48 protein-coding genes, 2 tRNA genes and 1 pseudogene (2 of these 51 cut by a window edge) are annotated in these 57,671 nt (G+C 70.7%); 27 read left to right on the top strand and 24 right to left on the bottom strand.

What is annotated here, in order from left to right:
• Positions 1-3,074: the 3' portion of a PAS domain-containing protein gene (locus tag OG978_RS21050; protein WP_326766717.1), read on the top strand. Its footprint begins 901 nt before the window's first position; 3,074 of the gene's 3,975 nt are visible here — the last part of the coding sequence; the start codon falls outside the window, past its left edge; the stop codon is at positions 3,072-3,074.
• Positions 3,075-3,134: 60 nt separating this feature from the next.
• Here OG978_RS21050 and OG978_RS21045 read toward each other — a convergent pair whose 3' ends face one another.
• From OG978_RS21045 to OG978_RS21010, 8 genes are all read right to left on the bottom strand, one after another.
• On the bottom strand, positions 3,135-4,784 hold the full coding sequence (locus OG978_RS21045; protein WP_326766716.1) for a long-chain fatty acid--CoA ligase: 1,650 nt from the start codon (positions 4,782-4,784) through the stop codon (positions 3,135-3,137).
• Positions 4,785-4,929: 145 nt separating this feature from the next.
• The gene (locus tag OG978_RS21040) at positions 4,930-5,610 is read right to left on the bottom strand and encodes a SigE family RNA polymerase sigma factor (protein ID WP_326766715.1); all 681 of its coding nucleotides are present in this window, start codon (positions 5,608-5,610) and stop codon (positions 4,930-4,932) included.
• A gap of 246 nt (positions 5,611-5,856) precedes the next feature.
• The gene (locus tag OG978_RS21035) at positions 5,857-7,026 is read right to left on the bottom strand and encodes a lipid-transfer protein (protein ID WP_326766714.1); all 1,170 of its coding nucleotides are present in this window, start codon (positions 7,024-7,026) and stop codon (positions 5,857-5,859) included.
• Positions 7,023-7,418: a MaoC family dehydratase gene (locus OG978_RS21030; protein ID WP_326770105.1), complete on the bottom strand. Its 396-nt coding sequence runs from the start codon at positions 7,416-7,418 to the stop codon at positions 7,023-7,025. Before OG978_RS21030 ends, OG978_RS21035 begins: the two co-directional genes overlap by 4 nt.
• A 2-nt stretch (positions 7,419-7,420) precedes the next feature.
• Entirely contained in the window at positions 7,421-8,455 is a 1,035-nt protein-coding gene (locus OG978_RS21025; RefSeq protein ID WP_326766713.1) for an acyl-CoA dehydrogenase family protein, read from the bottom strand.
• A gap of 1 nt (position 8,456) precedes the next feature.
• The gene (locus OG978_RS21020; RefSeq protein WP_442817722.1) at positions 8,457-9,470 is read right to left on the bottom strand and encodes a bifunctional MaoC family dehydratase N-terminal/OB-fold nucleic acid binding domain-containing protein; all 1,014 of its coding nucleotides are present in this window, start codon (positions 9,468-9,470) and stop codon (positions 8,457-8,459) included.
• Positions 9,470-10,681 carry an acyl-CoA dehydrogenase family protein gene (locus OG978_RS21015; RefSeq protein ID WP_326766711.1) on the bottom strand — a complete coding sequence of 404 codons (1,212 nt, stop codon included), beginning with the start codon at positions 10,679-10,681 and terminating at the stop codon, positions 9,470-9,472. The genes OG978_RS21020 and OG978_RS21015 overlap by 1 nt, the downstream gene beginning before the upstream one ends.
• A 217-nt stretch (positions 10,682-10,898) precedes the next feature.
• On the bottom strand, positions 10,899-11,210 hold the full coding sequence (locus OG978_RS21010) for a hypothetical protein (RefSeq protein WP_326766710.1): 312 nt from the start codon (positions 11,208-11,210) through the stop codon (positions 10,899-10,901).
• Between the two features lie 324 nt (positions 11,211-11,534).
• On the opposite strand from OG978_RS21010, the gene OG978_RS21005 reads away from it, so the two are divergent.
• Positions 11,535-12,446, top strand: a complete 912-nt coding sequence (locus OG978_RS21005; protein ID WP_326766709.1) for a bifunctional DNA primase/polymerase — start codon at positions 11,535-11,537, stop codon at positions 12,444-12,446.
• On the opposite strand, the gene OG978_RS21000 is transcribed toward OG978_RS21005, so the two are convergent.
• Positions 12,443-14,032, bottom strand: a complete 1,590-nt coding sequence (locus tag OG978_RS21000; protein ID WP_326766708.1) for an ABC transporter substrate-binding protein — start codon at positions 14,030-14,032, stop codon at positions 12,443-12,445. The genes OG978_RS21005 and OG978_RS21000 overlap by 4 nt on opposite strands.
• Before the next feature lie 597 nt (positions 14,033-14,629).
• A tRNA-Ser gene (locus OG978_RS20995) sits at positions 14,630-14,714 on the bottom strand.
• Between the two features lie 463 nt (positions 14,715-15,177).
• Between OG978_RS20995 and OG978_RS20990 the strand changes: the two genes are divergently transcribed.
• Positions 15,178-15,867, top strand: coding sequence for a DUF4232 domain-containing protein (locus OG978_RS20990; RefSeq protein ID WP_326766707.1), 690 nt, complete (start codon positions 15,178-15,180; stop codon positions 15,865-15,867).
• A 73-nt stretch (positions 15,868-15,940) separates the two neighbouring features.
• Here OG978_RS20990 and OG978_RS20985 read toward each other — a convergent pair whose 3' ends face one another.
• Entirely contained in the window at positions 15,941-17,395 is a 1,455-nt protein-coding gene (locus OG978_RS20985; RefSeq protein WP_326766706.1) for a S1C family serine protease, read from the bottom strand.
• A gap of 225 nt (positions 17,396-17,620) precedes the next feature.
• Between OG978_RS20985 and OG978_RS20980 the strand changes: the two genes are divergently transcribed.
• From OG978_RS20980 to OG978_RS20970, 3 genes are all read left to right on the top strand, one after another.
• Positions 17,621-18,454 carry a glycerophosphodiester phosphodiesterase gene (locus OG978_RS20980; protein WP_326766705.1) on the top strand — a complete coding sequence of 278 codons (834 nt, stop codon included), beginning with the start codon at positions 17,621-17,623 and terminating at the stop codon, positions 18,452-18,454.
• Positions 18,455-18,507: 53 nt separating this feature from the next.
• On the top strand, positions 18,508-19,128 hold the full coding sequence (locus OG978_RS20975) for an ATP-binding protein (protein WP_326766704.1): 621 nt from the start codon (positions 18,508-18,510) through the stop codon (positions 19,126-19,128).
• 201 nt (positions 19,129-19,329) lie between these two features.
• Positions 19,330-20,295, top strand: coding sequence for a DUF5926 family protein (locus OG978_RS20970; RefSeq protein ID WP_326766703.1), 966 nt, complete (start codon positions 19,330-19,332; stop codon positions 20,293-20,295).
• A 768-nt stretch (positions 20,296-21,063) separates the two neighbouring features.
• On the opposite strand, the gene OG978_RS20965 is transcribed toward OG978_RS20970, so the two are convergent.
• Complete coding sequence (locus tag OG978_RS20965) at positions 21,064-21,786, bottom strand: bifunctional DNA primase/polymerase (RefSeq protein ID WP_326766702.1); 723 nt, start codon at positions 21,784-21,786, stop codon at positions 21,064-21,066.
• Between the two features lie 634 nt (positions 21,787-22,420).
• Here OG978_RS20965 and OG978_RS20960 point away from each other — a divergent pair.
• Both OG978_RS20960 and OG978_RS20955 read left to right on the top strand, forming a co-directional pair.
• Positions 22,421-23,791 (top strand): PP2C family protein-serine/threonine phosphatase, encoded by a 1,371-nt coding sequence (locus tag OG978_RS20960; protein ID WP_326766701.1) that lies wholly within the window; start codon positions 22,421-22,423, stop codon positions 23,789-23,791.
• Between the two features lie 112 nt (positions 23,792-23,903).
• Complete coding sequence (locus OG978_RS20955) at positions 23,904-25,367, top strand: aminopeptidase P family protein (RefSeq protein ID WP_326766700.1); 1,464 nt, start codon at positions 23,904-23,906, stop codon at positions 25,365-25,367.
• Between the two features lie 49 nt (positions 25,368-25,416).
• Here the strand turns inward: OG978_RS20955 and OG978_RS20950 are convergent, their stop codons facing one another.
• A complete protein-coding gene (locus tag OG978_RS20950) occupies positions 25,417-25,968 on the bottom strand; it encodes an ATP-binding protein (protein ID WP_326766699.1) in 552 nt (183 codons plus the stop codon).
• A 213-nt stretch (positions 25,969-26,181) separates the two neighbouring features.
• Between OG978_RS20950 and OG978_RS20945 the strand changes: the two genes are divergently transcribed.
• The 9 genes from OG978_RS20945 (at position 26,182) to OG978_RS20905 (ending at position 36,067) form a co-directional block, all read left to right on the top strand.
• Positions 26,182-26,985 (top strand): hypothetical protein, encoded by an 804-nt coding sequence (locus tag OG978_RS20945; RefSeq protein WP_326766698.1) that lies wholly within the window; start codon positions 26,182-26,184, stop codon positions 26,983-26,985.
• Positions 26,986-27,135: 150 nt separating this feature from the next.
• Positions 27,136-27,879: a YcnI family copper-binding membrane protein gene (locus OG978_RS20940; protein WP_326766697.1), complete on the top strand. Its 744-nt coding sequence runs from the start codon at positions 27,136-27,138 to the stop codon at positions 27,877-27,879.
• 45 nt (positions 27,880-27,924) lie between these two features.
• Positions 27,925-28,578: an SCO family protein gene (locus tag OG978_RS20935; RefSeq protein ID WP_326766696.1), complete on the top strand. Its 654-nt coding sequence runs from the start codon at positions 27,925-27,927 to the stop codon at positions 28,576-28,578.
• Positions 28,575-29,024, top strand: coding sequence for a copper chaperone PCu(A)C (locus OG978_RS20930; protein WP_326766695.1), 450 nt, complete (start codon positions 28,575-28,577; stop codon positions 29,022-29,024). The genes OG978_RS20935 and OG978_RS20930 overlap by 4 nt, the downstream gene beginning before the upstream one ends.
• A gap of 14 nt (positions 29,025-29,038) precedes the next feature.
• On the top strand, positions 29,039-31,000 hold the full coding sequence (locus OG978_RS20925; RefSeq protein WP_326766694.1) for a copper resistance CopC/CopD family protein: 1,962 nt from the start codon (positions 29,039-29,041) through the stop codon (positions 30,998-31,000).
• 8 nt (positions 31,001-31,008) lie between these two features.
• Positions 31,009-32,346, top strand: a complete 1,338-nt coding sequence (gene efeB / locus OG978_RS20920) for an iron uptake transporter deferrochelatase/peroxidase subunit (RefSeq protein ID WP_326766693.1) — start codon at positions 31,009-31,011, stop codon at positions 32,344-32,346.
• Positions 32,347-32,373: 27 nt separating this feature from the next.
• The gene (pheA, locus tag OG978_RS20915; RefSeq protein WP_326766692.1) at positions 32,374-33,309 is read left to right on the top strand and encodes a prephenate dehydratase; all 936 of its coding nucleotides are present in this window, start codon (positions 32,374-32,376) and stop codon (positions 33,307-33,309) included.
• Positions 33,310-33,974: 665 nt separating this feature from the next.
• Positions 33,975-35,264 (top strand): serine--tRNA ligase, encoded by a 1,290-nt coding sequence (gene serS / locus OG978_RS20910; RefSeq protein ID WP_326766691.1) that lies wholly within the window; start codon positions 33,975-33,977, stop codon positions 35,262-35,264.
• Positions 35,261-36,067: an HAD family hydrolase gene (locus OG978_RS20905; protein WP_326766690.1), complete on the top strand. Its 807-nt coding sequence runs from the start codon at positions 35,261-35,263 to the stop codon at positions 36,065-36,067. Before serS ends, OG978_RS20905 begins: the two co-directional genes overlap by 4 nt.
• Positions 36,068-36,167: 100 nt before the next feature.
• On the opposite strand, the gene OG978_RS20900 is transcribed toward OG978_RS20905, so the two are convergent.
• The 6 genes and pseudogenes from OG978_RS20900 to OG978_RS20875 form a co-directional block, all read right to left on the bottom strand.
• Positions 36,168-36,255, bottom strand: a tRNA-Ser gene (locus OG978_RS20900).
• Between the two features lie 311 nt (positions 36,256-36,566).
• Positions 36,567-37,090: pseudogene (locus tag OG978_RS20895) on the bottom strand (hypothetical protein); the annotation flags it as partial.
• Between the two features lie 237 nt (positions 37,091-37,327).
• A complete protein-coding gene (locus OG978_RS20890) occupies positions 37,328-38,047 on the bottom strand; it encodes an ABC transporter permease (RefSeq protein ID WP_326766689.1) in 720 nt (239 codons plus the stop codon).
• 30 nt (positions 38,048-38,077) lie between these two features.
• Positions 38,078-38,989 (bottom strand): ABC transporter ATP-binding protein, encoded by a 912-nt coding sequence (locus tag OG978_RS20885; protein ID WP_326766688.1) that lies wholly within the window; start codon positions 38,987-38,989, stop codon positions 38,078-38,080.
• Positions 38,986-39,894 carry an ABC transporter permease gene (locus tag OG978_RS20880; protein WP_326766687.1) on the bottom strand — a complete coding sequence of 303 codons (909 nt, stop codon included), beginning with the start codon at positions 39,892-39,894 and terminating at the stop codon, positions 38,986-38,988. The genes OG978_RS20885 and OG978_RS20880 overlap by 4 nt, the downstream gene beginning before the upstream one ends.
• Positions 39,884-40,873: an ABC transporter ATP-binding protein gene (locus OG978_RS20875; protein WP_326770104.1), complete on the bottom strand. Its 990-nt coding sequence runs from the start codon at positions 40,871-40,873 to the stop codon at positions 39,884-39,886. Before OG978_RS20875 ends, OG978_RS20880 begins: the two co-directional genes overlap by 11 nt.
• A gap of 288 nt (positions 40,874-41,161) precedes the next feature.
• Between OG978_RS20875 and OG978_RS20870 the strand changes: the two genes are divergently transcribed.
• From OG978_RS20870 to OG978_RS20850, 5 genes are all read left to right on the top strand, one after another.
• On the top strand, positions 41,162-42,013 hold the full coding sequence (locus OG978_RS20870) for a M24 family metallopeptidase (RefSeq protein WP_326766686.1): 852 nt from the start codon (positions 41,162-41,164) through the stop codon (positions 42,011-42,013).
• Positions 42,010-43,791, top strand: coding sequence for an SDR family oxidoreductase (locus tag OG978_RS20865; protein ID WP_326766685.1), 1,782 nt, complete (start codon positions 42,010-42,012; stop codon positions 43,789-43,791). Before OG978_RS20870 ends, OG978_RS20865 begins: the two co-directional genes overlap by 4 nt.
• Positions 43,788-44,765, top strand: a complete 978-nt coding sequence (locus OG978_RS20860) for a MerR family transcriptional regulator (RefSeq protein ID WP_326766684.1) — start codon at positions 43,788-43,790, stop codon at positions 44,763-44,765. Before OG978_RS20865 ends, OG978_RS20860 begins: the two co-directional genes overlap by 4 nt.
• Positions 44,766-44,912: 147 nt before the next feature.
• Positions 44,913-45,455: an RNA 2'-phosphotransferase gene (locus OG978_RS20855; RefSeq protein WP_326766683.1), complete on the top strand. Its 543-nt coding sequence runs from the start codon at positions 44,913-44,915 to the stop codon at positions 45,453-45,455.
• A 122-nt stretch (positions 45,456-45,577) separates the two neighbouring features.
• Complete coding sequence (locus tag OG978_RS20850; protein WP_326766682.1) at positions 45,578-45,835, top strand: LLM class flavin-dependent oxidoreductase; 258 nt, start codon at positions 45,578-45,580, stop codon at positions 45,833-45,835.
• A 41-nt stretch (positions 45,836-45,876) separates the two neighbouring features.
• Here OG978_RS20850 and OG978_RS20845 read toward each other — a convergent pair whose 3' ends face one another.
• Positions 45,877-46,278: a DNA-binding protein gene (locus OG978_RS20845; RefSeq protein ID WP_326766681.1), complete on the bottom strand. Its 402-nt coding sequence runs from the start codon at positions 46,276-46,278 to the stop codon at positions 45,877-45,879.
• Positions 46,279-46,619: 341 nt separating this feature from the next.
• Between OG978_RS20845 and OG978_RS20840 the strand changes: the two genes are divergently transcribed.
• The 3 genes from OG978_RS20840 (at position 46,620) to OG978_RS20830 (ending at position 53,054) form a co-directional block, all read left to right on the top strand.
• Complete coding sequence (locus tag OG978_RS20840) at positions 46,620-48,854, top strand: plasmid pRiA4b ORF-3 family protein (RefSeq protein WP_326766680.1); 2,235 nt, start codon at positions 46,620-46,622, stop codon at positions 48,852-48,854.
• Positions 48,855-49,038: 184 nt separating this feature from the next.
• A complete protein-coding gene (locus OG978_RS20835) occupies positions 49,039-51,822 on the top strand; it encodes an SNF2-related protein (RefSeq protein WP_442817842.1) in 2,784 nt (927 codons plus the stop codon).
• Positions 51,819-53,054, top strand: a complete 1,236-nt coding sequence (locus tag OG978_RS20830) for an SWIM zinc finger family protein (protein ID WP_326766678.1) — start codon at positions 51,819-51,821, stop codon at positions 53,052-53,054. The genes OG978_RS20835 and OG978_RS20830 overlap by 4 nt, the downstream gene beginning before the upstream one ends.
• A 159-nt stretch (positions 53,055-53,213) precedes the next feature.
• Here OG978_RS20830 and OG978_RS20825 read toward each other — a convergent pair whose 3' ends face one another.
• The 3 genes from OG978_RS20825 to OG978_RS20815 all read right to left on the bottom strand — a co-directional run bounded on the left by OG978_RS20825 (position 53,214) and on the right by OG978_RS20815 (position 54,535).
• Positions 53,214-53,801, bottom strand: coding sequence for a hypothetical protein (locus tag OG978_RS20825; RefSeq protein ID WP_326766677.1), 588 nt, complete (start codon positions 53,799-53,801; stop codon positions 53,214-53,216).
• Positions 53,802-53,998: 197 nt separating this feature from the next.
• Positions 53,999-54,163: a hypothetical protein gene (locus OG978_RS20820; protein WP_326766676.1), complete on the bottom strand. Its 165-nt coding sequence runs from the start codon at positions 54,161-54,163 to the stop codon at positions 53,999-54,001.
• Between the two features lie 117 nt (positions 54,164-54,280).
• The gene (locus OG978_RS20815) at positions 54,281-54,535 is read right to left on the bottom strand and encodes a hypothetical protein (RefSeq protein ID WP_326766675.1); all 255 of its coding nucleotides are present in this window, start codon (positions 54,533-54,535) and stop codon (positions 54,281-54,283) included.
• Between the two features lie 152 nt (positions 54,536-54,687).
• On the opposite strand from OG978_RS20815, the gene OG978_RS20810 reads away from it, so the two are divergent.
• Complete coding sequence (locus tag OG978_RS20810) at positions 54,688-55,593, top strand: LLM class flavin-dependent oxidoreductase (protein ID WP_326766674.1); 906 nt, start codon at positions 54,688-54,690, stop codon at positions 55,591-55,593.
• A 120-nt stretch (positions 55,594-55,713) separates the two neighbouring features.
• The gene (locus OG978_RS20805) at positions 55,714-56,580 is read left to right on the top strand and encodes a Cof-type HAD-IIB family hydrolase (protein ID WP_326766673.1); all 867 of its coding nucleotides are present in this window, start codon (positions 55,714-55,716) and stop codon (positions 56,578-56,580) included.
• A 112-nt stretch (positions 56,581-56,692) separates the two neighbouring features.
• On the opposite strand, the gene OG978_RS20800 is transcribed toward OG978_RS20805, so the two are convergent.
• On the bottom strand, positions 56,693-57,671 hold the 3' portion of the coding sequence (locus tag OG978_RS20800; RefSeq protein WP_326766672.1) for a sensor histidine kinase. 728 nt of this gene lie beyond the right edge of the window; only the last 979 of its 1,707 coding nucleotides appear in the window; its start codon lies off the right edge, out of view — the gene reads right to left on this strand; it ends in the stop codon at positions 56,693-56,695.

Genomic DNA, 57,671 nt, shown 5'->3' with positions numbered 1-57,671 from the left:
ACAGCACGGAGCTGGCCGACCGGACCGAGCGGTACGCGGCCGAGCTGGAGGCGCAGGCCGACCGGCTGGCGGCGCTGACCGACCGGCACACCCAGCTCACCGCCGTGCTCGGCGAATCGCTGCGCGGCCCGCTGGAGGAGCTGCGCGGCGAACTCTCGACGCTCGCCGCCGACCCGGCGGGACAGCTGTGGCCCGAGGCGAACCAGATCCTGCACCACCTGGCCGCGGGCTACGCCCGGATGACCACGCTCGTCGACAACGTGCTCGGCTACCAGCGCCTGGACGCCGGCTCCGAGAAGCTCGCCAAGACGAACGTGCTGCTCGACTCGGTCGTGACGGCCGGTATCGACGCGGCCGTCGAGCTGATCGGTCCCGGGCGCGCCCAGTTCGCCGTGCACGCGCCGCCGATCGAGGCCGAGGTGGACGCGGCCCGGCTGGTGACCGCGCTCGCCCATCTGGTCGCGGATGTCGCCGGGGTCGACTCGACCGGCAAGGCCCGGGTGGTGCCCGGCGGCGGGTACGTCGACTCGACGGTCGTCGTCGCGGCGGCGCAGCGAGGCGAGGTCGTACGGATCGAGGTGCGCGGGCCGTTCGCCGGGGGAGACCCGGTGCACGAGCCGATCGTGCGCGGGATCGTGCGGGCGCACGGCGGCGTGCTCCAGACACACGAGGTGCCGGGGATGAGCGGCAGCGCATATGTGCTGGAGGTGCCGTTGGGCGCGGGTTCGGGCACGGTGACGGCGCCCGCGCCGGAGCCGGAGGCCGGTGCGCAGCCCGGTGCCGGGCACGGGTCGATGGCCGGTCAGGGGGGACCGGAGACCGGGCAGCAGCCGGGCGGCGGGCGGCGCCGGGCGCGCCGGGCGTCCACGGATGCGTTCCTGGAGAGCCCGGTGGGTGGTTCCGGGGCGGGCGCCGGGTCCGACAGTGACACGGCGGCGGCCGAGCCGACGGGGCGGCGGCGGGCGCGTCGTGAGCCCGTGGCGCAGGACGGACGCGCGTTGCCGGGGGCGCAGGACACCGAGGGCGCGGGGAGCGCGCACGGCCCGCAGGAGACCGTTCCGGGCCGGCAGGGCGAGGGTTCGGGGCGCAGGCGTGGGCGGCCGAGTCCGGCCGAGTCCGGTGCTCAGCACTCGTTTCCGGATCGGCTGACCCGGCTGCCCGAGCAGCAGGCGTTGGCGCTGCCCGCGGCCCCGGTGCCGTCCGAGGGGGCCGTGGTGACGGCGGCCGAGGGCGCGCAGGGCGGTGGCGGTCGGCCGCAGCTCGGCCAGACCGTGCCGCCGCAGGGCGTTCCGGCCGAGGGGCAGATGCCGGTTCCGGTGCCCGCGGGCGGACAGCGCGCGCGTCAGGGCGCCGAGAACCAGCTGGCCCTGCCGGCGTCGGCTTCGGCGTCGGACTCGGTCTCCGCTTCGGCTGCTGAGTCCGCAGGGGCAGCGCCCGCACCGTCCCAGGCGGCCCAGCCGACCGGGCGGCGGGCCCGGCGGGCGCTGGCGGCTGCCCAGGAGCGGACCGCCCAGGCCGAGCCCGCGGGGTCCCGTACCGCGTTCGCCCTCCCGCCGGCGGAGGCCGACCGGTCCCCGGCCACGGCGGCCGACGCGGACGCCTCGCTGCCAGGACGCCATGACGCCGTACGCATCGCCCCGGGCGACGACCACACCCCGCCGCAGGCGCACCCCGTGCCCACCGGCCGTCGCCGGGCCCGCCACCCCGAGGGCCCCCAGCAGCCCGGCCGGCCCGAGGAGCAGCCCCGGCCCGAGCAGGCCGACGACCTGCCCGGCGAGAGTGCGGAGCGGCCCGCTACCGGACAGACCACGCACGCCACGGGCACCACGGCCGTCACGGCTGCCGCAGCCTCCACGGAGGGCGCGGAGGACCACTCGCTGAACATCGCCCCCGTGGCGGACGCGCGCAGGCAGCCGCTGCCCGCGGAGGCCCCGATGCCCGGCGGCTCGTCGGACTCGACGCAGGGGCGCGCGTTCAGCGTGCGGACGCTCGGGCAGGGCGTGCCCTTCGCCCAGCACATCGCACACCAGCAGAACCAGACGCTCGGCGGTGCCGGACGGCGCCGCAAGCTCGCCGCGCCGCCGGAGGGCGAGCGCACCCCGCAGGCCGCCCCGTCCGCGCCGTCCCCGGCCGCGTCCGCCCCCGCTGGGGGAACGCCGACCGGCCCGGCCGGGCCCGCGCAGGGCCCGGGTGCGGGGCAGTTGCTCTCCGCCCCGGAGGCCGAGGGGCGTTCGTACGCGATAGGGGCCCCCGACGAGGGCGCCGAGGGTCCGGAGCCGTTGGACGGCCCGGGGGGCGCGGTCGAGGTCGCCAACCGTCCGTCGCCGCAGCCGGTCGACGACGAGCTGCCCCCGGAGCCGCTGGACAACCCGCGCCGACTGCTCGTCTGGCCCGCGCCCGATGTCTCCACCCAGCAGGCGCTGAGCGACCGCGGCTACCGGCCGGTGATCGTGCACTCGCGCGAGGAGGTCGACGCCCAGATCGCGGCGTTCCCCGCCGCGCTCTTCGTCGATCCGCTGACCGGTCCCATCACCCGCAAGGCCCTGCAGTCGCTGCGTCAGGCGGCGGTGGCGGCCGAGGTCCCGGTGCTGGTGACGGCCGGCCTGGGGCAGGCCTCGCGGGAGGCGGCGTACGGCGCCGACCCCGCCGTGCTCCTCAAGGCGCTCGCCCCGCGCGACAGCGAACAGCATCCGCCCCGGGTGCTGTTGATCGAGGAGCACGAGGAGATCGCGCTGGCGCTGACGGAGACCCTGGAACGCCGCGGCATGCAGGTGGCGCGGGCCTCCACCGACAGCGAGGCGGTGTCGCTCGCCACCCGGATGCGGCCCAATCTGGTGGTGATGGACCTGATGCAGGTGCGCCGCCGCCGGGCGGGCATCGTCGACTGGCTGCGCGCGAACGGTCAGTTGGACCGGACCCCGCTGGTCGTCTACACCTCCGCCGCCGACATGCACGGGTCGGAGCTGCCGAAGCTCAGCTCGGGCGAGACCGTGCTCTTCCTGGCCGAGCGGTCCACGAGCGAAGAGGTCCAGTCGCGCATCGTCGATCTGCTCGCGAAGATCGGCACGAACTGAGAAACGGCGGGGGCGGTACGGGAGATCCCGTACCGCCCCCGCCGTGTCCCACGGGCCGGGTCAGAGCCGGGTGATGTCCAGCTCGCCCTCCGCGTACTGCCTGCGGATCACCTTCTTGTCGAACTTGCCGACGCTGGTCTTCGGCACGGCCGGAATGATCGTCCAACGCTCCGGCAGCTGCCACTTGGCGATACCGGACGTGGCGAGGAAGTCCTTCAGCGCCTCGTAGTCGGCGCTCGCCCCGTCCTTGAGGACCACGGTGGCCAGCGGGCGCTCGCCCCACTTCTCGTCCGGGACGGCGACGACCGCCGCCTCGGCCACGTCGGGGTGCGCCATCAGCGCGTTCTCCAGCTCGACACTGGAGATCCACTCGCCGCCGGACTTGATGACGTCCTTGGCCCGGTCGGTGAGCGTGAGGAAGCCGTCCTCGCTGATCACACCGACGTCACCGGTCTTCAGCCAGCCGTCCTCGCTGAACTTGTCCTCGGGGCGCAGGGGCTCACCGTCCGCACCCCCGTAGTAGGCCCCGGCGATCCAGGGGCCACGCACCTCCAGCTCACCGGCCGACTCGTTGTCCCACGGCAGGTGCTCGCCGCCGGGGCCGACCAGCCGCGCCTCCACGCCGGCCGGGAAGCGGCCCTGGGTGACGCGGTAGGGCCATTCCTCCTCCTCGGTCAGTCCGGCGGGCGGGTTGGCCATGGTGCCGAGCGGCGAGGTCTCCGTCATGCCCCAGGCGTGGCAGAGGCGGACGCCGAGCTTGTCGTACGCCTCCATGAGAGAGGGCGGACAGGCGGCGCCACCGATGGTGACGCGGGCCATGGAGCTGAGGTCGCGCGGGTTGGCGGTGACCTCGGCGAGCAGCCCCTGCCAGATGGTGGGGACGGCGGCGGCGTGGCTCGGCTTCTCGCGCTCGATCATCTCGGCGAGCGGGGCGGGCTGCAGGAACCGGTCCGGCATGAGCATGTTGATGCCGGACATGAACGTCGAGTGCGGCAGCCCCCAGGCGTTCACATGGAACTGGGGGACGACCACCAGCGTGGTGTCCTTGTCGGTCAGGCCCATCGACTCGGACATGTTGACCTGCATGGAGTGCAGGTAGATGGAGCGGTGGGAGTAGACGACGCCCTTGGGGTCGCCGGTGGTGCCGGAGGTGTAGCACATGGCGGCGGCCTGGCGTTCGTCCAGCTCGGGCCAGTCGAAGTCGGTCGGGCGGCCGGCGATCAGCTCCTCGTACTCATGCACCCGGGGCGCCGCCCCGTCGAGGAGCGAACGGTCGCCCGGCCCCGTGACGATCACGTGCTCGACGGACGTCAGCTGGGGGAGGAGGGGCGCGAGCAGCGGCAGCAGGGAGCCGTTGACGATGACGACCTTGTCGTCGGCGTGCCCGACGATCCAGACCAGTTGCTCGGCCGGGAGCCGGAGGTTGAGCGTGTGGAGCACCGCGCCCATCGAGGGGATCGCGAGATACGCCTCGACATGCTCGGCGTTGTTCCACATGAGGGTGCTCACCCGCTGGTCGGCGACGACACCGAGCTCGTCGCGCAGGGCGTTCGCGAGCTGCGTCGCCCGCCGGCCGATCTCGGCGAAACTGCGCCGCTGCGGCTCGGGTTCGCCGGTCCAGGTCGTGACCTGCGACTTCCCGTGAATCGTCATCCCATGGTTGAGGATGCGGGTGACAGTCAGCGGTACGTCCTGCATGGTGCTCAGCACGGCGTCCTCCCGGTGGGCGCTACGCGGCAGTAGGGTTGCGCTGATTCTGCGCACATACCGTTCGGTATGTCACTAGTTCCGGGAGTACGAATCGGTTTCGTTCGGCAAAATCAGGCCCCCGCCGACGGGGCCGCACCACCCGGGGTCAGCGCACCGGAGCGAGCTCCGGGTCCTCCCTGAGCTTGCCGAGCGCCCGCGACACCGCGCTCTTCACGGTGCCGATGGACACCCCGAGCACCTCGGCCGTCTGGGCTTCGCTGAGGTCCTCGTAGTAGCGCAGGACCACCATGGCCCGCTGCCGGTCCGGCAGCTTCAGCACGGCACGCCACATCGCGTCGCGCAGCGTCTGCTGCTCGGCCGGGTCGGGGGCCGGAGCGGCCTCCTGCTCGGGCAGTTCGTCACAGGCGAACTCGTCGACCTTGCGCTTGCGCCACTGCGAGGTCCGGGTGTTCAGCAGGGCCCGGCGGACGTAGCCGTCGAGCGCCCGGTGGTCCTCGATCCGCTCCCAGGCGACGTACGTCTTGGTGAGCGCGGTCTGCAGCAGGTCCTCGGCATCGCTCGGGTTGGCGGTGAGCGAGCGGGCGGCGCGCAGCAGCACCGGCCCTCTCGCCCGGACGAAGGAGGAGAACGACGGATACGGGGCGTACGGAGTCCGTGAGGCGTACGGGGTGCGTGCGGCGCGCGGCACGTGCGCGCTCTGCGGTCCGGGCCGGCTGTGTGAGCCGTGCCCCGTGGTGTGCGGGGTGTGTGCCGGGTACGGCGTGTGCGGCGCGTGTCCGGTGGTGGCGGCTCCCCCGGAGCTGCCCGTGCAGACTGGCGTGGTCATGGCTCCACGCTAGAAGCGGGCGCCGCTCCGGGGATCGGCCCCAGGTCCCGAAACCGCGTCCGCCTCAGGGTGTAGGGGTAGGGCCTGCTCCACCTCCTGTAGGTGGAGTCGTCGTCCTCGGGGCTCAGGGACGCCCCCTGACGTCCCGCCCGGCCGCGGACGCGGTTTCACGGGACGTTCCCTGATGCCCCGCCCGGCCGCGGACGCGGTCCCGGGCCGTGCCCGCTCAGTCGTCCGTGCCGAGGATCAGGCGTTGTCCGTGCCGAGGATCAGGCCCGATGTGGGTACGCCGGTGCCTGCCGTGACCAGGGTCCTGGCCGCCCCGGACACCTGGTTCACCGACGAGCCCCGGATCTGCCGGACCGCCTCCGCGATGCCGTTCATCCCGTGCAGATACGCCTCCCCCAGCTGGCCCCCGTGCGTGTTCAGGGGCAGCGAGTCCGCCGCGACGAAGCCGGCCGCCTCGCCCGGCGCGCAGAAGCCGAACTCCTCCAGCTGCATCAGGACGAACGGGGTGAAGTGGTCGTAGAGGATCCCCACGTCGATGTCGGAGGGGGAGAGGCCCGAGCTGCGCCAGAGCTGCCGGGCGACCACTCCCATCTCCGGCAGGCCCGTCAGGTCGTCGCGGTAGAAGCTCGTCATCTGCTCCTGCGCCCGCCCGGCCCCCTGCGCGGCGGCCACGATCACGGCGGGCGGCTGCGGCAGGTCCCGGGCCCGCTCGGCGCTCGTGACGACGATCGCCTGCCCGCCGTCGGTCTCCTGGCAGCAGTCGAGCAGCCGCAGGGGTTCGACGATCCACCGCGACGCCGCGTGGTCGGCCAGGGTGATCGGCTTCCCGTAGAAGTACGCGGCGGGGTTCCGGGCGGCATGGCGGCGGTCGGTGACCGCGACATGACCGAAGACGTCCGGCGTCAGCCCGTAGGCGTGCAGATAGCGCTGGGCGGCCATGGCGACCCAGGAGGCCGGGGTGAGCAGCCCGAAGGGCAGGTTCCAGCCGAGCGCGGTGCCTTCCGCGGTGGGCTCCCGCTGCTGCACGCCGGAGCCGAATCTGCGCCCGGAGCGTTCGTTGAACGCGCGGTAGCAGACCACGACGTCGGCCACCCCGCTCGCCACGGCCAGGGCCGCCTGCTGGACGGTGGCGCAGGCCGCCCCGCCGCCGTAGTGGATGCGGGAGAAGAACGACAGCTCACCGATTCCGGCCGCCTGGGCGACGGTGATCTCCGGGCTGGTGTCCATGGTGAAGGTGACCAGGCCGTCCACATCGGCGGGGGTCAGCCCGGCGTCGTCGAGGGCGGCCCGCACCGCCTCGACGGCCAGCTTCAGTTCGCTGCGTCCGGAGTCCTTGGAGAACTCGGTCGCGCCGATCCCCACGACCGCCGCCTTGCCGCCGAGCGAATCGGCCCTGCGCACGCTCATGCCGCCCCCCGCGGTACGCCGACGGTCACCGTGCCGGTGACATGCCTGCCGAGGCCGTTGGAGCCGACGATCTTCACTTCGGCCGTTCCGTCGTCCGCGACGGCGGTGACCGTGCCGCTCAGGACCATGGTGTCCCCGGGGTAGTTGGGCGCGCCCAGCCTGATGGCGACCTTGCGGAGCACGGCCGACGGGCCGAGGCGGTCGGTGACGTACCTGCCGACCAGGCCGTTGGTCGTCAGGATGTTCATGAAGACGTCCGGGGCCCCCTTCTCCCGGGCGAGCTCCGCGTCATGGTGCACGTCCTGGTAGTCGCGGGAGGCGATCGCGCCCGCCACGATCAGGGTGCGGGTCACCGCGATCTCCAGCGGCGCGAGCTCATCACCGGCGTTCACCTTCACTCCGTTCCCTCCTTCACCAGCGACTCACCGAGTTCCTGAAGCACTTCGCTGCCGCACCCCAGGTAGGCGTCGAGCTGCCGCCCCCAGAGGAAGTGGCGGTGCACGGGGTGGTCGAGGTCCGCGCCCGTACCGCCGTGCAGATGCTGCCCGGCGTGCACGACCCGCTTTCCGGCCTCCGACGCCCACCAGGCCGCGGTCAGCGCCTGGGGCCCGTACGGCAGCCCCGCGTCATGGCGCCAGGCCGCCTCGTACGCGGTGACCCGGATCGCCTCGGTGTCCATATGGGCATCGGCGGCGCGCAGCAGCACCCCCTGTTTGGTGGAGAGCGGGCGCCCGAACTGCTCCCGGGTGTTCGCGTGGGCGACGGCGCGGGCCAGCGAACCGGCGCACACCCCGGCCTGCAGTCCGGCGAACGCCGTCCGGCCCGCGGCCAGCACCGCCTCGTACGCCCCGGCGCCGCCGAGCCGCTCCCCGCGCGCCCCGTCCAGGACGAGCCGCGCCGCCGACCACGGCGCCGTGGTCTCCACCGGCTCGGTCAGCACACCGGGATCACCGGTCCGGACGATCCACAGCCGTCGCTCCGGGTCCGGTACGAGGACGAGGTCCGCGTCCCGCAGCCACGGCACGTACGGCACGCCGCCGCTCAGCCGGCCGCCGTCGTCCGCCCGTACCCCACCGCGGGCCGGGAAGGCCCCGGTGGCGACGGCCGTGCCGTCCCGCAGCGGCGGCAGCAGCCGCTCCCGCTGTTCGTCCGTGCCGTGCCCGGCGACGGCCAGCAGCCCGTACACACAGCTCGCCACGAACGGCACCTGCGCCGTCGTACGGCCCTGCTCCTCCAGCAGCAGGACCAGGCCGAGCAGCCCGGTCTCCTCGACGGCCGCGGTCAGTCCGGCCGCGCAGAGCTCCTTCCACAGCCCGGCGTCCGTCCCCGTGCCGGCCACGGCCAGGCGCTCGGGCGTCGACAGATCGCCGAAGATCCGCGCCGCGAGCCCCTGTGCCGCGGTCTGCTCCTCGGTGGGTGCGAAATCCATCTCAGCCCTCGCCTCCCCGGAAGACCGGAAGCTCCAACTCGGCGTCGGTACGCAGGAATTCCAGCCGCACCGGCATTCCCGTCCGTACCTTGCCGTACGGCACGCCGACGACGTTGCTGACCATCCGCACCCCCTCGGCCAGCTCGATCAGCGCCACCGCGTACGGCCCACCCGCCTCGTCGGCGCCGAAGGCGGGGAAGCGCGGGTGGTGCATCACCACATGGCTGAAGACGGTGCCCTCGCCGCTCGCCTCGACCGTGTCCCACTCCTGACAGCCGCACGCGTTGCAGCCGGGCAGCCAGGGAAAGCGCAGCGTGGCGCAGTCGCCGCAGCGCTGGATCAGCAGCCGGTGCTCGGCGACGCCCTGCCAGAACCCTGCGTTGTCCCGGTTGACCACCGGCCTCGGGCGCAGGCTCCGCCCGCCGCCGCGCGCCGCCCGTTTCGGCGCCGCCGGGGTGTACTTGAGGATCCGGAAGCGGTGCGTCCCGGCGGGTTCGCCGTTCGCCCGGACGTCCATGCGGGTGGTGACGAAATAGCCCGTCCCCAGTTTGGTGGTCTTCCGCTGCGAGACCGATTCGACGACCGCGTCGAACGTGATCCGGTCCCCGGGCCGCAGCGGGCGCAGGTACTCCTGCTCGCAGTCGGTCGCGACCACCGAGGTGTAGCCGGCGCCGTCGAGCAGGCCGAAGAGTTCCTCGTACGCCTCGGAGCGGTCGGTGTGCCCCGACAGCCCACCCATCGTCCACGCCTGCAGCATCGTCGGCGGAGCGACCGCCTCCGGCCCGGTGTACGCGGGGTTGTCGTCGCCCATCGCCTCGCACCAGTGCCTGATCATCGGCTCGTTGACCGGGTCCTTGCCGGTGCCCGCGGTCGCGGCCGGTCGCCCCTCGAACTCCTTGAGCCGTCCGTACAGCTCGTCCGGCTCGTCGGACACCTGCCGCCCCTCAGCCACTTTTCGCCCCTCGGACACCTGCCGACCCTCGGACACCTTTCGGCCCTCCCGCACGACCGTCATCACCGCCTGCCCCTCTTCATGCCGAGCCGCATCGTCGCGACGATCTCCCGCTGCACCTCGCTCACCCCGCCCCCGAAGGTGTTGATCTGCGCCGCCCGGTTCATCCGCTCCAGCTCCCCGTCCCCGAAACAGCCGGGCGAACCGCCCCGCACCGTGCCCGCCTCCCCGGTGATCTCCTGGCACATCCGGTACACCTCGACGGCGCTCTCGGTCCCCGCGAACTTCACGCCGCTCGCCTCGCCCGGGGCCGGCGAACCCGCGCCGACGTCCCCCACCAGACGCCAGTTGAGCAGGCGCGTCGCCGCCAGCCGGGCGTACGCCTCGGCCAGCCGGCCGCGCACCCACGGCTCGTCGGCCGGGCGCCTGCCCGTCACGGAGTCGGGGGTGCGGGCGTGGGCGAGAGCCGCCTCGTAGAAGTCCTCGGCCTGCATGCCGATCGCCGCGAGAGCCACCCGTTCATGGTTCAGCTGATTGGTGATCAGCCCCCAGCCGCCGTTCTCCGGACCCACCAGGTTGGTGGCGGGCACCCGTATCCCGTCGTAGTACGTGGATGTCGTGGTGAGCCCGCCCACGGTCTCGATCGGCGTCCAGGCGAACCCGGGGGCTTCGGTCGGGACGAGGATGATCGAGATGCCCTGATGCTTGGGCGCGTCCGGGTCCGTGCGGCAGGCGAGCCAGATCCAGTCCGCGTTCTGGGCGTTGCTGGTGAAGATCTTCTGCCCGTCGATCACCCAGTGGTCGCCGCCCCCGGCGCCGTCCGGGCCGCGGGCGTCCCCGCGGTCCCGCACCGCCCTGGTGCGCATCGAGGCGAGGTCCGTACCGGCCTCGGGCTCGCTGTAGCCGATGGCGAAGACAAGGTCGCCGCTGAGGATCCTGGGCAGGAAGTACGCCTTCTGCTCGTCGGTCCCGTACTTCATCAGCGTCGGGCCGACGGTGTTGAGGGTGACCATCGAGACGGGCGCCCCCGCCCGGTACGCCTCGTCGAAGAAGATGAACTGCTCGTCGGCGCCGCGCCCCTGGCCGCCGTACTCGACGGGCCAGCCGAGCCCGAGCATCCCGTCGGCGCCGATCCTGCGCAGCACTCGCCGCTGCCCGTCCGGGTCCCCGTCCCCCGGGGCCGTCCCCGCGTCCCTCCCGGGCATCACCTCGCGGAAGTACGAGCGGAGTTCGGCGCGCAGCTGTCGCTGACGTTCCGTCTGGGCGAGGTGCACGGCGGCTGCCTCCCGGACACGGGCGTACGGATCAGGATTTCTGACTGTCCGTCAGATACGGTGTTGCTGTCAAGGTCGGCGACACCCGTCCGCGCCCCGCACTCCACGCCTCCCACAACGTGAAGCGGTCCGCACGAAGGTGCCGAAGCACCCTCGCGCGGACCGCTGTTCACCGACCCTGGCCCGGCCCCCCGACCGGCCCATGACCGGCCACGGATCACCAGAGGTTGGTGAAGTTCACCGCGACGTTCTCGGTGTGCTGGTCGATCACGGTGAACGCCGAGCCGTTCACCTGCGCGGAGTTGCTCTGGTTCGACGCTCCGGAGCCGACGGCCTGCTGCTGGGACGTGGACGAGTTGCCGAAGTTGTCGCCGCCGACGCCGCTGCCGACAACCGTCGCAACGGCCGCGTTCGATCCGTCGTTCGCGAACGAGCCGCTGTCGGCCTGGGCCACACCACCGAAGAGCGCGGCGGCGAGGGGCAGGGCGGCAACAGCGGCGAGGGCACGAGCGGTACGGATGCTTGCCATGTCAATTCCTCCAGGAACCGGAAGTACGGCTTGTTCCGAGGCAGTTGGCCGACCGCCCCGGTGTTGGTCACGACGTCGCGAGACCAGAGTTGCCCACCGGGTCCCCGGCGAACCACCCATGCGATCCGATTCCCCCGCAGGCGTGAGGAAGCGCCGATAAACCTTTGCGCCCCCAAAAGCCCCAGCTCACACCCTTTACGCACCCACCCGAAAACCGCCGGATCACGCGACCCCGTACCCCCCAAGAGGAGAAGCGTTCCGGCGCCCGGCCCGCCCGAGCCACACTCCCTTCCTTTTTTCGAACACCTGAACGAAAATAGAACCATGGCCATCACCGACCGGCAGACCGCCACCCTGGCCCTCGCCCACGCGCTCTCCGCCGCCGAGCGCGGGCTCCCCGTCATCCCGCTGACCGCCCGCAAGCTCCCCGCCCTGCCCTCTCCGCACCGGAACGACGACCACCGGCTCACCTGCCGGGGCGCGTGCGGCCTGCCCGGGCACGGTGTCCACGACGCCACCACGGACCCGGCCGCCGTACGGGCCCTCTTCGCCGCCGCCCCCTGGGCCACCGGTTACGGCATCGCCTGCGGCCGGCCCCCGCACCACCTCATCGGCATCGACCTGGACATCGACACCGCAGGCAGCGACGACTCCGCCGCATCGCTCCGGCGGCTGGCCCTGCACCATCTGTTCACGATCCCGCCGACCGTCACGGTCCTCACCCCCAGCGGCGGGCGGCACCTCTGGCTGACCGGCCCGCCCGGCGTTCCCGTACCGAACTCCGCGAGCCGCCTGGCCCCCGGCATCGACATCCGGGGCACCGGCGGCTACCTGGTGGGCCCCGGCTCGGTCACCCCGCACGGCCGATACCGGCTGGCCCCGGGCACCTCCGACCTGCCTCCGGCCCCGTGCCCCCGCGCACTCCTGCGCCTGCTCACGCCTCCCGCGCGCCCCCGGCACAGCACGGGGCGGCCCGACCGGGGCCGGGGACTGGTCCGCTTCGTCCTCGCGGCACGCGAGGGCCAGCGCAACACACGGCTCTTCTGGGCAGCCTGCCGCGCCTACGAACACGGCTACGGCGACGCCCTGGCGAACGCCCTCACCCACGCCGCCGTCCGCACCGGCCTCACCGAACGCGAGGCCCGCGCCACGATCGAATCGGCGGCCCGCCTCACCACGGCCGCGCCGGACGGGCCGTGGGACCTGTCCGGCGGATCAGGACCGGACAGACCCTAGTCCGCGGTGCTGAGCTCCCAGAACCGGAAGACCGTCGATGTGTCCAGACAGTTCTGCAGGCCACGGACGTTCTCGTTGGCGACCGCGTACTGCTTTCCCTGCCACAGCGGCAGGAGCGGCAGCTGATGCGCCACGATGTCCTGCAGCTTGATGAACGCCGTTCGGGTGTTGGAGCGGTCGGTCATGGACGAGGTCTGCGGGATGATCTGTTTGGATATGTCGCTGTTCTCGTAATTGTTCGACAGGACGTTGCCCTTGCCGAAGAACGGCTGGGTGAAGTTGTCGGGGTCGGGATAGTCCGGCACCCAGCCCTTCACATAGACGCCGTACTTGCCCTCGGCGATGCCCTTCTCGTACTCGCCGAACGGTACGGACCTCATGCTCGCGTCGAAGAGCCCGCTCTTGTTCAACTGATCGGCGATGGTCTGGAGTTCGTCGTCGGTGGCGGGTCCGTAACGGCTCGGGGTGGACCACAGGGTGATTCTCACCTTGTCGGTGATCCCGGACTCCCTCAGGACGTCCTTCGCCTTCTGCGGCTGCGGGCTGTCGCCGTACGTGTTGAAGAAGGAGTTGCCGTGCCCAGTGATTCCGACCGGGACGATCGAGTAGAGCGGTGTCGCCGTGGACTGGTAGACCTTGCTGACCAGGGCGTGGCGGTCGACGAGATAGGCCATGGCCTTGCGCACGGCGAGCTTGCCGACCACGGGGTCGTCGACGTTGAAGACCATGTGCTGGACTTCCGCGCTGCTTCCCTGGACGACGTCGAGGCCGTCCTTCTCCGCGCTGGGCGAGGTGTCCAGGGCGGCGATCGTCTTGGCGGTGAGACCGCGGTACGCGATGTCGACCTCGTCCTTTTCCAGGGCGGTCTTCAGCGCCTGCTGATCGCCCTGGAAGAGCTTCATCGTCACGCCGGAGTTCTTCACCTCGGCGGTTCCGTGGTAGCCGGAATAGACCGAGAAGACGGCCTCCGACTTGTCTATGGAGTCCAGCTTGTACGGACCGGAACCGACCGTTTCGCCGCCCTTGAGCAGACTGTCCTTGGGATACACCCGGCGGTCCACGATGGAGCCGGCACCCGATGCGATCTTGCTGGGAAATGTCGCGTCGGGCACCTTGAGGCGGAATACGACCGTCTTGTCGTCCGGGGTGCTGATCGACGAAATGGTGGAGAGCAGCGGCGCCGGGCCCGCCGGGTCGTTGATCTTGATCGCCCGGTCGAAGGAGTACTTGACGTCCGCCGAGGTGAGGCTGTGACCGTTGCTGAACTTCAGCCCGTCGCGCAGGGTGCAGGTGTAGGTCTTGCTGCCGTCCGAGAAACCGCACTCGTCGGCGGCCTCCGGCACCGGGATGGAACCCCCCGGCGGGAAACTCAGCAGCGACTGGAAGACGTTGTTGAACAGCAGCCAGGACCCCGGGTCGTACCCCGCGGCCGGATCGGTCGCCAGGATGCCGTCGGACATGCCGACGACCATCGTGTCCTCGCTGTCGAATGGCCAGATCTGATCCTCGGAGCCACAACCCGCCAGCAGCACCGCCGCCAGACCCCCGGAGATCAGGGTGGCCGACCGCCTCGTACGAACCTTCACAGAACGTGCCTCATACTCTCGGCCGGGGTGTGGGGGCCCCGGACAGCCAGATCAGGTCAGGAACTACTGCGAACATCGCGGCCGTTCCAGCACTGTCAGCCCGGCCGTACGCGGTGGTGCGGACCGTCAGGCTGCCCGAACATGGTGTTCACCAAGGTTCTTCGTGGTGACGGACTGCCAAATGGCAGCTGATGAACGATGAAGGGCAGACCATGATCGGCCTCGTGGTGCTTTGACAATCTAGTAGTACGCAGCGCCGAGTGGTGGCACATCATGCGACAAAAATCGTCACCGACAGCCGGTGCTGCCGGCGCAATTGGCTGGTATCGAACCGTGGCGGTCGACCGGTCGGCCCGGCCGTCGCGACCGCACCCCTGATCAGCGAACTGTCCCCGGCGAAATGGCACTTGGGCCGCATCGCCACAGGGCTCCGCGATCTCCCCCACTCCGTCCGGAACAGGTCGCCCCGCAACCGCGCCCGGTCGATCGGCGAGCTCCGGGGAGCAACGGGAAGCAGCGAAGAACATCGGGAAAATCACAGGCAACGCACAGAACGACGGCCCCCGACCGGTCTTCCGGTCAGGGGCCGTCCATGTGCGGTGGGTGTGGGATTTGAACCCACGGTGACTCGCGCCACGACGGTTTTCAAGACCGTTCCCTTAGGCCGCTCGGGCAACCCACCCCTGCTCCGCCCACCTGTGACAGAGCGCCTACAGCGTACCGGCTGATTGATTCCGCCGGACAATCCCGGTCGGTCACCTTCCCCGGCGCAACTCGGGCTCGTGACCAATGGCGTGGGCGTACGTGCCTCAACAGGTTCCGACAGCCCGCGGATCACCGCTCCGACGGGCGGTGGCCCGGCCGCTTCGTTGTTCCGTGTCCCAGGAAAGCGTTCCAGGGGACTTTCGTTTTCCCAGGTCAGAGCGCCTTTTAGTGTTCCGGCATCCCCAATGGTCCGGCGACGATTGCGGCCGCTGTCGGCCGCCCGCCAAGCTGATTCCGTGATCAACCGCCGTCGGCAGGTGCCCGGCACCGTCGGCGGTCGCCCTCCGCGTACCGGTCATGTCCGCCACGGCCATCCACCGTGCACCGCTCCGGAGGACTTCCTGTTCAACTTTCCTGTTCAGCTCAGTGAGGAACACCGTATGAACATCCGTCGCACCCGTCGCGCCCTCGCCTTCTTCGCCGTCGCCGGAGCGACTGTGCTCGCCACCGCCGCATGCGGCCCCGACGACACCGGGGCCGCCGCCGATCCGGCCGCGAGCACGAGCGCCGGTTCGTCCCCGGAGAAGAGCCCCGCCGCGTCCGAGGGCACGGGCGCCGCCTCCCAGCAGAGCGGGGGCGCCTCCGGAGGCAAGGGCGGCACGTCCGGTTCCGGTGCCGGGAAGGACAGCGCGTCCGGCGGGCAGGGCGACGGGAGCAACGCGGCCGATGCCACCTGCTCCACCGACGGCCTGGACATCACGGTCGACCGCGCCGGCGGCACCCTGCCGGCCGTCATCATCAAGGCCACCAACACCGCAGGTGGAAGCTGCAACATCTACGGCTTCCCCACCGTGGGATACCCCGGAGCGCAGGCGGCCATCGGCGCGTACGAGGAGAGCAAGCCGCAGGCGGTGGTCACCCTCGCCCCGGGGAAGTCCGCCTACGCCGCCCTCACCCTTTCCAATGACGGCCCCAACATGCACCGCGAGAAGAGCCTCACCATCGGGCTGCTCGGCAAGGACATGGGCCCGATCGACGGCCAGGCCACGGTCACCACGCAGGGCGTCGCCATCACCGACGACTCGACCGTCAGCTACTGGCAGTCGAGCCAGGCCGACGCACTCCAGTAGTCGGCCGGCCCCTCCGTCCACAGGAGTATCGGGGACAGGGGGCCGGGGCCCGTCGGGGTGTCCGACCGGACGGTCAGCTGTCGCCGCTGCGCTCCCCGAGGGTGACCTCGGCCGTTGCCGTCCGGCCGTCGCGCTGGTAGGTCAGCGTCACCCGGTCGCCGGGCTTGTGGGTCCAGATCTCGCCGATCAGGGTCGGGCCGCTGTCGACCACGGTGTCGTTGAACTTCGTGATGACATCGCCCGCCCTGAGGCCGGCCCGGTCCGCGGGGCCGTCCTTCGACACGGCTGCCGTACCGTCCGCCCCCTGGTCGGAGATGACCGCGCCGCCGGTCTTCTCGTCCATGCTGACCGTGGCTCCGATCACCGGGTAGACCGGCTTGCCGGTCTTGATCAGCTGCTGGGCGACGTTCGTCGCCTGGTTGATCGGAATCGCGAAGCCGAGGCCGATGGAGCCCGCCTGGGTCTGGCCGACGCTGCTGCCGGTCGACTGGATGGCCGAGTTGATGCCGATGACCGCACCGCGCGCATCGAGCAACGGGCCGCCGGAGTTGCCCGGGTTGATCGAGGCGTCGGTCTGCAGGGCGCTCATGTACGAGTTGCTGCCGCCGGAGCCGTCACCGGAGGCGACCGGGCGGTTCTTCGCGCTGATGATGCCCGTGGTGACCGTGTTGGACAGGCCGAACGGGGCGCCGATGGCAATCGTGGAATCGCCGACCGCGACCTCGTCCGAATTGCCGAGGGCCAGCGGAGCGAGCCCCGACGGCGGGTTCTTCAGCTTCAGAACGGCGACGTCGTATCCCTGCGCCCGGCCGACCACCTCGGCGCCGTACTTCTTGCCGTTGGAGAACGTAGCCGTGAGCTGGCCGCTGTCCGCCGCGGAGGCCACCACGTGGTTGTTCGTGAGGATGTGGCCCTCCTTGTCGTACACGAAGCCGGTGCCCGTACCGCCCTCGCCGTCACCGCCCTGTGCGTCGATGGTCACCACGCTGGGCAGCGCCTTGGACGCCACCCCCGCGACCGTACCGGGATCGCGCTTGAGGTCCCGCGGGTCGGTCGACGCCGAGACCGTGGTCGAGCCGGTGCCGTTGTGGTCGGCCGCCCAGTAGCCGAGGGCGCCGCCGACGCCGCCGGCGATCAGCGCCGCGGCCGCCACCGCCGCCACCAGGCCGCCCATGCCCCGCCTGCGCGGGCCCTCGGGAGCGTACGGCTGGGGCGGGGCGCCCCAGACCGGACCGCCACCGCCCGCACCGTGGGACGCGTACGCGGGCACGGCGGGAGGGGGCGGCCAGTTGGCCTCGGCGGCCGACTGGGGCGCGTGGGAGGCGTGGGGTACGTGGGGAGGCGTCGCCGGGACGGAAGCCATGGGCGTGGTGACGGCGGCGGCCGGTTCGGCCGTCGGGGCGGGGGTGGACGCGGGCGTGCTCCCGGGTGCCCCCTGAGGAGCGTCGGCCGGCACTGGAGGTGCGGACGGAACGGACGGAACGGCCTCGGCCGCAGTGCCCTCGTTGCCCTCGTTGTCTGTGCTCACAGCTCTTTACTCCTCGGGTTCCACATCAATTTCGGCAAGAGATCCGCTGTGTACGTGTCCGGTTACAGCTTTTCCCAAGGCGCGTCAGGCCACTGTAAGCAGGACCTGTGCATCCGCACACCAATCTTTACATCGGGCAAAACGGCCCCCCGGTGCAAGACGCACCGCAGCCGCGGCCCCGGCCCTGATCCGCCGGACAGGCCCTGGCGGTGACACGATGACGCGGTGACCCACGCACGGCAGCAATCCACGCATCACACCATCCAGGTCATCGCTCACCGGGGCGCGTCCGACGACGCCCCCGAGCACACCCTGGCCGCGTACCGGAAGGCGATCGAGGACGGCGCCGACGCCCTGGAGTGCGACGTACGACTCACCGCCGACGGCCACCTCGTGTGCGTACACGACCGCCGGGTGAACCGCACCTCCAACGGCCGCGGTGCCGTCTCCGCCCTGGAGCTCTCCGCGCTCACCGCCCTCGACTTCGGCTCCTGGAAGGACCGCGAGGAGTCGGAGTCCCCGGACTGGGATCCGGTGCCGGGGGAACTCACCTCCGTACTCACCCTGGAGCGACTGCTCGAACTCGTCGTCGAGACCCGGGCCGCCGGGCGTCCGCTCCAGCTGGCCATCGAGACCAAGCACCCCACCCGCTGGGCGGGCCAGGTCGAGGAGCGGCTGCTGCATCTGCTGAAGCACTTCGAACTCGACGACCCGTCGGCCGCCAGCCCGTCGCCGGTACGCATCATGAGCTTCTCGGCGCGCTCGCTGTACCGCATCCAGGCCGCGGCCCCCGCCCTGCCCACCGTGTACCTGATGCAGTTCGTCTCGCCGCGGCTGCGCGACGGGCGGCTGCCGGCCGGGGCCCGGATCGCGGGTCCGGGGATGCGGATCGTACGCAACCACCCCGGATACATCGAACGGCTGCACCGTGCGGGACACCGCGTGCACGTCTGGACGGTGAACGAACCTGAGGACGTCGCACTCTGCGTCGATCTCGGCATCGAGGCAATCATCACGAACCGCCCGAAACAGGTTCTGTCACAACTGGGACGCTCTTAACATCAGTTACACGGAGTACACCGGCGCATTCGAACCGTATTCGATCGTTACGAGTGCGTCACCGGCAGTCCATTGGCCGGTTTCCGGTCCAGTCCAGGAGGGCATCCACTCCGTGGCGTGGGGCAAAGGAGGTCTCGGGGGTGGCGTTGGTGGTGGCACAGGAAGTGCCCACGTCGTCGAGCATGGCCGTACCCCATGGCCCTGCGGGCGTGGGCCAGGCAAGGCACCGGATGCGTGAGCAGTTGCGCAGTCACGGGGTGTCGGATTCGGTCGTCGACGATGCTGTACTGATTCTTTCCGAACTGCTCAGCAATGCCTGCCGGCACGGCAGACCGCTGGGCCGGCACACGGATGTGGGTGACGGCGACGTCCGCGCCGCATGGCGCGTCGACAGAACGGGCGGGCTGACCGTCGAAGTGACGGACGGAGGCGGTCCGACCCGTCCCGTTCCGGCCACACCATCGGTGACGGCGCGTGGCGGCCGCGGGCTCAACATCATCAGTGCACTCGCCGACGAGTGGGGCGTACGCGACAGCTCGTCCGGTGAAGTGACCGTCTGGGTCCTCGTCAACGAGGGACACGGACAGGAGTCCGGGCTGCTGGGTGCGCCGGTGCCGGGTGTGCCGGGGCTCGACGCGCTGGGCTTCGCGGACGCCTTCGACGACGTGGGCTGACGTTCCGGCACGGACACCTGCCGCCGCGGCGGTGGAGGTGCGCGCACCCGCGTCGGCCGGCGGGACGATGCACGGGCGCGCGGAAAGGCGCGTTCCGCACCCCGGTACCGCCGGACGTGTTGGCGCGTGTGTCCCGGACGCGACAGGGACGGCTAGGCTCGCGGCCCAGACCGCACTGTCGCAATCGGGAGAAAGCCCACCATGGCCAAGAAGCACCCTCAGACCAAGGCCGGGAAGCAGCAACTCAAGGACGGCGAGATCCCGGTGGCCGGGGCTCGCGAGCCCTGCCCGTGCGGTTCGGGCCGCCGCTACAAGGCATGTCACGGCCGCGCCGCCGCCCAGGCCGTGACCGAGCTCGTCCACCGCCCCTTCGAGGGTCTGGCCGGCGAGTGCGACTGGGTCGCGCTGCGTGAACTGGTCCCCGCCGCCACGGTCGCGCTGACGCTGAAGGACGGGCTGCCCGAGGGCGTGCCCTCGGTGACGCTCGCGACCGTCCTGCCGATGGCCTGGCCGGCGCTGCGCCGCGACGACGGTTCGGTGCTGCTCGCCCTGCAGAACGACACCCCATCCGGTGACCTCAGCCGTGATCTCGCGGACACCCTGCGGCGGGCGCTGGACGCCGAGCCCGGTTCGCCCGTGGCGGCACAGCGCGTGCCGGCCGACGGTCCGCGGCTGCAGAACATGCTCGCCCCCGATGCGGCGTTCGAGCCCGTCATCCACCCCGGCTTCGAGTTCTGGGTTCCGGACGCGGAGAACGCCACGCCCGAGGTGTCCGCCTCCCTGGAGCGCGCCAACGAGGCGGCGATCCCGACGACGCGGCTCGCCGGCGTGGACTCCGCCTACTGGTGCGAGACCCCGGAGAAGAACCACCTTCGCTGGGTCATGCCGCACGCCGAGGAGCGGCTGCTCGACGCGCTCGCCCGGCTGCACGCCGCCGGTACCTCCTCACTGGGCGAGGGGACCAGGCTGGTCGGCTCCTTCCGGGCGCACGGACTGATGGTCCCGGTCTGGGACCTGCCGAGCGCGATGGGGGCCGAGGAGTGCGAGAAGCCCGCGGCCGAGTTCGCGGAGCGGCTGACCGCGGCGCTCGCCTCGGACGCACCGCTCACCGCCGAGGAGCGGCGGGCCCGCGGTGGGCTCACCAATCGCCAGGTGACGCTCAGCTGACGGTGACGATCCCCCGGACCCGACGGGCCTCGGGGTGACTCGCGTCACAACTCGCGGTATTCGCAGGTAAATCCCTGTCCGAATACGCGAGATCGAATTTGCGAACGGCAGATCTCTTGTTACCGTTCTAGAAGCCCGGTCGCTGGTGCATCCCCCGTCGCCAGCGATCGGGCATCCTCATTTCCGGGTACGGCGCACAGCGCGCTACGCGGCGCACGAGCCCGCGCATAAGCCCCTCACCGGTACGCCCCCTGCTCATCGAGCACTACGGCCCACCACTGCCCCGCCCCCGACCGCCCCGTCCCGCGCCCTCGGGCGGGGGGCCGACGGAATCCGTGCCCGCCGCGGAAGCTCGGGCGCTCGGTGCGTGGACGAGCCGTGCCGGAACCGATCGGTCTCGGACAGATACCGGATTCCTGATGCCGAACACCGAACACCGAACACCGGACGGCCTCCACGAATACCCGACTCCGCTCTGCTTCGAAGTTTAGTCGAATGGATATTCGAATAATGCGTACGGCGCGCTCCGGAAAGGCCGCCAGAAAGCCTCCTGTCGCCGCACTTTGCAGCGGCAGACTTTGCATTTGTGCGGCACGGACCGAGTTCACATCCGGAACCGCATCCGAAACCCAGCCGCCACCGGGAAACCGATCACGCGGATAATCACGAGCCTCATCCGTCGGCTTCACACTAGTTTCTGACGGTCCGCCGGATATTGCGACGGAATGCCGGGTCCGGCACGGTCCGCCCCATTACTCCGGCACCCCGTCAGTACGCGAGCCGACTGCCGCCGTCCGGTGCGCCGCTGCTCGCCTCGACCAGGGCGTCCAGCACCGTCCCCACGTCCGGCAGCCACGGCACGTCGGACTCCGGAGCCCGACCTCTTCCTTTCGGACGCGGCCGGGACTCCGGGGCAGGAGCCCGCTCCCAGCACACCTGTCCCGCCCCCACCTCGGACGGCGGAAGAACGAGATAGCCGCCCTCCCCGTGGAAACGCAGCGAACTGGGCACCCAGTCCTGGGCGTGCAGCAGCTCACCGAGCCGTTCGAGGGTGTACGGGGCCACCAGCAGCGACCACCGGGTCGGCGTCGCCACCACGGGTCCGAGCCGCACACCCATCCGGTCCAGCTCGACCAGCGCCCGGGCGGCGGCCACGGCCGGCAGGCTCAACGCGCACGGGGCGCGCCCGCCGGTGGCCAGGAGGATCGGAGCGGTGGGCCGGTTGGTCCACCACCAGCGCACCATGCGCTCGTCGATGGTCGCCGCAAGGAGACCGGGATCGAAGGGATGCGCGCCGGGCACGGCGCACTCGGGATCGGGACAGGCGCAGCCGCGGCCACGGTCACCGCGACCGCCGGCCGCCTCCAGCCCCACTCCGGGGAGCACAGGCCATTGCCATGCGGTGGCACAGGTCAGGGCCGCGTCGAGGCGGGCGGGCCTTCCCCCGCGCCGGAGCCGGAGCCTGCGTCGCCTTCCGAGGATCTCGCGCATGAGCGCTCGTTCCTTTCCGTTGAACGCCGAGGGTCCACATCACACCACGTGCGAGTTGGCGTACGTGTGCATCAGTTCACTGTGCGTACATGCTCTTCAAATCTGCGGTACGGGTGGGCCGTCGGTACCGAGCATGGGCCGAGCCGAGTCGAGCAGGTGCGAGACGGGTCCGGAGGAACAGGGCCGGGCAAGCATGGCGAGGAGCAGCGCACGTATAGCGCCTGCCGTCCCAAGGTGCAAACCTCGCCACTCGGGGGTGGGGGCGTGGCCGTCACTGGAGAGGACGTCCGGGCCCGCTGCCGGGTTCCGGGGCGATCAGAACTGCCCCTGGCCTTCATCGATTACGTACCCAGCATGCCCGAAATGACGCTCTCTCCGGGACTTCACCCCGAGAACACCCCCTGTTCGAGCACGCTCAGTCGACCGCAAATGGCTGCCTCGGGGTGCATTTTTTGGCCAACTTAGCGGTAGCTCGGACACCATAAATCCCGTGGGGACAATGCTGGACATCGCCTCACTTGTGCGTGTACATGTGGTGCTGCGTGTACATGCGGATGCACTGATAGCGGCGCAGAATGACATGGGGGTTTGCGATGCTATTCGACAAAAAGCACTGGTCGGAAAGCCGACAGCCATGAGCGCCCCACACCTGCCAAAAGTGGCTGGAATCGATCCCACAGTTCCGGTTTCAGCGCACACTGCCGGGCCCCTGTCCGACGTGCCCTCCGCCCCGGGAGCCTTCATCCAGGACCGGCTCGCCGGCTGGATCTCCGACCTCACCACGTTGCACGAACTCACCGAGCGGCTGGCCAGAACCGGCACTCTCGACGACGCGCTTCACGAACTGCTGGACGCCGGAGCCGCCCTGGTCGGCGCCCGCCGAGGCCTGGTCGTCTTCGAACCGTCCGACCGTCGCGGCCCCGTGAGCACCATCGGCCTCGGGCTCGCCCACGCCGATCTCGGGCAGATCGAGACGGTGCCGCGCACCGCCACCACCTACGGCCGGATCCTGGAAGGGCTCCCGGACACCGAAGGAGCGCTGACCACCCCCGATCTGCTCGGCGACACCGGCCTGGACCCCCGCCGCCGCGAAGTCGCCGCCCGGCTCGGATACGCCGCCAGCTACGCCGTGCCGATCACCGCCGAGGCGACCGGCAGGCTCGGTGCCGCCGTCTGGCTGTACGACGAACCCGCCGAACCGCTGAAGCGCCAGCGCCATCTCGTCGGCCTCTACGCCGGGTACGCCGGTGAGCACCTGGCCAGGCTGCTGGAGCTGGAGCGGGCCAGGGCCGATGTCGCCACCGTCGCGGAGGAGCTGCTGCCCAGCCGGCTGCCCCGGGTAGCCGGCGTACAGCTGGCCGCCCGCCACCGCAGGGCCGCGCAGGGCGGCGGCGACTGGTACGACGCGCTCGCACTGCCGGAGGGTGCGCTCGGTCTCGCCGTGGGCTCGGTGAACGGCTCCGGGCCGAGCGCCCTGGCCGCCATGGGACGGCTGCGGGCCGGCCTGCGGGCGTACGCGGTGATGGAGGGCGAGGATCCGGTCGCCGTGCTCTCGGATCTGGAACTGCTGCTGCGGCTCACCGAACCGGCCCGTACGGCGACCGCGCTGTTCGCCTACTGCGAACCGGCCGAGCGCAAGATCCTGCTGGCCGGCGCGGGCCACACCCCGCCGCTCGTGATCGGCGACCGGCGCACCGACTTCATCGAGACCTCGGTCTCCGCGCCGCTGGGCATGCTCGCCTGCTGGGAGGCGCCCAGCGTGGAGATCACCCCGGCGCCCGGCGAGACCGTACTGCTCTACACCGACGGCCTGCTGCGCCGCACCGGCGACTCGACGGACCGGGCGTTCGCACGGCTCCACTCGGCGGCCGCGTCCGTACCGAAGGCGATGCGCCCCGATGCCGGGGCCGTCGCCGACCATGTGCTGCGCAGCGTGCTGCCGGACGGGCTCGACCGGAGCGACAGCGCGGAGGACGTGGTCGTACTGGCCGCGCGTTTCGACTGAGCCCCGCGGCATCCCCCGGCCCGGCCGTGTAACAGGTCCTCCGGCCCTGTGCCCCCTTCCGTACGCCCGTACGATGGTCGGGGTCCAGTGTCGTATCAAGGAGAGACAAATCGTGGCTGAGGAGCTCACCCCGGAGAACCCGGAGACCGAGGAAGAAGAGACGGTCAAGCAGCGGAAGAACGGCCTGTACCCGGGCGTCTCCGATGAACTCGCCGCGAACATGAAGTCCGGTTGGGCCGATACCGAACTGCACGGCCTCGAACCGATCGCCCAGGCCGCACACACGGCCGCCCGCCGCGCCGCGCTCTCCGCGCGTTTCCCCGGTGAGCGACTGGTCATCCCCGCGGGCAACCTGAAGACCCGCTCCAATGACACCGAGTACGCCTTCCGCGCCTCCACCGAGTACGCGTACCTCACCGGCGACCAGACCCAGGGCGGCGTCCTCGTCCTGGAGCCGACCGAGAACGGTCACGAGGCGACCATCCACCTGCTGCCGCGCTCCAACCGCGAGAACGGCGAGTTCTGGCTCGACGGACAGGGCGAGCTGTGGGTCGGCCGCCGCCACTCCCTCGCCGAGGCCGAGCAGCTGCTGGGCATCCCGGCGAAGGACGTCCGCGAGCTCCCCGCCGCGCTGACCGAGGCCACCGGCCCGGTCCGCAACGTCCGCGGCCACGACGCCGGCATCGAGGCCGCGCTGACCGACAAGGTCACCGCGGAGCGCGACGAGGAGCTGCGCGTCTTCCTCTCCGAGGCCCGGCTGGTCAAGGACGCCTTCGAGATCGCCGAACTGGAGAAGGCCTGCGACGCCACCGCGCGCGGCTTCGAGGACGTCGTCAAGGTCCTCGACAAGGCCGAGGCGACGAGCGAGCGCTACATCGAAGGCACCTTCTTCCTGCGTGCCCGCATCGAGGGCAACGACATCGGCTACGGCTCGATCTGCGCGGCCGGCCCGCACGCCACCACCCTGCACTGGGTGCGCAACGACGGCCCGGTGCGCTCCGGCGAGCTGCTGCTGCTCGACGCCGGCGTGGAGACCAACGACCTCTACACCGCCGACGTGACCCGCACCCTGCCGATCAACGGCACGTTCACGCCGCTCCAGCGGAAGATCTACGACGCCGTGTACGGGGCCCAGGAGGCGGGCATCGCCGCCGTCAAGCCCGGCGCCGACTTCCGCGACTTCCACGACGCCGCACAGCGGGTGCTCGCCGAGAAGCTCGTCGAGTGGGGTCTGCTGGGTGACCTGTCCGTGGACAAGGTCCTGGAGCTGGGACTCCAGCGCCGCTGGACGCTGCACGGCACCGGTCACATGCTCGGCATGGACGTCCACGACTGCGCCGCCGCGCGCACCGAGACGTACGTCAACGGAACGCTGGAGCCCGGTGTCTGCCTCACGGTCGAGCCCGGTCTGTACTTCCAGACCGACGACCTGACCGTGCCCGAGGAGTACCGGGGTATCGGCGTCCGGATCGAGGACGACATCCTCGTCACCGAGGACGGCAACCGGAACCTCTCCGACAAGCTGCCGCGCCGGGCCGACGAGGTCGAGGAGTGGATGGCCCGGCTCAAGGGCTGATCCCGGCCGGTCCGCGGAGGACCGGAGGACTCGGCGAAGGACGCCCTGCTCAGGACACCATGAGCAGGGCGTCCTTCCGCCATTTCAGGACCTTGTCAAAGCTGACGACGGCACCGCGGCCGGGGCGGTTGCCGAAGTGCACGTGATCGGCGAGCTGCTCGATCAGACACAGGCCCCGCCCGTCCTCGGCGCTGAGCGGCGGGTACTGCCGGGGTTCGTGCTGCTGGGTTCCGCGTTGCAGCGCGGACGCGCGGAGCGCGCGCCGGGCGGGAAAACCGGGCCCCGAATCGGCGACCTCGATACGGCACTTCTCGCCGTCCAGATAGGCGGTGACCTGGTACTGCCCGGAGGCGGCCCCGGGCAGCTCGTCCCATACGTCCCACGGGTCCTGCGGAACTCCCTGGTCGCCCTGGCTTTCCCGGACGCTGTGGTCACCGCCGTGCTCGACGGCGTTCGCACAGGCCTCGCTGAGTGCGACCGACAGGTCGAAGGAGATGTCCGGATCCACGCCCGCGGTCTCCATGGTGCCCAGCAGGAAACGACGGGCGAGCGGAACGCTCGCAGCCTCGCGCCGCAAATGGAGGGACCACCAGATGCTCATGCTCCAGCCTCCTGGCTGCGGCTCGACATACCGATACCTATTGCCGCGCAGCACCATTCGTAAGCGCAGACCGGATGTGAGACCGCTCATTCGGCGGATAGCAGCGCTCCGTACACCCGTGTATGCCCGGCCCGGCCGACCCGATCGGACGGAAGGCAACCTCACGGACCTGCCGTACGGGGCCCAGGGGCTCGGTGCGATGATGGCCCCGCCATGTCTATGCCTGTCGCACGCGCCGGAGCCGGTCTGCGGCTCCTGAGGACCACGGTGTTCGCCGCGGTCTGTGTCGCGCTGTCCGCGGCAGGTCACGCCCTGGCCTCCTGCGCTGCCGTCCCCTGGTGGACCCTGCTCGCGGGATTCCTGGGCATGTTCGCGGTGGTGGCGCCGCTCGCCGGACGCGAGCGTTCACTGCTGTCCATCGCCGCCGTACTGGCCGGCGGACAGGTCGCCCTGCACGCTCTGTTCGGCATGGGTACGTACGGCACCCCGGCGAGCACCTCGGCGGGCGACGACTCGTTGATCCGGTTCGCGGCAAGCCTCGTGTGCGGGGCCGGGCCGGCGCAGCTGAGCGCCGCCGAGGCGCACCGCATCGTCACCACCGCGGGCATCGACCCGGCGTCGGTGGCGACCGACGGCCACCAGCACGTCGCCTCCGCGTCCGGCACGGACCCGGCCGCCCTCGCCGCTCTGCTGCCCGACCTGCCCATGCTGCTCGGCCACCTGCTGGCCGCGGTGGCCACCGGCTGGCTGCTGCGCCGTGGCGAGGTCGCCCTGTTCCGGCTGGTCCGGCTGTCCGCGCACGGCGCCCAGCAGATCGCAGCCGGGGCCCGGCTGCGTGCACTGCGCGCGGCGCTCGCTCTGGTCGACGCCCTGCGCGCCGGGCTTCCCGGCGGCCCGACGACCGGGCCGCGCACCGTCCGTACGGCGGTCGACGCCCCGCCCCCCGCCGCCGGGGACCCCCTGCAGCACCTGGTGATCAGGCGCGGTCCGCCACCCGCGTACGCGCTCGCAGCCTGACGCGACACCCTCCATCCGGCGCACGGACCACACCGTTCCGCACCCGGTCGGCGCATGCCCGCCGCTCAGCGGGGAGAGATGTCGTGATGCCGTCGCGCACCCGCGCGTCGGACCACCTTTCCTTCGTGCTTCCGTGGAGTGATCCCTGCCATGAACGTTTCCCGCATCGCCCTCGCCGGCGGCGTCGCCGCGTCCACCGTCCTGATCCTCGCCGGTACGGCCTCCGCGCACGTCAGCGTGCAGCCGCAGGGCGAGGCCGCCAAGGGCGGTTATGCCACCGTCAACTTCAAGGTCCCCAACGAGCGCGACAACGCCTCGACGACCAAGCTCGAAGTCAACTTCCCGACCGACCACCCACTGGCCTCCGTCATGCCGCAGGCCGTACCCGGATGGGACATCGAGGTCACCAAGAGCAAGCTGGCCAAGCCGATGGAGATGCACGGCCAGAAGATCAACGAGGCCGTCTCCAAGGTCACCTGGACCGCCACGGGCGACAAGGACGAGCGCGGCATCCGCCCCGGCGACTTCCAGCAGTTCCCGCTCTCCATCGGCCAGCTCCCCGAGGACGCCGACCAGCTGGTGTTCAAGGCCATCCAGACGTACGACAACAAGGAAGTCGTCCGCTGGATCGAGGAGCAGAAGGCCGGCGCCGACGAGCCCGAGAGCCCGGCGCCCGTCCTCGCCCTGACCGCGGCGGCCTCCGGCGAGCACGGCTCGGCCGCCGACGCCAAGAGTGCCGACGCCGGCGCCGAGGCGGCGGACAAGCAGACGACGGCCGCTGCGGACACGTCCTCCAGCGACACCACGGCCCGGGTCCTCGGCATCGTCGGCATCGTCATCGGCCTGGCCGGGGTGGCCTTCGGTGTCCTCGCCGGCCGCCGCCGCACCGCCTGATCCACAGCCCCATACGTCCCACCGACCACCAGGAACCAGTGCTCCATGTCTAAGAAAACGGTGCTGGCCGCGGCGTTCGTCGCCGCGGCTGCGCTCACCCTGTCCGCCTGCGGCAGCAGCGACGACAGCGCCAAGAAGCCCATCGCCGACGTATCGGTCCAGCCGAAGACCCAGGCCGCGACCGTCCTGGACCAGCCGTTCACCAAGCCGGATCTCGTCCTCACCGACACCCACGGCAAGAAGTACGACCTCCGGGAGCAGACCAAGGGCAAGCCGACCCTGATCTACTTCGGCTACACCAACTGCCCCGACGTCTGCCCGCTCATCATGAGCAACATCGCCATCGCCAAGAAGGCGCTGCCCAAGGCAGACCAGGAGAAGCTCCAGGTCGTCTTCGTGACCACCGACCCCGAGCGGGACACCCCGTCCTCGCTCGGCAGCTGGCTCAAGTCCCAGGACACCTCCTTCATCGGCCTCACCGGCGACTTCCCGACCATCCAGGCGGGCGCACGCCAGATCGGCATCGGCATCGACGCGCCGAAGAAGGAGAAGGACGGCACGGTCTCCTCGATGCACGGGTCCCAGGTCATCGCGTTCTCCCCGAAGACCGACAAGGGCTACCTCGTCTACAGCGAGGACACCTCGCCCGACGACTACACCAAGGACCTCCCCAAGATCGTCAAGGGGGAGAACCCGTGAACCGCCGCACCACCCTCGTCGGCGTCATCGCCCTCACCACGGGGCTGACGCTGGCGGGTTGCTCGTCCTCGGACAGCAAGCCCGAGCTGAAGGTGACCGGCGCGTTCATGCCGCAGCCCGTCAGCGACATGGCGGCCGGATTCCTCGTCGTGAAGAACAGCGGCGGGGCGTCCGACCGGCTCACCTCCGTCACCAGCACGCTCTCCGACGACGTCACGATCCACGAGACGAAGAACGGGACGATGCGCATGGTGACGTCCTTCGAAGTGCCCGCGGGCGGCAAGCTGGATCTGCAGCGCGGCGGGAACCACATCATGTTCATGAAACTCAAGCAGCGGCCCAAGCAGGGCGAGAAGGTGTCCGTGGAACTGCACTTCGAGAAGGCCGACCCGATAAAGGTCGACCTTCCCGTGAAGGAGACCACCTACAACCCGAAGCAGCAGTGAGGGACTGACTCGTCATGACAGCCACCGCCCCGCACTTCGGACCGACCCCGTCTGCTCCCGCAGTACGCCGTCCACTGGCCGCGGCCGCGCTCCTCGCCGCCCTCGTCGGCATGGTGTTCGGCCTGTTGCTGGGAGGCGCGGGCCCCGCGTCCGCGCATGCCGCACTGACCGGGAGCGATCCGCAGGACGGGGCGGTGGTCGACACCGCCCCCAAGGAGGTCACGCTCAGCTTCTCCGAGCAGGTCGCCGTCAGCGAGGACTCCATCCGGATCCTGGACCCCGACGGCAAACGCGCCGACACCGGCGCCGCCCCACGTGATCTGGGCAGCGGCTCCACCGCGAAGTACGGCGTATCGCTGCACACCGGACTGCCCGACGGGACGTACACCGTCGCCTGGCAGGCCGTCTCCGCGGACAGCCACCCCGTGTCCGGCGCCTTCACCTTCTCCGTCGGAGCACCCTCGGAGACCACCGTGGCGCTGCCGACGGACCAGGCAGGGGGCGGCCTCGTCGGCACCCTCTACGGCATCGCGCGCTACGCCGCGTACGCCGGTTTCATCCTGCTGGCCGGCGGCTCCGCCTTCGTACTGGCCTGCTGGCAGCGCGGCGCGGGTGCGCGTCCCCTGCAGCGCCTGGTCGTACGCGGCTGGATGACCCTCACCGTCGCCACCCTGGCCATGCTGCTCCTGCGCAACCCGTACACCGGGTCCGGGAAGCTCGCGGACGCCTTCGACCTCGACGGTCTGCGGGCCGTGCTCGACACCAAGCCCGGCGCCGCGCTCGTCTCCCGGCTGCTGCTGCTCGGCGCTTCCGCGCTCTTCATCGCCGTGCTCTTCGGGGCCTACGCCAAGCGCGAGGACGCACGCGAGAAGAAGGACCTCACCTTCGGGCTGGCCATCGGCGGCACGGTGATCGCTGCCGGGATTGCCGGTACGTGGGCGCTCGCCGAGCATGCCTCGGCCGGGATCCAGCCCGGCATCGCCATGCCGGTCGATGTGCTCCATCTGCTGGCCGTCGCCGCCTGGTTCGGTGGTCTCGCGGCCCTGCTGGTCGCGCTCTACCGGACCCCCGACATCGATGCGACGGCCGTACGGCGCTTCTCCGGCATCGCGTTCGGCAGCGTGATCGTGCTCGTCGCGACCGGGATCTACCAGTCCTGGCGCCAGGTCGGCACCTGGTCCGCGCTCACCGGCACCGGATACGGGCAACTGCTGCTCGTGAAGGTGGGGCTCGTCGCCGTCCTGGTCGGGATCGCCTGGATCTCGCGGCGCTGGACGGCACGCCTGATCACGGGCGGGGGCAGCGCGGCGACGGAGGCCGAGGACGAGCATGGGGCTCCGGTTGCGGAGGCGTCCGGAAAGGCCGAGGTCCCGGACACATCGGGCTCCACGGCCGAGGACCCCGCACGGGCGGCCCAACTCGCCCGGCAGCAGGCCGCCGTGGCCACCGCCGAGAAGAAGCGGATCCGCGACGCCGACCCCGACCGGTCCGGGCTCCGCCGGTCGGTGCTGGCGGAAGTGGGGGTCGCCGTGGCGCTGCTGGCGGTGACGACCGTACTGACCTCGACCGAGCCCGCGCGTACCGAGGAAGAAGCGGCCCGTGCCTCCACGGCGGCGACCGCCTCGGCAGCCGAAGGCCCGGTCAGCATGAAGGTGCCCTTCGACACGGGCGGCAAGGACGGCAAGGGAACGGTGCGGATGGAGATCACCCCCGGCCGCACCGGTGTCAATGAACTCCACCTCTGGATCGACGGCACCGACGGAAAAGCCATGGACGTCCCCGAGGTGAAGGTCGCCTTCACCCTGGAGTCCAAGGACATCGGCCCGCTCCCCGTCGTCCCGTCCCGGCTGGCCGAGGGCCACTGGACCGCCGACGGCGTCCAGATCCCGATGGCGGGCAGCTGGAAGGTCGCCGTGACCGTACGTACGTCGGACATCGATCAGACGACCATCGACAAGAACGTGAAGATCGGTTGAGCAGGATCGTGAGCGCGAACAACAGCAGCAAAACTTCAGGCAGCGGAAGCCGGGACAGTGGAAGTGGCGGCGCGCCTGGCAGCGGTGGCATCTCCCGGCGGCGGCTGATCGGCAGCGCGGGCGCGGCCGGTGCGACCGGGCTGGTGCTGGGCGCGGCGGGCGGTGCCACCGGCTACGCCGCGACCCGGCCCGACGAACCCACCGCACTGACCACAGTCGGCTCCACCCAGGTGATGTTTCACGGGAAACATCAACCGGGGATCACCACTCCGCTTCAGGCGCGCGGCCATCTCGTCGCCTTCGACCTGGTGCCCGGCGCCGGGAGGAAAGAAGCCGCCGCCCTGATGCGCCGCTGGTCGGCCGCGGCCGAGCGCCTGATGGCCGGCGAGCCCGCCGGGAGCGGCGCGGCGGACGGCCCGGACCATGACACCGGGATCGCGCTGGATGCCGGGCCGTCCTCGCTGACCGTCACCTTCGGCTTCGGCCGGACCTTCTTCGAACGCACGGGCCTGACCGCCCACCGCCCACCGGGGCTCGACCCGCTGCCGCCCTTCTCCTCCGACCGCATCGACGCCGAGCGCTCCAACGGTGACCTCTGGGTCCAGATCGGCGCGGACGACGCCCTCGTCGCCTTCCACGCACTGCGTGCCGTGCAGAAGGAGGCCGCCCCGGCCGCCAGGGTCCGCTGGCAGATGAACGGCTTCAACCGCGCCCCCGGCGCCACGGCCCAGCCGATGACCGCCCGCAATCTGATGGGCCAGATCGACGGCACCGGCAACCCGAAACCGGCCGAGAGCGACTTCGACCGCCGGATCTTCGTCCCGGACGGAACGGATGCGAAGACCGATGCGAAGTACGAGTGGCTCGCGGGCGGCTCGTACGCGGTCGTGCGCCGGATCAGGATGCTGCTCGACGACTGGGAGAAACTCCCGGTGGAACGGCAGGAGCAGGTCATAGGGCGCCGGAAGAAGGACGGCGCTCCGCTGAGCGGTGGCACCGAGACCACCGCGATGGACCTGGACAAGGCGGGCCCCGACGGCAAGCTCCTGATCCCGGACAACGCCCACGCCCGGATCTCCTCCCCCGACAAGAACAGCGGTGCGGCCATGCTGCGGCGCCCCTTCTCGTACCACGACGGCATCTCGGCGGACGGCACTCCGGACGCCGGTCTGCTGTTCATCTGCTGGCAGGCGGATCCGCTGCGCGGGTTCGTTCCGGTGCAGCGCAAGCTGGACCGGGGCGACGCCCTGTCGCCGTTCATCCGGCACGAGGCGAGCGGCCTGTTCGCGGTGCCGGGCGGCGCGGCGGACGGCGAATACGTGGGGCAGCGGCTGCTGGAGTCCTGAGCCACCGGGGCGCATTAGGGTGACGGTATGTCCGCCACGCGCTACGCATATCTCGGCCCCGAAGGCACCTTCACCGAGGTGGCCCTCCGTACGCTCCCGGAAGCCGCCACCCGCGAACTCGTCCCGATGGTCTCCGTACCGGCGGCGCTCGACGCGGTACGCAGCGGGGCCGCCGCGGCGGCGCTCGTACCGATCGAGAACTCCGTCGAGGGCGGCATCACCGCGACGCTCGACGAGCTGACCACCGGCGAGCCGCTGATGATCTATCGCGAGGTGCTGCTCTCCATCACCTTCGCGCTGCTGGTGCGGCCGGGTACCAAGCTGTCCGACATCAAGTCGGTCACCGCGCACCCGGCCGCGCAGCCGCAGGTGCGCAACTGGATGGCAGCTCACCTCCCGGACGCCGTGTGGGAGTCGGCGGCCTCCAACGCGGACGGCGCCCGGCTGGTGCAGGAGGGCCGTTACGACGCCGCCTTCGCCGGTGAGTTCGCCGCGGCGACCTACGGTCTCGAACCGCTGGTGACCGAGATCCATGACGCGGTGAACGCACAGACCCGCTTCGTCCTGGTGGGCCGCCCGGCCCGGCCTGCGGCACCGACGGGCGCGGACAAGACCTCGGTGGTCATCTGGCTGGGCGAGGACCACCCCGGTGCGCTGCTCGAACTGCTCCAGGAGTTCGCGGTGCGCGGCGTGAACCTGATGCTGATCCAGTCGCGGCCGACGGGGGCGGGCATCGGGAACTACTGCTTCGCGGTGGACGCCGAGGGGCACATCGCGGACCGCCGGGTCGGCGAGGCGTTGATGGGGCTGAAGCGGATCTGCCCGAAGGTGCGGTTCCTGGGTTCGTACCCGCGGGCCGGCGTAGCGGTGCAGGACGTACGGCCGCTGCGGGCGGGGACGTCGGACACGGAGTTCACGGAGGCCTCCGACTGGCTGGCCAGAAACCTGGACGGTCGGGGCTGACGGGGTCGGGGCTGACGGGGCCGGATCCCGACGACGCCCGGGACTGACCGGGTTTCGCCCTGCGGGGCGGGAGCGGGTCGGCGCCCGGGGCTCAGCACGCCGGGATGGCAAGTGCTATCTGCCGATTTTCAGCATCCACAGAGTTATCCACAGGGGTGGCTCTCGACCTGGGGACAAGTCGACACCCCAACGCGACATGGTCGACATATTGCTCCAGTCGACCCAGATGCATCCACAGGTCGGCAGGCCACCCGGGTCACCCCGTGTCGCCTCAATTCCATTGATCAACCCTTCAAGGCGGGCAATTCCCACCCGAACGAGCGTCTGAAGTGGGTTTGAACGGGGAATCCGCGAGCCATCACATGACTTTCGGAATGCCCCTCTCCGACATCCACAGATCTTCCTCACAGCCTGTGGATAACTTTCGGACCGCCGGGAACCTGTGGACAAGCAACGCTCAACTGCCCTTTCAGGCAAGAGCGGTACGTCAAGACGAGCGAAGCCTTCTGCCCCATTCAGGGGAGTAGGCTCCTTTTATTGACGGTCGAGATCGACTTCAGCCACACAATCTCCCCCAGCATTGCCAATTCAGGCAATTAGGGCAAAGTGACACGCTCGGCAATATCGGTTCGAGCTGGGGAAGTACACACCGGTAGCCTGGAGGGGTGATTGACCTTCGCCTGCTCCGTGAGGACCCCGACCGTGTTCGCGCCTCCCAGCGCGCCCGTGGAGAGGACGTCGAGCTCGTCGACGCCCTTTTCTCCGCCGACGAGCGGCGCAGGTCGTCCGGTGTCCGCTTCGACGAACTCCGCTCCGAGCAGAAAGCGCTCGGCAAACTCATCCCCAAGGCCTCGCCCGAGGAGCGCGCCGAGCTGCTCAAGAAGGCCGAGCAGCTGAAGGCCGACGTCAAGGCCGCCGACGCGGCACAGGACGAGGCCGACGCCGAGGCGAAGAGCCTGATGCTCCGGATCGGCAACATCGTCCACGAGGACGTGCCGGTCGGCGGCGAGGAGGACTTCGTCGTCCTGGAGACCCACGGCACGATCCGTGACTTCGGGGCCGAGGGCTTCGAGCCCAAGGACCACCTGGAGCTCGGCGAGAAGCTCGGCGCCATCGACATGGAGCGCGGCGCCAAGGTCTCCGGTTCGCGCTTCTACTACCTGACGGGCGTCGGCGCGCTGCTGGAGCTCGCCCTCGTCAACGCGGCGATCGCGCAGGCCACCGAGGCCGGCTTCGTCCCGATGCTGACACCGGCGCTGGTCCGTCCGCGCGCCATGGAAGGCACCGGATTCCTCGGCCAGGCCGCGGAGAACGTGTACCACCTGGAGAAGGACGACTACTACCTGGTCGGCACCTCCGAGGTCCCGCTCGCCGCGTACCACATGGACGAGATCATCGACGCCGAGAAGCTGCCGCTGCGCTACGCGGGCTTCTCGCCCTGCTACCGCCGTGAGGCCGGTACGTACGGCAAGGACACCCGGGGCATCTTCCGGGTGCACCAGTTCGACAAGGTCGAGATGTTCTCGTACGTCGACCCGGCGGACGCCGAGGCGGAGCACCGCAGGCTCCTCGACTGGGAGAAGCAGTGGCTCACCGCTCTTGAACTGCCCTTCCAGGTGATCGATGTCGCCAGCGGCGACCTGGGTGCCTCGGCCTCCCGGAAGTTCGACTGCGAGGCGTGGATCCCGACGCAGGGCAAGTACCGCGAGCTGACGTCCGCGTCGAACTGCAACGGCTTCCAGGCCCGCCGCCTGTCCGTCCGGATGCGCGACACCCGCGACGGCAAGAAGGTCCTCCAGCCGCTGTCCACGCTGAACGGCACGCTCTGCGCCGTACCGCGCACGATTGTGGCGATTCTGGAGAACCACCAGCTGGCCGACGGTTCGGTACGGGTGCCCGAGGTGCTCCGGCCGTATCTGGGCGGGCGCGAGGTTCTGGAGCCGGTCGCCAAGTGACCTTCCCGTACAAGCTCGTCGCGACCGATCTCGACGGCACGCTGCTGCGTAACGACGACACGGTCTCCGAGCGCACCCGTGAGGCACTGGTCGCGGTCGCCGCGGCCGGTGCCGCGCACATCATCGTCACCGGCCGCGCGGTCCCCTGGACCCGGCACATTCTGGACGACCTGGGCTACGAAGGGCTCGCCGTCTGCGGCCAGGGCGCGCAGGTCTACCACGCGGGCGAGCGCAAGCTGCTGACCTCGCTGACGCTGGACCGGCAGCTCGCCGGGCTCGCGCTGTCCAAGGTCGAGGCCGAGGTCGGTCCGCTGGCACTGGCGGCGAGCCGTGACGGGCTCGACGGCGAAGTGATGGTCGGCCCCGGCTACCGCGTACAGGAAGGTCCGCTTCCGGCGGTCTTCGTGAAGGACCCGGCCGAGCTGTGGTCCGCGCCCCTGAACAAGGTCTACATCCAGCACCCCGATCTGGACGACGACGAACTGGCGAAGGCCGCGCGCGCGGCTGTCGGCAACCTCGTGGACGTGGTCATGGCCGGTCCGGGAGTGGTGGAGATCCTGCCGCTGGGGCTGAGCAAGGCGACCGGACTCTCGCTGGCCGCGCGCCGGCTGGGCGTGAAGGCCGCGGACACCCTGGCCTTCGGCGACATGCCGAACGACATCCCGATGTTCGCCTGGGCGCGGCACGGTGTGGCGATGGCCAACGCCCATGAGGACCTGAAGGCCGTGGCCCAGGAGATCACCGCGTCCAACGAGGACGACGGCATCGCCGTGGTGCTGGAACGGCTGCTCCAGTCTTCGTAGAAGCAGGAAGCAGCAGGAGTACGGACACGGGTTGCACCTGACGGCTGGGAGCGGTTGCTCCCAGCCGTACCTGCTGTTCCTGCATGTGGGCCTGCTGCGGCGGAGGATGCGCGGATCGAACGCGCGCGGGGTTCAGGGCCCCGACGACGGCTTAGCAAGCCGCTGCCTTACCACTCGGCCAATCCTCCGGGTGGGCGGCCGCGCGCGATGCGCTGACAAGGCCGCCCCGGGCGTCTGCTCCGAGCGGCACGGCGGAATCGTCGGTGACTACTCCGGTGCCGGCTCGGGTCCGCCCTGCGGGGAACTCGACGGACTCGGACTCTCGGTCATCGTCGTGCTCCTCTCCCGGCCTGTGGCGTGCGTGTCGGCGTATGCCGTTCCTGTCGGCGTGTGCGCACCAACCACTGTGCCGGGGACGGCCCTTCGACACCACCCGTTTTCCGGCTGCACCGAAAGGCCGCGAACTCCCGCCGGATCAGTGCTGCTTGCTCCTGCCGGATCAGCGCTGCTTGTTGTTGCGGCGGCCCAACTCCTTCAGGTTGCGGGCCAGATCATCCATCCGGCCGTCGAGACGGACGATGTCCTCGGACATGTGGCCCAGCCGCACGCTCATGGCGCCGACGACCTGATGAGTGACGTCCAGCCTCCGGTCGAGGCTGTCGAGCCGTGCGACATCCGGTTGAGGACGGGCCCGAGCTCCTGGAGCGCAGTGCCGACTCCGGCGAGGCAGCTCTCCACCCGGGTGACGCGGTGTTCGAGCGAGGCGTAGCCCGCGCGCAGGTCCTGCTCGGCGTCGAGCAGATACGGACGGACGCATCGGGCGATGTCGCTGTCGCGAAGAAGCATCGCGACGTTGAGGACGGTCCTGCGGGTGTAGACCCTGAGCCGGGTCGCCGCCTGTGGATAACTTTCCGGCTCCTCACCCGCCCATAGCGACACCATGTTGCTATGGAAGGAGCGCAGGTCAGCGCCGCGCAGCACTCGTATCCCGTTCTCCATCAACTCGTCCTGATGGCGGTCGGTGCCGGCGGGTACTCCCTCGCCGGCATCGGCAATCCCTGTTTCATGAAAGCTACGACGCCACAGATCCCAGTTGCCTCCACACACCCTGCCCAACGAACCGATAACCGTACAGTTACGCGTACGACTGTCCGAAATGCGTCAACCCCCGCCCGAGTGGCGAGGGTTGACGAGTGGACGAGCACCGGAGCGATCAGAAACGAAACACTCGGGAAGACGCACCGGGCGGGAAACCCCCGGTCACTCCTCCCCGGCCAGCTTCAACGTGCGCAGCTTCTGGCCCGCGTACCAGGTCGCGACCACCGTGACCGCCGCCAGCAGGACCGTGGCGGCCGGCAGACCGACGTCGGAGGTGATCGCGCCCGCCCCGCCGACCTTCTCGGCGACCGCGAGGGACCACTGCTGGACGCTGAGCGTGCGCGCCCCGGGCACCAGGGAACCGAACAGGGCCTCCCAGACCAGCGCGTAGACGAGGCCGAAGACGACCGCGTGCCGGCTGACGGTGCCCAGCAGCAGGAACAGCGCGCTGTAGGCGATCGAGGCGACCAGTGCCGCGATGGTGTAGGCCACCGCGATCTGCTGGCCGTTGCCGTTGAGGATCAGCCCCGCGACCAGCGTGGGCAGCGCGGAGAAGACCATCGTCACGGCGATGGCGACGATCAGCTTGGTGAAGATGATCGTCGGCCGCTTCACCGGCTTGGCCAGCAGATAGACGATGGATCCGTCATCGATCTCGGGACCGATGGCCCCGGTTCCGGCGATCACACCGATCAGCGGCACCATCGTGGCGATGGCGAAGCCGCCCAGCACGTCCGAGGCCACCTGGTCGTCGGACCCGGCGAATGTCCGTACCGCGACGGCGATGACCACCAGCAGTACCGGCAGGACGAACAGGATGGCGGCCCGGCGCCGGCCGAGCAGGGCCCGGTAGGTGAGCCGGGCGACTGTGGGGTCGTACATGACGCTTCACAGCTCCTTTCAGGCCACTACTCAGGCCGCTACAAGATAGGAAAAGACCGATTCGAGGGACTCGTCGGACGGCGAAACGGTCAGCAGACGAATGCCGTGCTCACGTGCGACCTTCGGCAGCAGCTCGGTGAAGCGTCCGAAGTCGACCGCCTGGATACGCAACGCCCGTTCGCCCAGGTCCACCTCGATACCGGCCGTCGACGGGTCGGCGATCAGCGCGGCAGCGAGGGCGCGGTCGTCGCTGGAACGTACGAGATAGCGGTGCGGGCGGTCCGTCATCAGGCGGCGGATCTTGCGGAAGTCGCCGGACGCCGCGTGCCGTCCTGCCACGATCACCTCGATGTGCGAGGCGAGTTGCTCGACCTCTTCGAGGATGTGGGAGGAGAAGAGCACCGTGCGGCCCTCTGCCCCCATCCGTCGCAGCAGCTCCATCAGCTGCATCCGCTGACGCGGGTCCATGCCATTGAATGGCTCGTCGAGCAGCAGCACCGAAGGCTCATGGACCAGGGCGGACGCCATCTTCACGCGCTGGCGCATGCCCTTGCTGTACGTCGAGATCTTGCGGTCCTGCGCGTACTCCATCTCGACCGTGGCCAGCGCCTTCTGCGCCTCCGCGTCGCCGAGTCCATGGAGTTCCGCGTTGGCGACGACGAACTCGCGACCGGTCAGGAAGTCGTACATGCCTTCCCGCTCCGGCACGATCCCGATCTCCTTGTACACGGCTTCGTTCCGCCAGATCGGCTTGCCGTCCAGCGTCACCGCGCCCGTCGACGGGGCGAGGAATCCGGCCATCATGTTGATCAGCGTGGACTTTCCCGCGCCGTTCGGCCCGAGCAGCCCGGTGACGCCCGGTCCCACCGTCATGCTCACGTCGTTGACGGCGACCACATTGCCGAACCAGCGCGAGGTGTGGTCGATCTCGATGGTGGTCACAGCCCGACCCTCCGGTAGCGGCGCATCAGTACGGCGTACGAGCCGGCGACGAGCGCGAGAACAACGATCAGATAGACCACGCCGACCCCGGCATCCGGGGCCGACCCTCCGGGGAAGGCCGAGTTGGCCCCGAGGAACGCGGTCTGCAGGCCGCCGATCAGCGTGATGGGGGAGAAGAGCCCCAGCCACTCGACGGCCCCGGCGGAGCCCGTCTGCCAGGCGATGGCCTGGACCGTGGAGACCGCGCCGTAGGTGATGGTCAGTACGGCAATCACCGCGGCGACACCGAAGCCGCGGCGCGGTGTCAGCGCGGCCATCACCAGGCCCAGTGCGGCGAAGAGCACGGAGAGCAGTGCCACCGAGACCAGTCCCTGTCCGAATCCCTTGGTCTGGTCGGCGAAGTCGAACTTCCCGAGCAGCGCGCCCACATAGAGGATGACGAGCGGCGCGCCGGTGAGGATGAAGAGCGCGGACGCCATGGCCGCGAGCTTGGCCACGACGTAGTCGACCCGTTCGATCGGCCGCGAGAAGTACAGCGGCACGCTCTTGAAGCGCAGGTCCCGGGAGACCGACTGCGGTGCCTGTGCGGCGAGGAAGAGGCCGATCACGGCCTGGAGATAGATCGCGAACGCGGTGTACTTGATCGGCAGGGCCGTCGCTCCGGGGGTGGCGATGGCGACGGCGACGATGATCGCCGCGATCATGCACATCACGCCGAAGAGCAGCATCGGCAGCACCTTGGACTTGGCGGAACGGCCGAGTCCGAACGCGCCGCGCAGGGTCTGCGAGTAGAGCGAGCGCCGCGCATAGCCGCGGCCCAGCCGCGGGCCGTCGTAGGAGCGGTACCCGATGTTGTGGATGCGGGAGGTCTCGCTCCCGGCCACGGTCCCGGTCTCAGTGCTCATCGCGACCGCTCCCCTTCTGCTGTACGGCGTTCTGCTTCACGGCGTCCTGCTGTACGGCTCCGGCGGTCGCGGGCGCCCCTTCCGTACGGAAGACCTCGGCGATGTGGTGGCGCCGCTGCTCCATCCGTACGAGGCCGAGTCCGAGCCCGGCGACGCTGTCGCGCACGATGTCGTACGTCTCGTCGCCCGTCGCCTCGACCAGCAGGATGTGCCCCGCACCGGGCAGCCCCTGTGCGTCGAGGCCGTCCTGGCCGATGAATTTCACGCCGGCCCGGGTGAGGACCTGGCGCAGTGCGTCGGTGCCGTCCGGGTGGGTGTCACTGTCGGTGACCTCGACCGCGAGGGTCGCGGTTGTCTGGGTGAAGTCGCTGGTGGAGCTGGAGCGCAGGAGCGTGCCGCCGTCGATGACGACCACATGGTCACAGGTGCGTTCCAGCTCGCCCAGGAGGTGCGAGGTGACCAGGACGGAGATGCCGAAGTCGGTGTGGACGCGGCGGATCAGTCCGAGCATCTCGTCGCGGCCGACCGGGTCGAGGCCGTTGGTCGGCTCGTCGAGCAGGACCAGCTGCGGGTCGTGGACCAGCGCCTGCGCAAGCTTCACGCGCTGTTTCATGCCGGTCGAGTAGCCGCCGATGGGGCGGTAGCGCTCCTCGTACAGACCCACGTGCCGGAGCGTGTCGGCGGTGCGCTCGCGCGCTGCCGTCGGCGGCAGTCCGGACATCCGCGCCATGTGGACGACGAACTCGGTGGCCGAGACGTCCGGTGGCAGGCAGTCGTGCTCGGGCATGTAGCCGACCCGCTCCCGGATGGCGGCACCGCTGGTGGCGACATCGAGCCCGAGCACCGCGGCCCGGCCTTCGGTGGCGGGGGACAGACCCAGCAGGATCTTGATCAATGTGGACTTGCCGGCTCCGTTGGAACCCACCAGGCCGGTCACACCGGGGCCGATGTCCAAGGAGAGCCGGTCAAGCGCGGTCACCCGGGGGAACCGCTTGCTCAGGCTTTCGGTCGCGATCACAGTCACAGTCCGAAGGTAGTGGCGCGGACCACATCAGTCGTCAGCCCTGGCGGCTGGATCGGCCTCCGACTCCAGATGTACGGACCCGTAGGGGGCCACCAAGGGGGATGAGACGCGCGGCCGGGGGCGGGGGCGACCGAGTTGTCCACAGGTCTTCGCACACCCCTTGACGTAGCCGCCGGACATTGTCACATTCATCAGTGTCACGTTACGAGCACGTACCGCACACGGCAGGGAACGGACGGTGGCATGGCCTCGGCAGTGAAGGACGAACAGGCCCCGGAGCTGCGGGCGTTCAGAGAAGTCCAGAGCCTTGCGTACGCCTGCGCGGAGGCGGTCGCGGGCCGGCTCCGGCCAGGCGTGACCGAGCGCGAGGCGGCCCGCATGCAGCGCGACTGGCTGCGTGAGCGCGGAGTGCGGGACTGGTTCCATCTCCCCTTCGCCTGGTTCGGGGACCGCACGGCGTTCGCCGGCTTCAAGGTGCCCCTGCAGTTCTTCCCGACCAACCGGAAGCTGGAGCCGGGTATGCCCTTCATCCTCGACATGGCTCCGGTGTACAAGGGCTTCACGGCCGACATCGGCTACTCCGGCTGTCTCGGGCTCAACCCCTTGCACGACAAGCTGCTGGCCGATCTCGAGGCCCACCGCGAGCTGATACTGCGCGAGGTGCGCGAGCGGCGTTCACTGCGCGAGATATACGAGGACGTCGAACGCCTGATGATCAGGCAGGGGTACGCCAACAGGCATCGCGCCTACCCCTTCGGCGTCATCGCCCACAAGGTCGGCCGCGTTGCCGAACGCCGCTGGTCCCCGCATGTGTTCGGCTTCGGCACCCAGTCCCTCAAGGGGCTGATGAGCGACGCGCTGCACGGGCACCGGGACGGCTGGTCGCCGCTGTGGAGTCCGTACCGCTTCTCCGACCATCCGCCGCAGCCCGGTCTGTGGGCCGTGGAGCCCCATCTCGGATTCCGCGGTACGGGTGCCAAGTTCGAGGAGATCCTGGTGGTCACCGACTCCAAGGACCCCGAGCAGAGCGCCTTCTGGCTGGACGACGATCTGCCGCATGTGCGGCGCTGGGCCGAGGAAAAGGTGGCGGCATGAGTCTGCGGAGCCTGCCGGGGGCGCGCGAGCGCCGGGTGCGTACGGGCGGAATCGAGCTGTGCGTCGCCGAGTTGGGCGACGAGGGGCGGCCGACGATCGTCCTCGTGCACGGGTATCCGGACAGCAAGGAGGTCTGGACGGACGTGGCGAGGCAGCTGGCCGACCAGTGGCATGTCGTGCTGTACGACGTGCGCGGGCACGGCCGGTCCACGGCCCCGAAGCCACTGCGCGGCGGCTTCACCCTGGAGAAGCTCACCGATGACTTCCTGGCCGTCGTCGATGCGGTGAGCCCGGACCGGCCGGTGCATGTCGTCGGGCACGACTGGGGGTCGGTCCAGTCCTGGGAGTTCGCCACGGTCAAGCGGACCGAGGGCCGGATCGCCTCGTTCACCTCGATGTCCGGCCCTTCCCTGGACCACTTCGGGCACTGGATCAAGCAGCGGATGACCCGGCCCACCCCGCGCCGGGTCGGCCAGCTGCTCGGCCAGGGCGCCAAGTCCTGGTACGTCTACATGCTGCATACGCCGGTCCTGCCCGAGCTCGCCTGGCGCGGCCCGCTGGGCAAGCAGTGGCCGCGGATGCTCCAGCGGCTGGAGAAGGTACCGGCGGGCGACTACCCCACGCCCTCGCTGCCCAACGATGCGGCGCACGGCGCCTGGCTGTACCGCGACAACGTCCGCGCCCGGCTGAGCCGACCGCGCACCGACGCCTACGCACACGTCCCGGTCCAGCTGATCACTCCGACCGGCGACATCTTCCTCTCGGAGAAGCTGTACGACCAACTGGAGCTCTGGGCACCGCAGTTGGTACGCAGATCCCTGGACGGCAAGCACTGGGTGCCGCGCACCAGGCCGGACCAGCTCGCTGCCTGGATAAGCGAGTTCGTCGCTGCGAACGAGGCGGCCAAGGAGAACGGCGGCCCGGTGCAGGACACCGCGCCGACCGGGGCGTACGCGGACAGGTTCGGTGGCCGGCTGGTGCTCGTGACGGGCGCCGCCGGCGGCATCGGCCGGGCCACCGCTTTCGCGTTCGCCGAGGCGGGTGCCCGGGTGGTGGCCGTGGACCGGGACGCGGAGGGAGCGGCCAGGACGGCGGAGATGGCTCGCCTGATCGGCGCGCCGGCCGCCTGGGGCGAAGCGGTCGACGTCAGCGACGAACAGGCGATGGAGAAACTCGCCGAGAAGGTCGCCGCCGAGTACGGAATCGTCGACGTCCTGGTCAACAACGCCGGGATCGGCCTGTCCGGATCCTTCCTGGACACCACGAGCGAGGACTGGAAGAACGTCCTCGACGTCAATCTGTGGGGTGTCATCCACGGCTGCCGGATCTTCGGCAGGCAGATGGCCGAACGCGGCCAGGGCGGCCATATCGTCAACACGGCTTCTGCCGCCGCCTATCAGCCGTCCCGGGCGCTGCCCGCGTACAGCACCTCCAAGGCGGCCGTGCTGATGCTCAGCGAATGCCTGCGGGCCGAGCTCGCCGAGCGGTCGATCGGGGTCAGCGCCATCTGTCCCGGCATCGTCAACACGAACATCACCGCGACGACGCACTTCGCCGGTGCCGATGCCGCGGAGGAGAAGCGTCTGCGGAAGCGGACCAGCCGGCTGTACGGGCTCCGGAACTACCCGCCGGAGCGGGTGGCCGACGCGATCCTCAAGGCGGTGGTGCGCAACCAGGCCGTCGTGCCGGTGACCCCGGAGGCCCGCGGCGCCCGGCTCCTGTCCCGGCTCAGCCCCCGCGCGCTGCGCGGGATCGCCCGGCTGAAGCCGCCGCTGTGAGCGGCCCCGGGCGGTCGTCGGCGGCGGACCGGCAGGCCGCCGCCGAGTACCGGATCGAGGACCTTGCGCACGCGAGCGGAGCCACGGTCCGCACGATCCGCGCCTACCAGGACCGCGGTCTGCTGCCGACACCGGAACGGCGCGGCCGGGCCAATGTTTACCGGGACACCCATCTCGCCCGGCTCCGGCAGATCGCCGACCTGCTGGATCGCGGTTACACACTGGCCAGCATCAAGGAGCTACTGGACGCCTGGGACACCGGCCGCGGTCTGGGCGGGGTGCTCGGGCTCGTGGCCGAGGTGCACGGCCCCTGGACGGACGAACAGGCCGACCGGATCACCCGGGACGAGCTGATTCTCAAGTTCGGTGGCGCCCCGGACGAGGAGGCGGTCGCCGAGGCGGTGGACCTCGGCGTGCTCGAAGCGATCCCGGGCAGGGACGACGAGTTCCTGGTGCCGAGTCCCCAGGAGCTGGCGGTGGCCGTCGAGTTGCATGCGGCAGGCGTGCCGCTCAGCGCAATCTCCGGGCATCTGAGGGAGCTTCGCGGTCAGGTCGAGCAGATCGCCTCGCGCTTCCTGGAGTTCACCACCGAGCACGTCTTCGCCCGCTATCTCGGTCATCGGCCCCCGACCGACTCGGACGCGGCCGAAGCGGCCGCCATGGTGCGCAGGCTGCGTCCGCTCGCCCAGCAGACCGTCGATGCCGAACTGGCCCGTGCGATGCGGACATTCGCCACCCTGCACCTGCATCATCACCTCGGCGCGGACACGCCCCTCGGACCGGATTCCCCGTCGCTCGCAGCGCGCCGAGTGGATCTACCGGCGGAGACAATCCGGGCTGTTCAACAGCTGGTTGGCGAGGAGAACGTCTCCGCCTTCGTGGCGGCGGCCGCAGAACGCGAGGTGCAATCAAGGACATTGGACGCACTCATGCCACCTGCCTCCAAAGTGGCACAAATTGACCAAAGCGGTTGATTCTGAACACACTTGTCCACAGAATCGCCAATTAGCCTGTGGATAACCCAGGTTGACTGTGGATCAAACCTGCGGATGAAAATTGCTCCGGCCACCGTGAGCAAAATCCGGATGCACCGAGGAAAGCGGCAGGGGCACCCTGGCGGCATGGATGAAAGACGCACCGTCAAGGTGTCCAAGTACCTCTCGAAACACCTGCGGCATCAGCCGGAGCGGATCGGCATCACGCTCGACGCCAACGGCTGGGTGCCGATCGACACGCTGCTGCGCGCCTTGGCCGGCAACAACTTCCCCCTCACCCGGGCCGAGCTCGACCATGTCGTCGCCGTCAACGACAAGCAGCGCTTCGCCGTCGAGAACGAGCGGATTCGCGCGAGCCAGGGCCATACCGTCCCGGTGGATCTCGATCTGCCGCCGGCCGAACCGCCCGCGTACCTCTACCACGGCACGGTGGGCCATGCGCTGGACTCGATCCGGAGCGAGGGCCTGCGGCCCATGGACCGCACGCACGTCCATCTCTCGCCCGACCGCGAGACGGCGACCAGGGTCGGTGCCCGGCGCGGCCGGCCCGTCGTCCTGTCCGTGGACGCGGGCGCGATGCACCGCGCGGGCCACACCTTCTGCGTCAGTGCCAACGGCGTCTGGCTCACCGCGGCCGTACCGCCCGCGTTCCTGCGGTTCCGCGACTGACCGGCGGCTCAGCCGCCCGATGACCGGTCCCGTGCCCGGTCCGGTGTCCGGATCCCGTGCCCGGTCCCGCCGAGGATCCGCACGCCTGCGCTGAGCGGGCTCCCACCGGTTTCCGGCCCCGTATGGTCGTATCCATGCGTCTGAGCACTGTGATTCTGCCGATCCACCGCTGGAGCGAGGGCCGCGAGCTCTGGCGGCGCGCCGAGGAGCTGGGGTTCCACGCCGCCTACACCTACGACCACCTGGCCTGGCGGACCTTCCGCGACGGCCCCTGGTTCGGCGCGGTACCGACTCTCACCGCCGCGGCCGCCGTCACCCACCGGCTGCGCCTGGGCACCCTCGTCACCTCAGTCAAGCCTTTTTCGCCTATCGCAGCCTGAGCTGCGAAGATTCGCTTCGTTCGACGAGCACTGTCACCCACTCAGATACCGATGAGCCGGACACGGTCGCCGCACAACCGGGCCATGTCGTCGACATCGGAGGTCAGCATGGCCACGGGGCCCGGCTGGCGCAGTGCCACCTCGGCCACGGTCGCGTCAATCGCATACTTGTGGCCGTGCAGACCCGCGGCCTTGAGCAGTTCCGCGGATGCCCTCGCCGCACCCTCGGTCACCGGCTCGACCTTGACGCGGGACAGCGCCCACCGCAGCCGAGGCATGTTCACCCGCCCGTGGCTGACTTCCACGATGGTGTTGGCGCCGATGACGAAATCGGCGCCCATGGCATGAAACACCTGGAACATCGCAAGGATCTTGCGGTCCTGTGCGATCCAGGCGGAGAGCCCCTGGGAGTCCAGGACGACCGTCTCGACGTGCTCGTTCACGCCGCGCTCGCCGACCCGCCCGTATCCGTCGTCCCGCTGTCGCGGTCGCCGACGCGGTCCCGGGACAATCGCCGCGACGCGTACGGATTCGTCGAGCCACCCATCTGCTGGGGCGATGCACATCTCATGCGCTGCGACAGCCACCAACCGGCAGGGCAATGGCTCCCGAGCCGCTTGCGTCGCCTGTGAAAGGACGCGAGGACGCAGAATACCCGCCGCGGGCGGCATCGACGTCGTGAGTGCCCAAAGGACGGTCCCCGCGTCAGGCGGGTTTGTACGGGGCCCGCCGCCGACGCGATGATGGGGCCGTTCGAGTAGCCCCGGTCCGGTGGGAGCAGCAGATGCGGCGAGACGGAAAGACAGCCCCGTCCGATCTCCAGCTGAAGATCGTGTTGCACGGTACGAGACCGCCTCTGTGGCGGCGCCTCGTGCTGCCGTCCGACACTTCGCTCGGCACGCTGCACGACGCCATCCAGGTCGCTTTCGGCTGGCATGGTGGTCATCTGCACCTGCTCACCGACGAGTTCGGTCGGAGGTACGGCGTCGCGGCCGACCTCATCGATCTCGGTTTCGGCCGCGAGGTCGGCGACGAGGCCGCCACCGCGCTCGGCGACGTACTCGCCGAGGAGGGGGCACGGCTGCGCTACACCTACGACTTCGGGGACGACTGGGAGCACGGGATCACACTGGAGAAGACGCTGCCACGCCCGGCAGACGCGGAGCGAACGGTGCGCTGCGTGGGCGGGCGCCGCGCCGATGTGCCCGGCGAGGACATCGGCGGCGTGTGGGGGCTGGCCGACGTGCTCCAACTCCTCGACCGCCCGGACGGGGCCGAGCACGACGTGCACGGCGAACTCGTCGCCGGGCTCCGCGCGGCGGGTTACGATCCGGCGGCCTTCGACCGGGACGAGATCACCGAGCGGCTGGCCCGGCTGACGCCGGACACGGCGTCCGGCACGGTGAGGCAGCCGGCCGGTGGACGGGCCGGGCACGGCGACGTCCGTCGGCTGACCGCCGAGGACGTGGCGTCGTGCACCTGCGGGCAGTGCCGGGTGGGCGACCCGGTCGATGCCGGAGTCGACGGACCGGCCGAGGATGTGCCTGTGCTGCGCCCGGTGACCCTGGCTCCGCGGGAGGATCTTGTCGCTGCCGTGCGGGGTGTCCCGCTCTTCGACGCGACGCTGCGGCTCGCCGCCTGGTGCCACGAGGGACGGCAGGTCACCACCGGCCGGGTGCTGCGGCCCGCGCTCGCCCGTGAGGCCGTCGAGGAGCTCCAGTTGTGGAAGCTGGCCGACGACGACTCGCCGTATGCCGATGCCGTCGAACGGGCTCGTGCGTTGAAATCGCTGCGCAGCGCCAAGGACGTGGCCGTTCTCGACGATCCGTGGTGGCTCGCCGTGGACGGCGGGATGATCACGATCAGCGGGGGCCGCGCGTGGGGCGGCGCGGCGACCGACTTCGCCGGTGAGGACCTTCTGGAGTTCTGGGCCGCCACGATGGGCGATCTGCTGGAGGAGATCGGTGAGACGGGGGTGCTTGACGGGCTACTCGGTGGGCTGGGCGAGCTGACGGCCCAGATCGCCGACGGACTGGCCGGGCTGCTGTACGACGCCCCGGACGACGTCTGGGTGGATGTCGACGACCTGCGCGCGAAGGCCCGTGAGACGGGCGAGAACGGGCTGGAGTTCGATCTCTTCCAGGCATTGTTCGCGGCGTCCTTCCGGGAACTGGGGGAAGGACTCGCCCTGTTGGGCGCGGTGGAGTACGAGCCCGGTGACGGCGACGATTCGGCCGAGGAGGCTGTGCGCGCACTCCTGAACGCCATGGGCGGGCAGGAGCTGGGCAGTTCGGGAACCTCGTCGGCGGCGTCGGACCGGTCGCGGGACGACAGGCGCGGGGACCGCATGCGGCTCACCCCGCTCGGCCGCTACGGGCTCCGCGCCTACCTGATGGAGTGCGGTGTGCCTGCACCGCTGCTCGGTGAGTACGCCGAAGCGGACGCCTCCGCGCTGCTCCAGGGGCTCCTGGGCTACTCCCCCGAGGAGATGCGCCGGGAGGTCGAAGGGTGGCTGGAACGCCGCTCTGCGGCGGATGCCTCGGTGGGGCTGCTCGACGCCTGCGCGGGAGAGGGCCCCGAGGCCGCGGCGAAGCGGGCCGTGGCCCAACTGGTGCTGGCCGACCTCGACGACCCCCGGGCACTGCGGGTGCTGCGGAAGGCAGCGGACTCCGACGTCGAGGGGTGCCGCCAGGTGGCCACCGCGACCCTGGGCGCACGCCCTGGGGCAGAAGCGCACATGAACCCGGCGCGGGCGGAGGAGGCCGGGTTGTGGCTGCTCATCGACGGGCTGTCGCTCCTCACCGGTGCCCAAGAGAGCGAGGAGCTGGTCCGGGGCTTCCTGGAGAACTGGAACACGGCGCCGGAGGCGCTCGAACAGCGGGTGGACGACCTGTGGCGAGTGGAGCACCCGGCCACCGCCCAGGTGCTCGCCGAACTGGGTGAGGGCCTGCGCGGCGTCGACAAGCGGCTGGCCAACCGCATGCGTACCGCGGCGAACAAGGCGCACTCCCGCCGGTGACGGAAGGGCGGCCGGAACCCTCCGGTGGGTGACGGCGCGTGGTGGTGAGCGGGGCGCGGTGCGGCTCGCTTGCAGAACGATGGGGCGAAAGAGAGTGGCACGAGTAGTCGTACGGGAGCCGGGCACGGGCACGAGGAGTGTGCCGCCACTGGCCGCACCGGAGTCGGCCGCCTGGGCGCGGGGTCTGCTCGACGGCGGCTGGGCGGCGGTGTTCCTGCCCGGCGAGCCAGCCCGCCTCGGCCGGCTGCTGCTGTGGCAGCCCGTCGGGGCAGCCGCCGGCGACGGCATGGCGCCCGCGGGCATCGACGCCGAGGCGGTGGAGCTGGTGCTGCCGCACGGCCGTTCAGTCAGACGGCGCAGGGTGGAGGGCTACGCGTTGCCCGTCGCCCTCGCCGTGTCTGCCCTGGCCGGGGCACAGCCGCCGCATCCGTCCGCCGCCGCCTGGCAGGCCGCCGCCCGGTTCGCGCTGCGGCTGCTCGCCGACGGCCGTCTCCACCCGGCCCTCACCCCCGTCGGCTACGACAGCTGGCGGGCGGGCCCCTTCACTGCCGCTCAGCGTCAGACGCTTGACGCCCTCGCCGGCGCCTTCCCGCCCCACGCCCACTGCCTGCCCGAGCCCGGCCCGGCCCCGCGGCGCATCACCGAACCGGCCGCGCTGGTACGGCAGTTCTGTGACGCGGTCGCCGACGACCTGGTCCGTACTCCGGCCGCGGCGCTCGCCATGGGGGCGCTGCCGTACGCCTGGCGCGAGACGCGTGCCGTGCCCGCCCTGCGCGAGTGGGCCGAGGAGACCGCCGCCGCGTTCACCGCCGCCGTCGGCGTCTCGCTGCGCGTCGACCTGCCCGAAGGACGGCGTCGGCAGTTCCGGGCCGTCCTGCAACTGCACACCGCGGCGGATCCGGCGCTCGTCGTCGAGGCCGCACGACTGTGGAGCGAACCGGCCGAAGCGGAGCGGCTGCTCGGCCCGAGCGCCGAGACCGAGACACTGCTCGCACTGCGCCGCGGCGCCCGCGTCTGGCCACCGCTCCAACGCCTGCTGAAGGACTCCGCTCCCGATCAGCTACGGCTGACCGACGACGAAGCCTTCGACCTGCTGGGGGACGCCACCGACGCGCTGCGCGCGGCAGGTATCGACGTGCACTGGCCGCGCGAGCTGGTCAAGGCGCTCACCGCGACCGCGGAGATCGGGCAGCGCACCGCCCCAGGCTCCAGCGCGGGCGGCCTCCTCGACGCCGACGCCCTCCTCGACTTCCGCTGGCAGCTCTCGCTCGGCGGCAAGCCGCTCACCGAGGCCGAGATGGACGCCCTCACCGAGGCGCGCCGCCCCCTCGTCCGGCTGCGCGACCAGTGGGTGGTCGCCGACCCGAAACTGGTGGCCCGCGCCAGGCGCCGCCGGATGGAACCGCTCACCCCCATGGAGGCGCTGAGCGCCGCGCTGACCGGCCAGGTGGAAAGAGACGGCGAGCCGATCCCCTGTGAGGCGGTCGGCTCGCTCGGCGACCTCGTCGCCCGTATCCGCGATCCCGAGTCACGTACTCCCGCCCCGCAGCCCACTGCGCTCAAGGCCATGTTGCGCGACTACCAGAAGCGGGGCCTCGCCTGGCTGGCCGAGATGTGTGAACTCGGCCTCGGCGGCTGCCTCGCCGACGACATGGGCCTGGGCAAGACCATCACTCTTCTCGCCCTGCATCTGCACCGCCAGACCGACCCCGCCACCGCGGGCCCCACGCTCGTCGTCTGCCCCGCCTCCCTGCTCGGCAACTGGCAGCGCGAGGCGGCCAGGTTCGCACCGTCCACGCCTGTGCGTCGCTACCACGGCGGCGACCGCCACCTCGAAGACCTGGCCGACGACGAGATCGTCCTGGTCACCTACGGGGTGCTGCGCCGCGACCGCGAAGTCCTCGCCGAGACCGCCTGGTCGCTTCTCGCCGCCGACGAGGCCCAGCACGTCAAGAACCCCTACGCCGTCACCGCCCGCGAACTGCGCGCCCTGCCCGCCCGCGCCCGCGTCGCCCTCACCGGTACCCCCGTGGAGAACAACCTCTCCGAACTGTGGGCGCTCCTCGACTGGACCACCCCCGGACTCCTCGGCCCACTCACCGCCTTCCGCGACCGGCACGCCCGCGCCATCGAGGCCGGCGAGGACCCCGAGGCCGCCGAACGTCTGTCCCGTCTCGTACGCCCCTTCCTTCTGCGCCGCAGGAAGTCCGACCCGGGGATCGCACCCGAACTGCCGGCCAAGACGGAGACCGACCGCATCGTCTCGCTGACGGCCGAGCAGACCAGCCTGTACGAGGCGGTGGTCCGCGAGACCATGGCGAAGATCGCCGAATCCGAGGGCATCGCCCGTCGCGGCCTGGTGCTCAAGCTGCTCACCGCGCTGAAGCAGATCTGCAACCACCCGGCCCAGTACCTGCGTCAGTCCACACCGTTGCACGGCCGCTCCGGCAAGCTCGGCCTGCTCGACGAACTGGTCGACACCATCATCGCCGAGGACGAGTCGGTGCTGGTCTTCACCCAGTACAAGCAGATGGCGACCCTCCTGGAGAAGCATCTCGCCGAGCGCGGCACCCCCACCCTTTTCCTGCACGGCGGCACCCCCGTCGCGCGGCGCGAGGAGATGGTGGAAGGCTTCCAGCGCGGTGAAGTACCGGTGTTCCTGCTGTCGTTGAAGGCTGCGGGCACCGGGCTCAACCTCACCCGCGCCACCCACGTCGTGCACTACGACCGCTGGTGGAACCCGGCCGTCGAGGATCAGGCCACCGACCGCGCCTACCGCATCGGCCAGGACAAGCCCGTCCAGGTGCACAAACTCATCGCGGAGGGAACCGTGGAGGACAAGGTGGCGAAGCTGCTCGAATCCAAGCGCGCGCTCGCCGACGCCGTCGTCGGCTCCGGTGAGGCCGCCCTGACCGAACTGTCCGACGCCGATCTCGCCGAACTCGTGGCCCTGGGGAGGCAGTCATGAGCGCCTCGCTGCCCGGCCAGCGCCGCGCACCGGCCCGCGGCAAGCGCTCCTTCGCCGCGACCTGGTGGGGCCAGGCGTGGGTGACGGCCCTGGAGGACTCCACTCTGGACGCCGGGCGCCTGTCACGCGGACGCACCTACGCCCGCAAGGGCATGGTCGGCGCGACCACCGTCGCCCCGGGCCAGGTCAAGGCTGCGGTCCAGGGCAGCCAGCCGCGCCCATACCGTTCCTCCGTCCACCTGCCCGTCCTCACCGGCGCCCAGTGGGACACCCTGCTCGACACCATCGCGGCCCGAGCCGGGCATCTCGCCGCGCTCCTCGACGGCGAGATGCCCGCCGAACTCGTCGACGACGCCCGCCGGGCAGGCGTCCCCCTGCTCCCGCAGCCCACCGAACTCGACCCCGAATGCTCCTGCCCCGACTGGGGCTACCCCTGCAAACACGCCGCCGCCCTCTGCTACGCCATCGCCGCCACCATCGACGCCGACCCCTTCGTCCTCTTCGCACTGCGCGGCCGCAGCCGCGAGGAGGTCCTCGCCCAACTGCGCGCACGCCGCACGACAACCCAGGAGACCGCGAGCCCACCGGCCCCGGCCGGCATCCCGGCCGCCGCCGCGTACACCCGCTGGGCCGAACACGCCCCCCAGCTGCCAGAACGCCCCGAACCGGCCGCCCACACCACCGCGCTGCCCGTCCCCCCGCCGCCCGGCAGTGGCTTGGCCACCACGGACCTGGAGCGCCTCATGACCGACGCCGCCGCACGCGCCGCGCGGCTCCTCGCGGGCGACACCGCCAGCCTGCACCTGACCCAGCACCAGGACGCGGTACGGATCGCCGCGGGTGGCACCGGACACGAGTGGTTCCACCGCCTCATCGAGAACACCGGCACCAAACCGGCCACGTTCGCCCGCCTCACCCGCGCCTGGCGCCACGGGGGCGCGATGGGCCTCACCGTCGCCGAACAGCCCCACACCCCGGACCCGTCGGCGATGGCAGCGGCCCGCACCGCGCTGACCACAGCCCTCACCGAGATGACCGACGCCCACGTCCCCCTCAGGGCCTGGCGCAACCGCCTCACCCTCACCGACCACGGCATCCAGCTGCGCCTGGGCCCCGACGCCCGCTGGTATCCCTACCTCCAGGATGACGACGGCGAATGGTGGCCCGCGGCACCAGCCGACCCCGACCCGGTCGCCGCGCTCACCGCGGTCTGGCAGCAGACCAGGGAGTAGTCCCCTACGGCGGCCTCCCCATCACCGCCGTCCAGGAGGAAGGCGCCCGCACCTCCACCCACAAGTTCACATCAGTCAAACCTCGTTCATGCATCAGCGTCTGACCTGGTCTTCACGTGCGAGAAAGTATCGACGGTCACGCCATTCGGTCCCGTTGGTTCAGGTCGGCAGATGCCCCACGAAGATCCCGATGAGAATCCGGTCGTCGTACGTGGCGATCGGTAGTGAGAAGTGGACCCTGTCGCGGTCCCAGAGTCGCTTGCCGTGCCACTCGCATCGGTAGGTGCCGTCGCCGTAGCCGACGTTGCGCTGTTCCCACGCCTTCGCGTTCTTCTTCGTGTTCGGGCTCTCGGGCGAAATGTCCAGACCCCGCGCACCAAACCTGCGGACCACCTGCGTCTGGTCGCCGCCGCATTCGGCCAGTGTCCGGGTGAAGTGCTCGTCGACCGCGCCCAGCAGCTTCACCAGCCAGGGCAGGACTTCGGCGTAGGCGCCCTTGAAGTGGTGCAGCCGCAGGGAGTCGGCGAAGAGCAACTGGGGGAAGGCGTCCTCGGTGAAGGCGAAGAAGCGCTCGGCCGGAACGTTCTCGTGGGTGAGGAGGCCGCGCCAGAAGCCCGGTATGTCGTCGGGGAGCCGTATGACGTGCACCTTCACCTCGTCCTGACCGGACTCCGTCGTCCGCGTGACGGTGAGCCATCCGGACGGCCAGTCGGGTTCCTTGGAATACGGCACCAGGAGGCAGGACATGGCGCGGCCCTCAGCTGCCCGCGCCAGAGCGTGGGCTGTGCCCCAGGACGGTTCTTGCCAGGGGCCGTCGGCCACCCGGACCGGCTGGGGCAGATCCGCCTCGTCCGGTCTTACGCACCGACATTTGCTCACCAGTTGCTGCAGAAGAGCCCGCTTGTCACGGGGCAGTCCGCCGTCCGGGGAGTACAGGGCGTCGATCAGCGTGACCGAGGGGGGCTTGCGCCGATCTCCCCTCCGCCCTTCCCCGGCAGGACGTCGCCCTGGCCGACGGCGAGGCCGAGGATCTCCGACAGGGACTCGACCAGGCGGCGGGCGATGTGGCGGATGTCGTCGGCCGTGAGGCATGCACCGCCGTCGAGCATCGCCGGGGCGAGACCCAGGATGACGGCCGCGGTCTCCAGTTGTCGCTGCCGGTCGGGGCCTGCGGCGGGTCGGTCATGGTGTCGCCGGGCGGCGCAGAGGCAGATCTACGGGGAGGTCTACAGGCACGCGGCCTTCCCTTGAGGGTGCGTCTGCCCGCCGTACGGCGCTTCGCCCGGGCTGTGTCCCCAGCGTCCCTCGGTGACGGAGTCCACCAGGTACAGGCCCAGACCGCCGCCGCCATGCCCCCACGTCTCCGCCGTCAGTTCCCTTATCGTTGTCGGGTTCTCGTCCCCGTCGTGCACCAACGCCCGCAGCCACCTCTCCTTCACCGCCAGCCACAGCACGGCGCCATTACCGCCCTTCGCGCGCACGAAGGCGTCAGACGAGTTCGGAGGTGCAGAGAATCGCGTCTTCGATCAGGGCGCCGTCCAGCGCAAGGCCGTGGCCCCGCCCTCGTCGGCCTGGCGCCGTTCCACCGCCGACGGAGGGGGAGGCCTGACGGTCGGGCGATATTGTCGGTGACATGCATCTGAGCACTGTGATTCTGCCGATCTACCGCTGGGCCGCCGAGGGGCTGAAGATGTGGCAGCGGGCCGAGGAGCTAGGCTTCCATGCCGCCTACACCTATGACCATCTGTCGTGGCGGGTGCCGTTTCGTGAGGGGCCGTGGTTCGGGGCAGTCCCGACGCTGACGGCGGCAGCGACGGTAACGCAGAGTATGCGGTTGGGTACCCTCGTCACCTCCCTCAACTTCCGGCACCCCGTCACGCTGGCCAAGGACCTCATCACGCTCGACGACGTCTCCGACGGGCGCATCACCCTCGGCATCGGCGCCGGCGGCAACGGCTTCGACGCCACGACACTGCGCCGGAGCGACGAGGAGCCGTGGACACCGCGCGAACGGGCCGACCACTTCGACGAGTTCGTACCGCTGCTCGACCAGCTGCTGCGTGAGCCCTCGGTGACGTACGAGGGCAAGTTCTACTCGGCGAACGAGGCCCGGAACATCCCCGGCTGTGTGCAGCGGCCCCGGCTGCCGCTCGCCGTGGCCGCCACCGGCCCGCGCGGAATGAAGCTCGCGGCCCGGCACGGCCAGGCCTGGGTCACCACAGGCGACCCGAAGCTGTACGAGACAGGCACCCCGGAGCAGTCCGTGGAGGCCATCCGCGGGCAGCTCACCAAGCTGGGCACGGCCTGCGAATCCATCGGCCGGGATGTCGCCGAGCTGGACAAGATCCTGCTCACCGGTTTCACCCCGGACCGACCGCTGCAGTCCTTCGACGCCTTCGTGGACTTCGCGGGCACCCACTTCGCGCTCGGCTTCACGGAGATCGTCATCCACATGCCGATCCCCGACTCCGACTTCGCTGCGGACGAGAAGGTCTTCGAGCGCATCGCCACCGAGGGCCTGGCCCAGCTCGGCCGCTGACCCACCCGCCACCAGAACCGGCGGCATGTGCACCGGGCATGTTCGCCTGGTCAGGGGCGCACATCCTCAGATGTGCGCCCCTCCGCACGCCCGTGCACCCTCGTACGCGAGAATGGACGGGTGACCTCAGCTACCGACTCGCCTCCGCCTGCCTCTATCCGGCTGATCGCCACCGACCTGGACGGCACCCTGCTCCGCGACGACAAGACGGTCTCCGACCGTACGGTCGCCGCGATGGCCGCTGCCGAGGAGGCCGGTATCGAGGTCTTCTTCGTCACCGGACGCCCGGCCCGCTGGATGGACGTCGTCAGCGACCATGTGCACGGCCACGGCCTGGCGATCTGCGCCAACGGCGCGGCGGTCGCCGATCTCCACACCGGCGGCAAGCTGGTCAAGGTCCGGCCGCTGGAGCGTGCCATCGCCCTCGATGTCGTCCACTCGCTGCGCGCCGCCGCCCCCGGCACCACCTTCGCCGTCGAGCTGGCCACCGGCATCCACTACGAGCCGGACTACCCGCCGTTCCACCTGGACCCGTGCGCCTCGGTCGCCGTCGCCGAGAAGCTGCTGCACGAGGAGACGCCCGGCGCCGGTGCCCCCGTACTGAAGCTCCTCGCCCACCACGCCGAACTGTCCCCGGACGACTTCCTCGCCCTGGCCCGTACGACGGCCGGCGACCGGGCCTCCTTCACCCGGTCCAGCCCCACGGCCCTGCTGGAGGTCAGTGGTCCGGGGGTCTCCAAGGCCAGCACGCTGGAGCTCTGCTGCGCCGAGCGCGGCATCTCGCCCGCCGAGGTCGTCGCCTTCGGGGACATGCCCAACGACGTGGAGATGCTGAGCTGGGCGGGCACGTCGTACGCGATGGGCAACGCCCACCCGGCCGCGCTCGCCGCCGCTTCCGGCCGGACCGGCACCAACGGCGAGGACGGCGTCGCGGTCGTCATCGAGCGGATCATCGCCGAGCGCCGGGCGTCCGACACCGGACGCTGAGCCCCCGAGAACAGGAACGCGACGGCCGGGCGCTGAGCCCCGAGAACAGGAACGCGACGGCCGGGCGCTGAGCCCCGAGAAGGCGACGGAGGGAGACAGGCGCCCGGCCGCCTCAGAGGGGCGCCTCCCACACCACTGTCGTGCCGCACCCGTCCTCCCCGATGCCGGGCCCGAACCAGCTGGCACCGCCGAGCGACTCCGCCCGGCGCGCCAGGTTCCGCAGCCCGCTGCGACGGCCGCCCTCCGGGATGCCCACTCCGTCGTCGGCGACCGACAGCCGCACCGAGTCCCTCCCGTCGGGCAGTGTCGCGGTCGCGTCGACGACCACGTCGATCAACGACGCCTCGGCGTGCCGGAAGGCGTTGGACAGCGCCTCCCGCAGCGCCGCGATCAGGTTCTTGCCGGTGAGTTCGCCGACCAGCGAGTCGACCGGGCCGAGGAAGCGGTGCGAGGGCTTGAAGCCCAGCGGGACCGCCGCCATGTTGATCTCGCGCAGGACCCGGGTGCGCAGCCCCGACGGCGCTTCGGCGGGTTCCTGCTGCAGGGCGAAGATCGCGGTACGGATCTCCTGGATGGTCACGTCCAGTTCGTCGACCGCCCGGCCGACCCCGGTCTGCACCTCGGGCACGACCGACCGGCGCTGGGCGCTCTCCAGCATCATCCCGGTGGCGAACAGCCGCTGGATGACCAGATCATGCAGATCGCGGGCGATCCGGTCCCGGTCCTCGTAGACCGCCAGCCGCTCCCGGTCCCGCTGTGCCTCGGCCATCATCAGCGCGAGCGCGGCCTGCGAGGCGAACTGGGTGGCAAGGGTCCGCTCCGCCTCCGTGAACGGCCTGCCGCCCCGGGCGCGAGGGGTGGCGAGCGCACCGAGCACCCGCCCACCGCTGTGCAGAGGCAGCAGCATGCTCGGGCCGTACCGATGGGCCAGCCTGGTGACCATGCGGGAGTCGGTGGCCGAATCGTCCACGAAGACCGCCTCGCCGCCCAGCAGTTTCGCCGCCACCGGGCTCTCCTGCCCGATGATCACCCCGAGCGAGGAGGAGGGGTCGTCCGCGGAGACGGCGACGATCTCCAGCCCGCCGTCCTCG

The sequence above is a fragment of the Streptomyces sp. NBC_01591 genome (assembly GCF_035918155.1).
Taxonomy (GTDB): domain Bacteria; phylum Actinomycetota; class Actinomycetes; order Streptomycetales; family Streptomycetaceae; genus Streptomyces.
The sequence above is the reverse complement of the archived record's forward strand: the minus strand, read 5'-3'. Positions and strand labels throughout refer to the sequence as shown.

Excerpts from the sequence above, each read along its gene's own strand:
- OG978_RS21040 (WP_326766715.1), bottom strand. The coding sequence starts at position 5,610 with ATGACCACGCCAGTCTGCACGGGCAGCTCCGGGGGAGCCGCCACCACC.
- OG978_RS21035 (WP_326766714.1), bottom strand. The coding sequence starts at position 7,026 with ATGAGCGTGCGCAGGGCCGATTCGCTCGGCGGCAAGGCGGCGGTCGTG.
- OG978_RS21025 (WP_326766713.1), bottom strand. The coding sequence starts at position 8,455 with ATGGATTTCGCACCCACCGAGGAGCAGACCGCGGCACAGGGGCTCGCG.
- OG978_RS21020 (WP_442817722.1), bottom strand. The coding sequence starts at position 9,470 with ATGACGGTCGTGCGGGAGGGCCGAAAGGTGTCCGAGGGTCGGCAGGTG.
- OG978_RS21010 (WP_326766710.1), bottom strand. The coding sequence starts at position 11,210 with ATGGCAAGCATCCGTACCGCTCGTGCCCTCGCCGCTGTTGCCGCCCTG.
- OG978_RS21005 (WP_326766709.1), top strand. The coding sequence starts at position 11,535 with ATGGCCATCACCGACCGGCAGACCGCCACCCTGGCCCTCGCCCACGCG.
- OG978_RS20990 (WP_326766707.1), top strand. The coding sequence starts at position 15,178 with ATGAACATCCGTCGCACCCGTCGCGCCCTCGCCTTCTTCGCCGTCGCC.
- OG978_RS20970 (WP_326766703.1), top strand. The coding sequence starts at position 19,330 with ATGGCCAAGAAGCACCCTCAGACCAAGGCCGGGAAGCAGCAACTCAAG.
- OG978_RS20965 (WP_326766702.1), bottom strand. The coding sequence starts at position 21,786 with ATGCGCGAGATCCTCGGAAGGCGACGCAGGCTCCGGCTCCGGCGCGGG.
- OG978_RS20960 (WP_326766701.1), top strand. The coding sequence starts at position 22,421 with ATGAGCGCCCCACACCTGCCAAAAGTGGCTGGAATCGATCCCACAGTT.
- OG978_RS20950 (WP_326766699.1), bottom strand. The coding sequence starts at position 25,968 with ATGAGCATCTGGTGGTCCCTCCATTTGCGGCGCGAGGCTGCGAGCGTT.
- OG978_RS20945 (WP_326766698.1), top strand. The coding sequence starts at position 26,182 with ATGTCTATGCCTGTCGCACGCGCCGGAGCCGGTCTGCGGCTCCTGAGG.
- OG978_RS20940 (WP_326766697.1), top strand. The coding sequence starts at position 27,136 with ATGAACGTTTCCCGCATCGCCCTCGCCGGCGGCGTCGCCGCGTCCACC.
- OG978_RS20935 (WP_326766696.1), top strand. The coding sequence starts at position 27,925 with ATGTCTAAGAAAACGGTGCTGGCCGCGGCGTTCGTCGCCGCGGCTGCG.
- OG978_RS20925 (WP_326766694.1), top strand. The coding sequence starts at position 29,039 with ATGACAGCCACCGCCCCGCACTTCGGACCGACCCCGTCTGCTCCCGCA.
- pheA (WP_326766692.1), top strand. The coding sequence starts at position 32,374 with ATGTCCGCCACGCGCTACGCATATCTCGGCCCCGAAGGCACCTTCACC.
- OG978_RS20890 (WP_326766689.1), bottom strand. The coding sequence starts at position 38,047 with ATGTACGACCCCACAGTCGCCCGGCTCACCTACCGGGCCCTGCTCGGC.
- OG978_RS20880 (WP_326766687.1), bottom strand. The coding sequence starts at position 39,894 with ATGAGCACTGAGACCGGGACCGTGGCCGGGAGCGAGACCTCCCGCATC.
- OG978_RS20870 (WP_326766686.1), top strand. The coding sequence starts at position 41,162 with ATGGCCTCGGCAGTGAAGGACGAACAGGCCCCGGAGCTGCGGGCGTTC.
- OG978_RS20865 (WP_326766685.1), top strand. The coding sequence starts at position 42,010 with ATGAGTCTGCGGAGCCTGCCGGGGGCGCGCGAGCGCCGGGTGCGTACG.
- OG978_RS20855 (WP_326766683.1), top strand. The coding sequence starts at position 44,913 with ATGGATGAAAGACGCACCGTCAAGGTGTCCAAGTACCTCTCGAAACAC.
- OG978_RS20850 (WP_326766682.1), top strand. The coding sequence starts at position 45,578 with ATGGTCGTATCCATGCGTCTGAGCACTGTGATTCTGCCGATCCACCGC.
- OG978_RS20840 (WP_326766680.1), top strand. The coding sequence starts at position 46,620 with ATGCGGCGAGACGGAAAGACAGCCCCGTCCGATCTCCAGCTGAAGATC.
- OG978_RS20830 (WP_326766678.1), top strand. The coding sequence starts at position 51,819 with ATGAGCGCCTCGCTGCCCGGCCAGCGCCGCGCACCGGCCCGCGGCAAG.
- OG978_RS20825 (WP_326766677.1), bottom strand. The coding sequence starts at position 53,801 with ATGTCCTGCCTCCTGGTGCCGTATTCCAAGGAACCCGACTGGCCGTCC.
- OG978_RS20820 (WP_326766676.1), bottom strand. The coding sequence starts at position 54,163 with ATGCTCGACGGCGGTGCATGCCTCACGGCCGACGACATCCGCCACATC.
- OG978_RS20810 (WP_326766674.1), top strand. The coding sequence starts at position 54,688 with ATGCATCTGAGCACTGTGATTCTGCCGATCTACCGCTGGGCCGCCGAG.